The sequence below is a fragment of the Flavobacterium sp. FlaQc-52 genome, assembly GCF_044007495.1.
Taxonomy (GTDB): domain Bacteria; phylum Bacteroidota; class Bacteroidia; order Flavobacteriales; family Flavobacteriaceae; genus Flavobacterium; species Flavobacterium cupriresistens.
On the sequence record NZ_JBIPCV010000002.1, the window covers coordinates 518264 to 575934 of the forward strand.

53 protein-coding genes (2 of these 53 running past the window's edge) are annotated in these 57671 nt (G+C 34.5%); 37 read left to right on the top strand and 16 right to left on the bottom strand.

Going from position 1 to position 57671, the window contains the following annotated elements; translation table 11 throughout:
- From ACHRV5_RS05965 to ACHRV5_RS05980, 4 genes are all read right to left on the bottom strand, one after another.
- Positions 1 to 102, bottom strand: partial view of an exonuclease domain-containing protein gene (locus ACHRV5_RS05965; protein WP_047776329.1) — the 5' portion only. The gene continues 1260 nt to the left of window position 1, outside the view; 102 of the gene's 1362 nt are visible here — the first part of the coding sequence; the start codon lies at positions 100 to 102; its stop codon lies beyond the left edge, outside the window.
- Between the two features lie 43 nt (positions 103 to 145).
- Positions 146 to 826 (bottom strand): YggS family pyridoxal phosphate-dependent enzyme, encoded by a 681-nt coding sequence (locus tag ACHRV5_RS05970; RefSeq protein WP_395426104.1) that lies wholly within the window; start codon positions 824 to 826, stop codon positions 146 to 148.
- A 31-nt stretch (positions 827 to 857) separates the two neighbouring features.
- Complete coding sequence (locus tag ACHRV5_RS05975) at positions 858 to 1745, bottom strand: 3-hydroxyacyl-CoA dehydrogenase family protein (protein ID WP_395426105.1); 888 nt, start codon at positions 1743 to 1745, stop codon at positions 858 to 860.
- Positions 1746 to 1838: 93 nt separating this feature from the next.
- A complete protein-coding gene (locus ACHRV5_RS05980; protein WP_047776338.1) occupies positions 1839 to 2804 on the bottom strand; it encodes a Gfo/Idh/MocA family protein in 966 nt (321 codons plus the stop codon).
- Positions 2805 to 3630: 826 nt separating this feature from the next.
- Between ACHRV5_RS05980 and ACHRV5_RS05985 the strand changes: the two genes are divergently transcribed.
- Positions 3631 to 4272: a protein-L-isoaspartate(D-aspartate) O-methyltransferase gene (locus ACHRV5_RS05985; protein WP_047776342.1), complete on the top strand. Its 642-nt coding sequence runs from the start codon at positions 3631 to 3633 to the stop codon at positions 4270 to 4272.
- A 25-nt stretch (positions 4273 to 4297) separates the two neighbouring features.
- On the opposite strand, the gene ACHRV5_RS05990 is transcribed toward ACHRV5_RS05985, so the two are convergent.
- The 3 genes from ACHRV5_RS05990 to smpB all read right to left on the bottom strand — a co-directional run bounded on the left by ACHRV5_RS05990 (position 4298) and on the right by smpB (position 6578).
- Positions 4298 to 5305 (bottom strand): helix-turn-helix domain-containing protein, encoded by a 1008-nt coding sequence (locus ACHRV5_RS05990; protein ID WP_395426106.1) that lies wholly within the window; start codon positions 5303 to 5305, stop codon positions 4298 to 4300.
- A gap of 100 nt (positions 5306 to 5405) precedes the next feature.
- The gene (locus tag ACHRV5_RS05995; RefSeq protein WP_395426107.1) at positions 5406 to 6044 is read right to left on the bottom strand and encodes a hypothetical protein; all 639 of its coding nucleotides are present in this window, start codon (positions 6042 to 6044) and stop codon (positions 5406 to 5408) included.
- A 78-nt stretch (positions 6045 to 6122) separates the two neighbouring features.
- Entirely contained in the window at positions 6123 to 6578 is a 456-nt protein-coding gene (gene smpB / locus ACHRV5_RS06000; protein WP_047776350.1) for an SsrA-binding protein SmpB, read from the bottom strand.
- A 764-nt stretch (positions 6579 to 7342) separates the two neighbouring features.
- Here smpB and ACHRV5_RS06005 point away from each other — a divergent pair.
- Positions 7343 to 7573 carry a VF530 family DNA-binding protein gene (locus ACHRV5_RS06005; protein WP_395426108.1) on the top strand — a complete coding sequence of 77 codons (231 nt, stop codon included), beginning with the start codon at positions 7343 to 7345 and terminating at the stop codon, positions 7571 to 7573.
- Here the strand turns inward: ACHRV5_RS06005 and ACHRV5_RS06010 are convergent.
- The 3 genes from ACHRV5_RS06010 to ACHRV5_RS06020 all read right to left on the bottom strand — a co-directional run bounded on the left by ACHRV5_RS06010 (position 7570) and on the right by ACHRV5_RS06020 (position 9672).
- The gene (locus ACHRV5_RS06010) at positions 7570 to 8127 is read right to left on the bottom strand and encodes a DUF3575 domain-containing protein (protein WP_395426109.1); all 558 of its coding nucleotides are present in this window, start codon (positions 8125 to 8127) and stop codon (positions 7570 to 7572) included. The genes ACHRV5_RS06005 and ACHRV5_RS06010 overlap by 4 nt on opposite strands.
- 134 nt (positions 8128 to 8261) lie before the next feature.
- Positions 8262 to 8810 carry a GNAT family N-acetyltransferase gene (locus tag ACHRV5_RS06015; protein ID WP_395426110.1) on the bottom strand — a complete coding sequence of 183 codons (549 nt, stop codon included), beginning with the start codon at positions 8808 to 8810 and terminating at the stop codon, positions 8262 to 8264.
- 10 nt (positions 8811 to 8820) lie between these two features.
- On the bottom strand, positions 8821 to 9672 hold the full coding sequence (locus ACHRV5_RS06020) for an aldose 1-epimerase family protein (RefSeq protein WP_395426111.1): 852 nt from the start codon (positions 9670 to 9672) through the stop codon (positions 8821 to 8823).
- 185 nt (positions 9673 to 9857) lie between these two features.
- Between ACHRV5_RS06020 and ACHRV5_RS06025 the strand changes: the two genes are divergently transcribed.
- The 16 genes from ACHRV5_RS06025 (at position 9858) to ACHRV5_RS06100 (ending at position 28176) form a co-directional block, all read left to right on the top strand.
- Entirely contained in the window at positions 9858 to 12128 is a 2271-nt protein-coding gene (locus tag ACHRV5_RS06025) for a M1 family metallopeptidase (RefSeq protein ID WP_395426112.1), read from the top strand.
- A 467-nt stretch (positions 12129 to 12595) separates the two neighbouring features.
- Complete coding sequence (locus ACHRV5_RS06030; RefSeq protein WP_047776360.1) at positions 12596 to 13213, top strand: GNAT family N-acetyltransferase; 618 nt, start codon at positions 12596 to 12598, stop codon at positions 13211 to 13213.
- A gap of 4 nt (positions 13214 to 13217) precedes the next feature.
- Positions 13218 to 14411 carry an argininosuccinate synthase gene (locus ACHRV5_RS06035; RefSeq protein WP_047776362.1) on the top strand — a complete coding sequence of 398 codons (1194 nt, stop codon included), beginning with the start codon at positions 13218 to 13220 and terminating at the stop codon, positions 14409 to 14411.
- Positions 14404 to 15381 carry an N-acetyl-gamma-glutamyl-phosphate reductase gene (gene argC / locus ACHRV5_RS06040; RefSeq protein WP_395426113.1) on the top strand — a complete coding sequence of 326 codons (978 nt, stop codon included), beginning with the start codon at positions 14404 to 14406 and terminating at the stop codon, positions 15379 to 15381. Before ACHRV5_RS06035 ends, argC begins: the two co-directional genes overlap by 8 nt.
- An 88-nt stretch (positions 15382 to 15469) precedes the next feature.
- Positions 15470 to 16609 (top strand): aspartate aminotransferase family protein, encoded by a 1140-nt coding sequence (locus ACHRV5_RS06045; RefSeq protein ID WP_230001720.1) that lies wholly within the window; start codon positions 15470 to 15472, stop codon positions 16607 to 16609.
- Between the two features lie 85 nt (positions 16610 to 16694).
- Positions 16695 to 17891, top strand: coding sequence for a glutamate-5-semialdehyde dehydrogenase (locus tag ACHRV5_RS06050; protein WP_395426114.1), 1197 nt, complete (start codon positions 16695 to 16697; stop codon positions 17889 to 17891).
- Positions 17892 to 18059: 168 nt separating this feature from the next.
- On the top strand, positions 18060 to 18821 hold the full coding sequence (gene proB / locus ACHRV5_RS06055) for a glutamate 5-kinase (protein ID WP_230001722.1): 762 nt from the start codon (positions 18060 to 18062) through the stop codon (positions 18819 to 18821).
- Between the two features lie 149 nt (positions 18822 to 18970).
- Positions 18971 to 19360 (top strand): GxxExxY protein, encoded by a 390-nt coding sequence (locus ACHRV5_RS06060; protein ID WP_395426115.1) that lies wholly within the window; start codon positions 18971 to 18973, stop codon positions 19358 to 19360.
- Between the two features lie 85 nt (positions 19361 to 19445).
- The gene (locus tag ACHRV5_RS06065) at positions 19446 to 20393 is read left to right on the top strand and encodes an N-acetylornithine carbamoyltransferase (protein ID WP_230001723.1); all 948 of its coding nucleotides are present in this window, start codon (positions 19446 to 19448) and stop codon (positions 20391 to 20393) included.
- A gap of 80 nt (positions 20394 to 20473) precedes the next feature.
- Positions 20474 to 21250, top strand: a complete 777-nt coding sequence (argB, locus tag ACHRV5_RS06070) for an acetylglutamate kinase (RefSeq protein WP_395426116.1) — start codon at positions 20474 to 20476, stop codon at positions 21248 to 21250.
- 84 nt (positions 21251 to 21334) lie between these two features.
- Positions 21335 to 22405: a M20 family metallo-hydrolase gene (locus ACHRV5_RS06075; protein ID WP_395426117.1), complete on the top strand. Its 1071-nt coding sequence runs from the start codon at positions 21335 to 21337 to the stop codon at positions 22403 to 22405.
- Between the two features lie 128 nt (positions 22406 to 22533).
- A complete protein-coding gene (locus ACHRV5_RS06080; RefSeq protein ID WP_395426118.1) occupies positions 22534 to 23532 on the top strand; it encodes a virulence RhuM family protein in 999 nt (332 codons plus the stop codon).
- 60 nt (positions 23533 to 23592) lie between these two features.
- A complete protein-coding gene (argH, locus tag ACHRV5_RS06085; protein WP_230001726.1) occupies positions 23593 to 24873 on the top strand; it encodes an argininosuccinate lyase in 1281 nt (426 codons plus the stop codon).
- 431 nt (positions 24874 to 25304) lie between these two features.
- The gene (locus tag ACHRV5_RS06090) at positions 25305 to 25883 is read left to right on the top strand and encodes a hypothetical protein (RefSeq protein WP_395426119.1); all 579 of its coding nucleotides are present in this window, start codon (positions 25305 to 25307) and stop codon (positions 25881 to 25883) included.
- A 131-nt stretch (positions 25884 to 26014) separates the two neighbouring features.
- The gene (locus tag ACHRV5_RS06095; protein ID WP_395426120.1) at positions 26015 to 27010 is read left to right on the top strand and encodes a DUF2157 domain-containing protein; all 996 of its coding nucleotides are present in this window, start codon (positions 26015 to 26017) and stop codon (positions 27008 to 27010) included.
- Entirely contained in the window at positions 27007 to 28176 is a 1170-nt protein-coding gene (locus ACHRV5_RS06100; protein WP_395426121.1) for a hypothetical protein, read from the top strand. The genes ACHRV5_RS06095 and ACHRV5_RS06100 overlap by 4 nt, the downstream gene beginning before the upstream one ends.
- A 295-nt stretch (positions 28177 to 28471) precedes the next feature.
- On the opposite strand, the gene ytxJ is transcribed toward ACHRV5_RS06100, so the two are convergent.
- Positions 28472 to 28861, bottom strand: coding sequence for a bacillithiol system redox-active protein YtxJ (ytxJ, locus tag ACHRV5_RS06105; RefSeq protein ID WP_395426122.1), 390 nt, complete (start codon positions 28859 to 28861; stop codon positions 28472 to 28474).
- 155 nt (positions 28862 to 29016) lie between these two features.
- Between ytxJ and clpB the strand changes: the two genes are divergently transcribed.
- The 4 genes from clpB (at position 29017) to ACHRV5_RS06125 (ending at position 35114) form a co-directional block, all read left to right on the top strand.
- Positions 29017 to 31620, top strand: a complete 2604-nt coding sequence (gene clpB, locus ACHRV5_RS06110; RefSeq protein ID WP_395426123.1) for an ATP-dependent chaperone ClpB — start codon at positions 29017 to 29019, stop codon at positions 31618 to 31620.
- 411 nt (positions 31621 to 32031) lie between these two features.
- Complete coding sequence (locus ACHRV5_RS06115) at positions 32032 to 32907, top strand: DUF808 domain-containing protein (RefSeq protein ID WP_047776389.1); 876 nt, start codon at positions 32032 to 32034, stop codon at positions 32905 to 32907.
- A gap of 193 nt (positions 32908 to 33100) precedes the next feature.
- Entirely contained in the window at positions 33101 to 33526 is a 426-nt protein-coding gene (locus ACHRV5_RS06120; RefSeq protein ID WP_395426124.1) for a hypothetical protein, read from the top strand.
- 700 nt (positions 33527 to 34226) lie between these two features.
- Entirely contained in the window at positions 34227 to 35114 is an 888-nt protein-coding gene (locus ACHRV5_RS06125) for a carbon-nitrogen hydrolase (protein WP_395426125.1), read from the top strand.
- 74 nt (positions 35115 to 35188) lie between these two features.
- Here the strand turns inward: ACHRV5_RS06125 and ACHRV5_RS06130 are convergent, their stop codons facing one another.
- Positions 35189 to 36712 carry a choice-of-anchor I family protein gene (locus tag ACHRV5_RS06130; protein ID WP_395426126.1) on the bottom strand — a complete coding sequence of 508 codons (1524 nt, stop codon included), beginning with the start codon at positions 36710 to 36712 and terminating at the stop codon, positions 35189 to 35191.
- Between the two features lie 186 nt (positions 36713 to 36898).
- Between ACHRV5_RS06130 and ACHRV5_RS06135 the strand changes: the two genes are divergently transcribed.
- The 4 genes from ACHRV5_RS06135 (at position 36899) to ACHRV5_RS06150 (ending at position 40992) form a co-directional block, all read left to right on the top strand.
- Complete coding sequence (locus ACHRV5_RS06135) at positions 36899 to 37939, top strand: agmatine/peptidylarginine deiminase (RefSeq protein WP_395426127.1); 1041 nt, start codon at positions 36899 to 36901, stop codon at positions 37937 to 37939.
- A 284-nt stretch (positions 37940 to 38223) separates the two neighbouring features.
- Positions 38224 to 38919, top strand: coding sequence for a hypothetical protein (locus ACHRV5_RS06140; RefSeq protein ID WP_395426128.1), 696 nt, complete (start codon positions 38224 to 38226; stop codon positions 38917 to 38919).
- A 31-nt stretch (positions 38920 to 38950) separates the two neighbouring features.
- Positions 38951 to 39778 carry a GyrI-like domain-containing protein gene (locus ACHRV5_RS06145; protein ID WP_395426129.1) on the top strand — a complete coding sequence of 276 codons (828 nt, stop codon included), beginning with the start codon at positions 38951 to 38953 and terminating at the stop codon, positions 39776 to 39778.
- Positions 39779 to 39834: 56 nt separating this feature from the next.
- Positions 39835 to 40992 carry an agmatine/peptidylarginine deiminase gene (locus tag ACHRV5_RS06150; protein WP_395426130.1) on the top strand — a complete coding sequence of 386 codons (1158 nt, stop codon included), beginning with the start codon at positions 39835 to 39837 and terminating at the stop codon, positions 40990 to 40992.
- A gap of 630 nt (positions 40993 to 41622) precedes the next feature.
- On the opposite strand, the gene fahA is transcribed toward ACHRV5_RS06150, so the two are convergent.
- Positions 41623 to 42906, bottom strand: coding sequence for a fumarylacetoacetase (gene fahA, locus ACHRV5_RS06155; protein ID WP_047776404.1), 1284 nt, complete (start codon positions 42904 to 42906; stop codon positions 41623 to 41625).
- 108 nt (positions 42907 to 43014) lie between these two features.
- Here fahA and glyA point away from each other — a divergent pair, with 108 nt between their 5' ends.
- The 5 genes from glyA to ACHRV5_RS06180 all read left to right on the top strand — a co-directional run bounded on the left by glyA (position 43015) and on the right by ACHRV5_RS06180 (position 47391).
- On the top strand, positions 43015 to 44289 hold the full coding sequence (glyA, locus tag ACHRV5_RS06160; RefSeq protein WP_047776584.1) for a serine hydroxymethyltransferase: 1275 nt from the start codon (positions 43015 to 43017) through the stop codon (positions 44287 to 44289).
- Between the two features lie 150 nt (positions 44290 to 44439).
- Entirely contained in the window at positions 44440 to 45033 is a 594-nt protein-coding gene (locus ACHRV5_RS06165) for a tRNA-(ms[2]io[6]A)-hydroxylase (RefSeq protein WP_395426131.1), read from the top strand.
- Positions 45034 to 45231: 198 nt separating this feature from the next.
- Complete coding sequence (locus tag ACHRV5_RS06170; protein WP_395426132.1) at positions 45232 to 46272, top strand: GMP reductase; 1041 nt, start codon at positions 45232 to 45234, stop codon at positions 46270 to 46272.
- Positions 46273 to 46293: 21 nt separating this feature from the next.
- Positions 46294 to 46791: a GNAT family N-acetyltransferase gene (locus ACHRV5_RS06175; RefSeq protein WP_047776407.1), complete on the top strand. Its 498-nt coding sequence runs from the start codon at positions 46294 to 46296 to the stop codon at positions 46789 to 46791.
- A gap of 78 nt (positions 46792 to 46869) precedes the next feature.
- The gene (locus tag ACHRV5_RS06180) at positions 46870 to 47391 is read left to right on the top strand and encodes a hypothetical protein (protein WP_047776408.1); all 522 of its coding nucleotides are present in this window, start codon (positions 46870 to 46872) and stop codon (positions 47389 to 47391) included.
- A 604-nt stretch (positions 47392 to 47995) separates the two neighbouring features.
- On the opposite strand, the gene ACHRV5_RS06185 is transcribed toward ACHRV5_RS06180, so the two are convergent.
- Both ACHRV5_RS06185 and ACHRV5_RS06190 read right to left on the bottom strand, forming a co-directional pair.
- Complete coding sequence (locus tag ACHRV5_RS06185; protein ID WP_395426133.1) at positions 47996 to 48721, bottom strand: DUF6090 family protein; 726 nt, start codon at positions 48719 to 48721, stop codon at positions 47996 to 47998.
- Positions 48722 to 48853: 132 nt separating this feature from the next.
- Positions 48854 to 49432 (bottom strand): pentapeptide repeat-containing protein, encoded by a 579-nt coding sequence (locus ACHRV5_RS06190; protein WP_395426134.1) that lies wholly within the window; start codon positions 49430 to 49432, stop codon positions 48854 to 48856.
- A gap of 231 nt (positions 49433 to 49663) precedes the next feature.
- Between ACHRV5_RS06190 and ACHRV5_RS06195 the strand changes: the two genes are divergently transcribed.
- The 6 genes from ACHRV5_RS06195 to ACHRV5_RS06220 all read left to right on the top strand — a co-directional run bounded on the left by ACHRV5_RS06195 (position 49664) and on the right by ACHRV5_RS06220 (position 55735).
- Entirely contained in the window at positions 49664 to 50893 is a 1230-nt protein-coding gene (locus tag ACHRV5_RS06195) for a BamA/TamA family outer membrane protein (protein ID WP_395426135.1), read from the top strand.
- Positions 50894 to 51010: 117 nt separating this feature from the next.
- Positions 51011 to 51628 (top strand): outer membrane beta-barrel protein, encoded by a 618-nt coding sequence (locus ACHRV5_RS06200; protein WP_395426136.1) that lies wholly within the window; start codon positions 51011 to 51013, stop codon positions 51626 to 51628.
- A 230-nt stretch (positions 51629 to 51858) separates the two neighbouring features.
- Entirely contained in the window at positions 51859 to 52533 is a 675-nt protein-coding gene (locus ACHRV5_RS06205) for a response regulator transcription factor (protein ID WP_047776412.1), read from the top strand.
- Between the two features lies 1 nt (position 52534).
- Positions 52535 to 53938: a HAMP domain-containing sensor histidine kinase gene (locus tag ACHRV5_RS06210; RefSeq protein ID WP_047776587.1), complete on the top strand. Its 1404-nt coding sequence runs from the start codon at positions 52535 to 52537 to the stop codon at positions 53936 to 53938.
- A gap of 78 nt (positions 53939 to 54016) precedes the next feature.
- Entirely contained in the window at positions 54017 to 54739 is a 723-nt protein-coding gene (locus ACHRV5_RS06215) for a hypothetical protein (RefSeq protein WP_395426138.1), read from the top strand.
- 48 nt (positions 54740 to 54787) lie between these two features.
- The gene (locus tag ACHRV5_RS06220; RefSeq protein ID WP_047776416.1) at positions 54788 to 55735 is read left to right on the top strand and encodes a bestrophin family protein; all 948 of its coding nucleotides are present in this window, start codon (positions 54788 to 54790) and stop codon (positions 55733 to 55735) included.
- A gap of 979 nt (positions 55736 to 56714) precedes the next feature.
- Here ACHRV5_RS06220 and ACHRV5_RS06225 read toward each other — a convergent pair.
- Positions 56715 to 57671: the 3' portion of a PLP-dependent aminotransferase family protein gene (locus tag ACHRV5_RS06225; RefSeq protein WP_230001745.1), read on the bottom strand. The gene runs 462 nt beyond the window's last position; 957 of the gene's 1419 nt are visible here — the last part of the coding sequence; its start codon lies off the right edge, out of view — the gene reads right to left on this strand; it ends in the stop codon at positions 56715 to 56717.

Genomic DNA, 57671 nt, shown 5'->3' on the forward strand with positions numbered 1-57671 from the left:
GTCAATTACCTCATGGCCATCAAATTTATAAATGGCGATTTCGGTAATTCCTTCTTCGTTAAACTGGCCTCCAGTTGTTTCTATGTCTAGTATTGCGTACAAATTTTAGTTTTCAGTGTCAGTATTCAGTTTTCAAATCGGGTTATTAACGCCCTCCAAAAATGCTGCTGCCAATACGGACCATTGTACTGCCGCATTCGATAGCAAGTTGGTAATCGCCCGACATTCCCATTGAAATGGTTGAAATGGAGGTAGAGATGCACTGCTGTGCATCTCTACTATGTGCACCTCTGCGTAACGAATCAAAAATATATTTTAAATATATAAATTCTTTTCTTATTTGGTTTTGATTTTCTGTAAAAGTTGCCATTCCCATTAATCCAAGAATTCTAATGTGCTGCATCTCTTTGAATTCGGTAGAAGAGAGGAGTGCATTTAATTCGTTTTCATCAAGACCAAATTTGGTTTCTTCTTCGGCAATATGCATTTGTAACAGGCAATCAATGACTCTGTTGTTCTTTGCTGCCTGTTTGTTGATTTCCTGTAATAGTTTTAAGCTGTCAACTCCATGAATCAAACTTACAAACGGCGCCATAAATTTAACTTTATTCGTCTGCACATGTCCGATCATATGCCATTGGATGTCTTTTGGCATTTGTTCCCATTTGTCTGCCATTTCCTGGATTTTGTTTTCTCCAAAAATGCGCTGACCGGCTTCGTAAGCTTCCATTAAGTCTGAAACGGGCTTAGTTTTAGAAACAGCAACTAGTGTTATGTTTTCCGGCAATGTAGCTTTTATCGAATTTAAGTTTGATGCTATTGACATTTATTAGTTTAATTTTTTAGAAGATTGAATTTTACAAAAATTGCTTCGAAATTTTCTCTGCTTTTTTGCTTTCACTATAATCATAAAAACCTTCACCGGATTTCACACCCAATTTTCGGGCACGTACCATATTTACTAATAACGGACAAGGAGCGTATTTTGGATTTTTGAAACCTTCGTACATTACATTTAAAATGGCAAGACAAACATCAAGACCAATAAAATCAGCTAGTTGAAGAGGTCCCATTGGGTGTCCCATTCCTAATTTCATTACCGTGTCAATTTCATAAACTCCTGCAACTTTGTTGTATAAGGTTTCGATGGCTTCGTTTAACATAGGCATTAAAATTCTATTTGCCACAAAACCCGGGTAATCGTTTACTTCAACAGGCGTTTTACCTAATTTCTCAGATAAATCCATGATGGTTTTTGTTACTTCATCGCTGGTATTGTATCCACGAATGATTTCTACCAACTTCATGATGGGCACCGGATTCATAAAGTGCATTCCGATAACACGTTCGGGGTGTGATACCACAGCTCCGATTTGTGTAATTGAAATAGACGAAGTATTGGTGGCTAAGATGGTGTTGTGTGAACAGGCTTCGTTTAATTGTTTGAAAATATTCAATTTTAATTCAACATTTTCGGTAGCCGCTTCCACTACTAAATCAACGCCGACAACACCGTCTTTGATGTCTGTATAGGTAATAATATTGGTAATCGTTTTAGCAACCTCTTCAGGAGTAATAGTCCCTTTTGCTTGCATTCTATCAAGATTGGCAGCAATAGTTGCCATTCCTTTGTCTAATGATTTTTCTGAAACATCAATTAGTTTTACAACAAAACCACTTTGTGCAAAAGTATGAGCAATTCCGTTGCCCATTGTTCCTGCACCAATTACAGCTATAGTTTTCATTTAATTTCGTATTTAAATTTTAAAAAGTTAAGGTTTAAAGCGGCTTTATTTCCAACTTTAAACCTTAAATGATTAGGTTAGTTATATTTTGTACTATTTGTCAAAGCATTCAATAATCTGATAGGCTACACGTAATGCATCGGTAGCTTGTTCCAGTGTTACTACGGGCGTGGTATCTGTACTGATCGCATTGGCGAAAGATTCCAGTTCGTCTAAAATGGCGTTGTTTTGCTCGACATCAGGATTGGTGAAATAAATTTGCTTTTTTACACCTTCGGCATTTTGCAGAATCATATCAAAATCTCCCGGAACTTCAGGAGCGTCTTTCATGCGGACTACTTCACATTTTTTCTCCAAGAAATCAACTGAAATGTAGGCATCTCTTTGAAAAAAACGTGTTTTACGCATGTTTTTCATTGAAATTCGGCTTGCTGTTAAGTTGGCAACACAGCCATTTTCAAATTCAATTCGGGCATTGGCAATATCCGGAGTTTCGCTAATTACAGAAACGCCACTTGCATTGATGTTTTTTACTTTTGAATTTACAACGCTTAAAATAGCATCAATATCGTGAATCATCAAATCCAGAACCACCGGAACATCTGTACCACGCGGATTGAATTCGGCCAAACGATGTGTTTCTATAAACATCGGATTTTCGATCATATTTTTGGTCGCAATAAACGCCGGATTAAAGCGCTCCACGTGACCTACTTGCCCTTTTACATTGTATTCTTTTGCTAAAGCGATAATTTCTTCCGCTTCTTCAACTGTATTGGCAATAGGTTTTTCTATAAAGATATGTTTTCCTGATTTGATGGCGACCTTGGCACATTTGTAATGCGATAATGTTGGTGTTACAATATCGATTACATCAACAGCATGGATTAATTTTGCAATAGTACTGAAGTTAGTGTAGCCAAATTCTTTTGAAATTCGTTCGGCATTCTCTTGATTTTCGTCGTAAAATCCAACTAATTCGTACTTGTCAGATTGTTGTAATAAACGTAAATGTATTTTACCCAGATGACCAGCACCTAAAACTCCCACTTTTAACATGATAATGTATTTTAAACAAAAATATAATTTATTTCGTTAAAAGTAAAAGTTAATGTATTAAAGATTTAGCGATTTATTCATTAAATGTACATTTTAGTTTTTTCTATACTTTTATAAGTTTTAAATGGTTAACAGTAAAGTCTTTAGTGTTCGCTAAAGAAATAGATTACTAAAACGAGTAGGAAGGCAGTTCCTAAAAATTGTAAGTAACGTTTTTCTACTTTAGGATTTCTTTTTTTATTGAGGACACAGGTGGCTGAATAGGTATCATGCAGATTTTTTCCGACTAAGAAAGAAAGACTTTCAAGAGGAATTAATCGATATAAACTTCGTTTTAAAAGCACCGGGAAAGTAGGGGAGTTTCCTTCGTTGTCAGTTACATAACAATCGGTTAAGAATTTTGCCGGTGTAGTTTTGTAGATGGATTCAAATTCGAAAAATAATAAATAACAGCGCCTGTTAGAAAGGAGAGGTAAAAAAATAAATTGACAAGCCCGAGAGAGATGGTGCTGTATTCTAGCTTTCCTGCAATTTGGTGTCTGGGAATGTAAATACTCAATCCCGAGAATGTATAGGGACGAACAGAAAAGAGCAGTAGGTCCATAATTGCAGAAAGGCTTTCAAAATCAAGAAACACAAAAATAAAGGAACCAATTATACCTAACACAGACAAAAACAAAGAAAGAGCGAGTATAATTTTTTTTCATAAAATATTAGTATTCATAAGGATTAGGTCTTTAATCAAGAATAGAGATTAATTGGTTGAAAAGTAGTTGAGAATTGATGATTTGTTTTCTTATTTTTGCCAAAAATAAACAGACCCATTTTGAAAGACACTGCCAAACATCAAGGACTTCGTAATCAGTTAGTAAGCACTTTAGAACAGAAAGGAATAACCGATAAAGCAGTTTTGGAAGCGATTAAAAAAATTCCAAGACACCTTTTTCTTAATTCCAGTTTTGAAGATTATGCTTATCAGGACAAAGCATTTCCTATAGGGGCAGGGCAAACTATTTCACAGCCTTATACGGTTGCTTTTCAATCACAGTTATTAGAAGTTAAAAAGGAACATAAAATTCTGGAAATCGGTACAGGATCAGGATATCAAACCGCTGTTTTATGTATGTTGGGAGCCAAAGTTTTTAGTGTAGAAAGACAAAATGAGTTGTTTAAAACGACTTCAAATTTATTTCCGAAATTGAACATTCGCCCTAAACATTTATCTTTTGGAGATGGTTATAAAGGATTGCCAAATTTTGCTCCGTTTGATAGCATTATTGTAACGGCCGGTGCTCCGTTTATTCCGCAACCACTTATGGCACAGTTAAAAATAGGAGGAAGATTGGTTATTCCGTTGGGAGAAGATGTTCAGATTATGACTTTATTGATTCGTAAAAATGAAACACAATTTGAAAAACATGAGTTTGGAGAATTTAGATTTGTACCTTTATTAGAAGATAAAAATTAAAAGAGAAGCCCGTTTAAGCGGGCTTTTATTTTGAAATCAATTCAATAGCGCGAACGAGGTTTTCTTTTTCAATTCGGAGGATATAATTAGTGAAAATTGAAGTGTCTTTTGTCTGTTGACTGTGCTCCAAAACGGATACATATTCAGCAATGTTTTCTTCATTACTATCAGTACCTGCATAAACGTAATTGTGCTGCAATAAGATCCAATTGAGTGTTAAGCTGGCCATTTGCAGGTTTCCGTGTTCAAAAGGACTGATGCTCGTTATTTTTAAATGAGTTTCAGCAGCCAGAACTAGTGGATGCAGGGTGTTTTTATGAGTATCATGCCAATTAAAAAGTAAATTTATTTCACGTGCCGTAATTGCATCGTTTTTATATTTTCCGGAATTTTCGGGTTTGATTCCTTTGAAGAGTAGGCTGTGTATCGCAAGAAATTCCTTTTCGTTTAAAGGTGTTTTTTTCTGAATCAAAGCTTTAATGTAGGATATGGTTTCCTGTAAATTAATGGCTTCAAGTTGTTCCTGCATGCTTTTACCGGCAATTGTCAATCCTTCGTTAATGATAGACTTTGTTTCTTCTAATGTTAGTGAGTTTCCGTTGAAACGGATGCTTTTAAAAATAAAATCTAACTCCAGGGCTCTCGAAATTTGCCGTGTTTCGAAAGGATTAAAGGATTGAATTTGATTTTTCAGGATTTCAATTTCATCTAAAGAGACTTGAAGGGAAGATAAAATAACAGAGTTAATTTCTTTTCTGTTGTTCTGAATTTCCTGTTCGGCAAGTAATAAAGCTTTGAGGGCGAATTCTTCGTTCTCAATTTCGTAAAGTATTTTTTCTTTTAGCCACGCCACCATTATGGTTTCGTAATCAATCTCCAGTAGTTGGGATAGTTTAGAAACTTGTTCTTTGGTTGGTCTTCGTGTTCCACTTTCAAATTTGCTTATCAAAGCCTGATCAATGCTTAAAATTTGAGCTACTTCACGTGTTTTTAGCCCTTTTTGTTCTCGGGCATTTTTAAGAAGTGTTTTCATTAGCAAGGTTGGTATGTGTCTTGACAAATTTAGTCATTCGTTTAAAAACAAAAAAGGCAATATCAGAAATATTGCCTTTTTAAGTATTGTTTTGTGACTTTTATTTTGGAGGTAAAGAGCCGTCTTTTCTCATTTCTTTTACAGCAGCCTGCATGATTGCGTCTACAGTTTGTCCTAAATCGGTAACATACTCCGATTTTGTAGTTCCGGTCCAGATTAGTTTGTTGTCTTTTAGGGAGAAAATATTGGTTTCAACCATATAAGAAGTAGTTTCCTGATAGTAACCCGGATCGTAGAAATTTGGAGAGTACATACCGTACCAATTTCCAAAACCATACCCGTACATGCCGGTGTACATACCGTCAAAACCTCCGTAATACATTCCGGTATAAGTTCCAGGAACATAACTGGTTTCTTTTTCTTTGCTTACTAAACGCATTGTTATAACACCATCAAAATTTTCGTCTTGTAAAATTTTTAGTTGCTGTTCTTTGGTTAAATGTAAGTTGGTACCATTCATGTATTGGTACGAAGTTTTAAAGATGGGATTGCTGGCTGCAATTCTGTTTTCTGTAGTTCTTCTCGAAGCCTCATCTTTTACTAAAGCAACAACCAGAACTTTTTTAAAGTGCTCCTGAGCAACGGTAATTTTTGGGTCTCTCCAGCTACTCACAATTACAGTATTACTGCTGCAACTTGCAAGAAATAAAATAACTAATAAAGATAAGTATTTTCTCATATTTTATAATTAAAGTTAGTGTTATCGTAAATCTAAGTATAAAATATTAAAAAACAATTCTTTATGAAGAAGTTATTTTTAGTTGTAAGCTTTTTTAATTCGGTCCAGATCGCGTTTCGTGTCTTGTTCTTTAAGAGACTCTCGCTTGTCGTAGTTTTTCTTTCCTTTACAAAGACCGATTTGTAGTTTGGCAAGTCCTTTTTCGTTAGTGAATAATTTTAAAGGAACAATCGTCAGACCTTTTGCCTGCACATTTTTATGAAGTGTTTTTAACTCTTTTTTGTTTAAAAGTAATTTTCTTTCGCTTCTTGATTTATGATTGAATTGATTTCCAAACGTATATTCTTCAATGTAAGTATTAATTGCAAAAAGCTCTATACCACTGAATTCGCAAAAACTTTCGGTAATATTGGCCTTTCCTAAACGAATAGATTTGATCTCAGTGCCCGATAAAACAATTCCGGCAGTGTAAGTGTCGATTATTTCGTAATCAAACCGAGCTCTTTTATTAAGTATATTGACTGATTTTAACATAGGTTGCAAATGTAAATAAAAATGAAATACTTTAATAAAATTAAAGATAATTAATGTGTTTTTTTGATTGGTGATTTTGGTGTTTTTTAAAGAGAAATTCTGTTATAAGCTTAAATTCTGGAAAAAAAAGGCAACATTGTCTGGTATTGTGCTGATTGGTTCGACAATGAAAGCCGATCGGGTGCAATAGTTGGGGATTAAGTAAAGGTATGTTTAAACCATATAAGTGATGTAAGTTCATTTTAGGGCTGCTTTGCGTTACTTGCCGAAATAAGGATCAAGTTCAAAAAGTTGTGGGTAATAAAAATTTCTCTAAATCCTTGTTTAAATTTTCTTAGAAAGAATTTTAAATCCTTTTAAATCGGTGTCTTCGTGATAACGAATCTGTTTAATCTGTGTATGAAATTAGGTGGCAACATCTTTATATTATGCAGAAATGGACGCGGATTATGCGGATTTGTAATGGCAAAAACGCTGATAAAAACGGATTTTTTATATTGAAAAGTATTATGGATCGATTAAGGGGGAGTGCTTTTATTTTTTGCATTTTTTTCTAATCCCTAACTTTTGTAGCTGATTCATGAAAGCTTATGTATCGAGTCAGGTATTAAAAAAATGGTTTGCAGAATCAGAGACAGATTTTCTGGAAACTAAAATAAAAGTAAAAACCGTTACAAAACATATTGTAACGGTTTTTAATTATTTATTTTTGTCGAAATAATCGAATATTGATTATTGAGAAAATTATTCTTTAAAACTACCAAATGCAAAATCAATCTAAAGATCCTTTACACGGAATTACACTTAAAGCAATAGTCGAAAAATTGGTTGACTATTACGGTTTTGATACTTTAGGAGAGTTGATTCCCATTAAAAGTTTTACTTCCAATCCCAGTATAAAATCTAGCCTTACTTTTTTGAGAAAAACCGATTGGGCCCGAAAAAAGGTAGAAGAGTTGTATGTTAAATCACTCTCTAAATTTCCTGAGAATTAATTTAGTTTATAAGAAAGCATAACACCTCCACGATACGGAAGCCATTCTCCACTTTTGTTCCAGTTTTTAGCTTTTTCGTATCTGCCAGGTCTTCCGTCATTGTAATAACCGTGATAAAATCCTTGGTGCCAACCAGCTCCGGCAAAAACATCCAGCAAGAATTTGTCGTTTATTTTGATATTGTATCCTACGGTAACCCCCATGCGATAGCCAAATCCTTTTTCGTATTTATTGGTATCCCAATAATTCCATTTTTGAATTTCGTACATATCCGGTCCGATATGGCCACCTACATAGAAACCATTGTATTTTTCTTTAAAATGATAACGAACTTCTGGTGTTAAAGTTACAAATTTCATCGGATGGTTTCCGTTGAAAGATTCCCAAAAAGAAGCCATCACATCGACACTAAAGGTGACTTTTTCGCCTATGCTGGTCTCTATTCCAACGTTTGGAACCCCAATAAGTGCTGTTGCACCGTTAAATTTTAGATAAGTCTGACTTTGTAATTGTACAGAAAAGAAAAGAACAAAGAGAATTAAAATGTTTTTCATAAAATAGTTTTTCGCGGTATAAATAAGCTCCAATTACTTATTTTGAATGCAAATATAACGCAACATTACGCCTGGTGTTGTGTGAAAAATACTTTTAACAAGTTTTATTTTGTATTATAAAACGGGATAAAAATTTAATTATCTAGTAGTGAGTAGATTACTTTGTCTAAAAAACGACCATCATAAAACTCGGCTTCTTTTAAATGAGCCTCTTTAACAAAACCACATTTGTGCAATACTTTTTCTGAAGCAAAATTTTCAGGATCAATAATCGCTTCAATAGAATGTAGCTTTAAATCATCAAAACCATATCTAATGAGTCTGTTTACTGCTTCGGGAATAATCCCTTTTCCATGATATTCCGGAGCCAGCATATAACCGATTTCGGCACGGTAGTTCTCAGGTTGTAATCTGTAATAGCCAATTATTCCAAGTAATTTTGAACTATCTTTTAATGTAATTCCCCAGTTTATGCCAACATTCGTTACAATTTTGTCTTCCATCATAGCGATATGTTCAAGCGCATCTTCGGTATCTTTTACCAGTGGTCTTGGAATAAATTTCATTGTTTCGGGATTCGAACGTAGTTCAAAAACTTCGTTTGCATCATCATTGTTGATTCTTCTTAAAACCAAACGTTCCGTTTCTATGACCGGGAACGGTGTAAAATTAAATTCTAACATAGTGTTGTTGTTATAATATTTGAATACTAAATTTCGACTGGAATGTTTGGTGGGCATCTAAGATTAAAATGCCTTCTTTTTCGAATAAGTCTCCGGAGTTTTCTGTGGTGTCAGAGTAACCAAACCAAGGTTCAATGCAAATAAACGGAGCTTTTTCTTTTGTCCAGATGCCTAAACTGGGGAAATCTTCGAAATTAACTTTGACATAAGGTTTAGAATTTTCAAGAATGGTCAGAGAATTTGATTCGAGGGTTTTAAAAACCAAAGCATCGTTTTCGAATAGTTTGTAACTTAAAGGAACTAAATTAGAAACAGTTTCCAATGTTTTGGTTGTATTCGAAATCAAATCATTTTCAAGTAAATTGTATTTTAAAACTTCTTCTTTTTCAAATTCAAAAGAATACGTTTCAAAATCATTCGGTAATGCAATGGCCGGATGTGCGCCTATTGAAAAAGGAATTCGGGTAGCTTCGGTATTAATTACTTTATAGGATAGGGTTAGTTCTTTTTCTTTTAGGGTATAAATAAGTTGTAATTCGAAATTAAAAGGAAACTTTTGCAACGTTTCTGCATTTGAACTTAATGAAAAAGTAGCACTGTCTTCTGTGTGATCAACTAACTGAAATTCCATATCACGAGCAAAACCATGTCTCGATAAGTGATATTCCTTTCCATCAATCGTGTAAGTGTTGTTCTTTAAAGTTCCTACAATAGGAAAAAGAACCGGTGAGTGCTTGCCCCAAAACGAAGGATTACCTTCCCAGATATATTCTTTATTTTGATGGTCTTGGATAGAGAATAATTCAGCTCCGGCATGTTTGATAGAAGCTTTTAAGTAGGAATTTGAGATTGTTGTAGTCAAAATCTAAGAATTGAAATAAGTTAGTTTTAATAGAATGTAAATATATTTTATAAATTTTATTTTTTCGGATTATAGACTTAAAATATTTTTTTGCTAAAATTTTGCTAAAAATGAATCATAGCCTTATTTTTTCTCTTTAAATAGCTTTTTTTTTCATTAATTTGCTAGATAAACAGCTAAAAAATATGAAAAAGCATTCCTCAAAAGCCTTGTTAACCGCGGCTTTGTTTGTTGGGATTTCTTCTGCTTGGGCGCAAACAACGCCACCTGCAACAGCAGCAAATCCAGTTAATAATTATAACTACCATGATGCGTTTGCACCGCATTTCTACACTAAAAATGGTACAGCAACCCGCTCTGCTAGCGGTCAGCCAGGGGTTGAATACTGGCAAAACAGGGCAGATTATCAGTTAACGGTAAAATTAAACGGAACAACAAATGAACTTGTTGGGACAGATGAAATTACATATACGAATAATAGTCCGGATAAATTGTCATTTGTTTGGTTGAACCTGGATCAGAATTTATTCAACGAAAGTTCAAGAGGAAATGCTGTAGTGCCTTTAACAGGAAGCCGTAATGGTGCTCAGGGACAGGTTTTTGATGGTGGAAATAAAATTAAATCAGTAAAAATTATTTCAGGAGGAAAGAATAAAACGGAAACTGTTGCAAAATATATTGTAACAGACACCAGAATGCAAATTTTTCTTCCGGAAGCATTGGCTTCAAAGGGAGGTTCTATAAATATTAAAATTGACTTCTCGTTTATTGCTCCTTTTGAAGGATCTGACAGAATGGGGGTTTTAGAAACTAAAAACGGTAAAATTTTCACCATCGCACAATGGTACCCACGTATGTGTGTGTATGATGACGTGAGAGGTTGGAATACGGCACCTTATTTAGGAGCTTCAGAGTTTTATTTAGAGTATGGTAATTTTGATGTGAAAATTACAGCTCCTGCCAACCATTATGTTGTTGGTTCGGGTGAGTTGTTAAATGGTGCTGAAGTACTTCCTGCAGCACAATTTAAACGTTATAAAGAGGCTTCTCAAAGTGATAAAACGGTTATGATTCGTTCAGCAGAAGAAGTGGCTGCAACAGCAAACGCAAATGCAACAGGAGAAAAAACGTGGCATTATCAAATTAAAAATTCACGTGATTTTTCATGGGCATCTTCAGCGGCTTTTATCTTAGACGGAGCAAAAATAAACTTGCCAAGTGGTAAAAAATCATTGGCACTATCTGCTTATCCGGTTGAAAGTAATGGTAATGATGCTTGGGGACGTTCTACTGAATACGTAAAAGCATCGATAGAAAATTATTCTAAAAGATGGTTTGAATATCCTTATCCGGCAGCAACAAATGTTGCAGGAAATGAGGGCGGAATGGAATATCCCGGAATTGTGTTCTGCGGATGGAAATCTAAAGGAGATGATTTATGGGGAGTTACAGATCACGAATTCGGACACATTTGGTTTCCTATGATTGTAGGTTCTAATGAGCGTTTATTTGCTTGGATGGATGAAGGTTTTAATACTTTTATAAACTCGGTTAGTTCTTTTGATTTTAATAACGGAGAATACAAGCAAAAAGCGATTGACATGCACGAAGGTGCAGAAGATTTAACCAGTCCTGATTTAGAAACTATTATGAGTTCTCCTGACAATATGAAGGAGGGTAATATTGGTACACTATGTTACTTTAAACCAGCTGCAGGTTTGTCAATTTTGAGAGAGCAAGTTTTAGGTGAAGAGCGTTTTGACAAAGCATTGCGTACTTATGTAGAGCGTTGGGCTTTTAAACACCCAACTCCGGATGACTTTTTCAGAACAATTGAAAATGTTGCAGGAGAAGATTTAAGTTGGTTCTGGAGAAGCTGGTTCGTAAATAACTGGCGTTTTGACCAAGGTATCAACAGTATTAAATATGTGAAAAACGATCCTGCAAAAGGAGTGATTATTTCAGTAGAGAATTTTGATAAAATGCCGATGCCAATTGTTTTAGATGTGAAAACAAAAAGCGGAAAAGTAACAAGAGTTAAATTGCCGGTTGAAATTTGGCAACGTAATAAGGATTGGTCATTCAAACACAATTCTACTGAAGAAATTGAAAGCATTACATTAGATCCGGATCACGTTTTTCCTGATCATACAGTAAGTAATAATGTTTGGACAGCCGGAAAAGGTGTAATAGAGAAAGACATTGTGTTAGACGGATATTTGGGAACTTATACCACTAAAAACGCTCCGTTAACAATTGATTTTACAGAGAAAAACGGTACTCTAAGTGCCGAAATTACAAACTTTCCTAAGTTTTCTGTTAAAGCTGTAGCTGATGAAAAAGATACATTTGAATCAAAAAGAGCAGGATTAAAATTCAAATTTAACGAAGCTAAAACCGGATTAGATATGACTGTTTTAGGAAATGGACAAGTAATACCGTTTACTAAAAAATAGAATAGAAAACAGTAAAATGTTTATTACCCGATAGTTATTAAATGCTATCGGGTTTTTTTATGTCCAAAAATAACAAAGCATTAAAAAAATGTTAGAATTTAAATTTTTTGTTTTGTGAATAAAAAAATAGTGTACTTTTGCATCGATGAATAAAATAAGTTTAAATACAACTTCTTTGTCACGGACAAACTCACCTAGTACTTCTCCCGAAGTGCGGACACTATCTGTATAGTAGCCACTGAGTTTTTCGTCGCGTATTTATTTCTATTCATTTTTCATTTTGAAATCACATACTTTGTCCATTGGACAAACCTATCCTAAAAGCACCTATTGTTTAAAATCGCCTCATAATCAACTTTTTGATTTAGAAGGGGTTATCTTTATTTTGCTTACTTTTATTGGATTGATTTCTGGATTTCAAACTAAACAATACGTTTTAATTTTTAACTCTAACTTCAATTATTGAAATGAAGATCTCTATTGTTGTAACTCAAGAAGAACATTTTAAGTATGCGCAGGAAATTTGCGATACGATAGAATCATCGGCCTTATTGAGAGGTACAGGGATTGCTAAAAGAACTCCTGAGTACATTCAGAAAAAAATGTCAAATGCAGATGCAATGATTGCTCTGGCGGATGGAAAGTTTGCAGGTTTTTGTTATATCGAAAGCTGGCAACACGGGAAATTCGTAGCACATTCCGGTTTAATTGTGCACCCCGATTACAGAAGTTTAGGTTTAGCCAAAAAGATAAAATCAAAGGTTTTTGATTACTCGCTGGAAAGATATCCGGATGCTAAAATCTTTGGTATTACCACAGGATTGGCTGTAATGAAAATCAACTCAGATTTGGGTTATAAACCGGTTCCTTTCTCGGAACTTACAACAGATCCAAGTTTTTGGGCGGGTTGTAAAACCTGTACGAATTACGAAATTTTACAAAGTAAAGAAAACAAAATGTGTCTTTGTACCGGTATGTTGTACGATCCAAAAGAGAAACAAAAAACACCACCAAGACACCCTTTTAACGAAAAAGTTCTTAATAGACTGAGAACCATTAAACAAGCCTTATTTTTAAAAAAGTAACATTATGAAAAAAGTTGTATTAGCTTATAGCGGAGGATTAGATACCTCGTATTGTTTGAAATATTTAAAAAACGAAAAAGGATACGAAGTTCATACCGTGCTTGTAGATACAGGAGGATTTGATGCAGAAGAATTGTCAGCTATTGAAAAAAGAGCCTACGAATTAGGAAGTGCACAACACGCCAACCTAACCATTGTAGATAAATATTATGATAAAGCTATAAAATATTTGATTTTCGGAAACGTATTAAAAAACAATACCTATCCATTATCAGTAAGTGCAGAGCGTGTTTTTCAGGCTATTGAAGCTATAAAATATGCTAAAAAAGTAGGAGCAAGTGCCATCGCACATGGAAGTACAGGTGCCGGAAATGATCAAATTCGTTTTGATTTGATTTTCCAGACCATCGCTCCGGAAATTGAAATTATAACTCCAATTAGAGATTTAAAACTTTCGAGACAAGAAGAAGTGGATTATTTATCCAAAAATGGCGTTCATTATTCTTGGGAAAAAGCGCAATATTCGATCAATAAAGGACTTTGGGGAACAAGTGTTGGAGGAAAAGAAACACTAACTTCAAGTCAGCCATTGCCTGGTGATGCTTATCCTTCGCAATTGCAAAAAGAAGGCGAAGAAAAAGTAACGTTGCATTTTGAACAAGGTGAATTAGTTGCGGTCAATGGTAAAACAGACAAACCGTCAAATAATATTGTTGCGTTGGAAAAACTGGCAAATGCCTATGCCATCGGAAGAGACATTCACGTAGGTGATACCATTATCGGAATTAAAGGAAGAGTTGGTTTTGAAGCGGCAGCACCGTTAATTATTATCAAAGCACACCATTTATTAGAGAAACATACGCTGGGGAAATGGCAGCAATACTGGAAAGAACAACTAGGAAACTGGTATGGAATGTTGTTTCATGAAGGCCAATTTCTGGATCCGGTGATGAGAAATATCGAAACTTTTTTGCAAGACACCCAAAAGACGGTCAACGGAGTAGTAACCGTTTCTTTAAAACCGTATCATTTTTCGCTTGACGGAATTGAATCTGAAAATGATCTAATGAACACTGGTTTTGGTCAGTATGGCGAAATGAATAATGCCTGGACGTCTGATGATGCAAAAGGATTTATTAAGATTTTAGGAAACGCTCAAAACATATTTTCATCTGTAAACCATTTAGATCATGATTAATGTTGGAATAATTGGTGGTTCGGGCTACACAGCCGGCGAACTCATTAGAATAGCAATGTATCACCCCAATGTAAACTTAGATTTTGTTTACAGTACAACCAATGCTGGGAAACCGCTTTCTGTGGCACACCACGATTTGATGGGGGATATCGAAATGAATTTTACAGATCAAATTAATCCGGATGTAAACGTTGTTTTTTTATGCCTTGGACACGGGAAATCTATTTCGTTTTTGAAAGAAAATAAATTCGCAAGTCACACTAAAATCATCGATTTAGGAAATGATTTTAGACTAACCAAAGAGGCTGATTTTGAAGGAAAACAATTCGTGTACGGATTGCCTGAATTGAATAAAGCAGCCATTAAAAAAGCAAATTATATTGCAAATCCGGGTTGTTTTGCAACTGCTATTCAGTTAGCCTTATTGCCTTTAGCAAAAAATAATTTATTAAAAGAAGATGTTCATATTAATGCCACAACCGGAAGCACAGGTGCCGGAGTTGGATTAGCAGATACTTCGCATTTTAGTTGGAGAAACAATAATATGTCGCATTATAAAGTTTTTGAACACCAGCATTTGGGAGAAATCAATCAAAGTGTGGCACAATTGCAATCTGATTTTTCAGACGAGTTGATTTTTGTTCCGAACAGAGGGGATTTTACAAGAGGAATTTTTGCTACTCTATATACAAGTTCACAAGAAAGTTTAGAAGATTTGGTTGCTAAATATGAAGATTTCTATAAAAATGAGCCATTTGTAACGGTTACAACAACCAATATCAATATGAAACAGGTAGTACAAACCAATAAATGCATCATTAGTATATTGAAAAAAGGAAATCGGGTTTTAATCACCTCTATTATTGATAACTTAACCAAAGGTGCTTCCGGGCAAGCGATTCAAAACATGAATTTGATGTTTGGACTAGAAGAAACCACAGGTTTACATTTGAAACCAAGCGGATTTTAGAAAAAATTTGTTTCAAGTTTTAAGTTTCAAGTTTCACGTCCAGCACGTAACTTGAAACCTGAAACCTGAAACGTTAAACAAAAAAGAGATGAACTTATTTAACGTTTACCCCCTATATAATATTACTCCTGTAAAAGCAATAGATTGTACTATTACAGATGAAAACGGCATAGAATACTTAGATTTATACAGTGGTCATGGTGTGATTTCTATTGGACACACACAACCTGATTATGTTGCGAAATTGAAAAATCAATTGGATCATTTGGGGTTTTACTCCAATGCCATTCAGAATCCTTTGCAAGTTGAACTGGCTCAAAAACTAGGAAAGCTTTCAGGATTAGAAGATTATGAGTTATTTTTATGCAGTTCGGGAGCCGAGGCAAATGAAAATGCTTTGAAATTAGCTTCGTTCCATAACGGAAAATCGAGAGTTGTAGCTTTTCATAATTCATTCCACGGAAGAACTTCTGCAGCTGTTGCGGTTACAGACAATAAAAAAATTGTAGCGCCAATAAATGCGCAGCAGGAAGTTACTTTTCTTCCTTTAAATCAAATTGAATTAGTAGAAGCAGAACTTCAAAAAGGGGATGTTTCGAGTGTAATTATCGAAGGAATTCAAGGAGTTGGAGGTTTAGACGAAGGAACAACAGCCTTTTTTCAGGCTTTAGAAAAAGCGTGTAAAAAACACGATGTTGTTTTGATTTTAGACGAAGTACAATCCGGATATGGAAGAAGTGGAAAGTTTTTTGCTTTTCAACATCACGGAATTAATGCGGATATTATCTCGGTAGCAAAAGGAATGGGGAATGGTTTTCCGGTTGGAGCTATTCTAATTTCACCAAAATTTGAAGCAAGTTTTGGTCTGTTAGGAACTACTTTCGGTGGAAGTCACTTGTCTTGTGCCGCTGGAATTGCCGTTTTGGATGTAATTGAAAAATTGGATTTACAGAAGAATGTAAACGAAGTTTCGGCTTATTTTTCAGAACAAATCAAACAAGTTCCGGGTATCAAACAAATAAAAGGAAAAGGATTAATGCTTGGAATTGAATTTGATTTTGACGTTGCCGCATTAAGAAAGAAATTAATTATCGAGAAACATATTTTTACCGGAAGCGCAAACAATAAGAATTTGTTGAGAATTCTACCTCCGTTAACCGTTAAAAAAGCAGATATAGATACTTTTATTGTAGCTTTAAAAGAAAGTTTAGAAGAACTAAAAAATTAATTTTTTAATATATAAACAAACTTGACGGGTTTCCAAAACCCGTCAGGTTTAAATAAGTTCCTATTAACCAACCAACTATAAAATTATGAACCATCAATTAGCAATCGAAAAGCGGAATTTGGTTTTACTGTCAATGGCAAAGCTTGTTGAGCAGGAAAGAAACCAGCTTATTCTAACCAATCAGGCTGATTTACTGGCGTACGACGGTTCCGATCTTGCTATGGAAGAGCGCCTGAAAGTAGATGATAAAAAGATTGATGAAATGATTTTAGCGTTGAACCAATTAGCCGCACAGGAAGATCCGGTTGGAGTAGAACGATTTAATTTTGAGCATGATAACGGAATCAAGGTGATTAATAAAACGGCAGCTTTTGGTACGATATTAATTATTTACGAATCTCGTCCGGACGTAACCATCGAAGCGGGTGGAATCGCTTTCAAATCCGGAAATAAAATTTTATTAAAAGGCGGAAAAGAAGCATTGCAGTCTAATTTGAAAATTGTGAGCTTATGGCATCAGGCTTTAGAGGAAAATCAAGTTCCGAAAGATTGGGTGGAATACTTGAATTTTAATAGAACTGAAACGCAAGCTTTTTTAGAAAAACCGACACAGAAAGTAGACTTAATTGTCCCTCGTGGTGGAGAAAAGTTAATTGAGTTTGTAAAAGCACATGCGACTTGCCCTGTAATTGTAAGCGGACGTGGAAATAACTTCGTTTACGTTCACAAAGAAGCGGATACCGATATGGCGCTGAAGGTAATTATGAATGCCAAAACGTCTAAAATTTCGGCATGCAATGCGCTCGATAAGGTACTGATAGATTCCAGATTGCCGAATTTTGAAGGTTTTGTTGCTTTGTTAATCGAGGATTTGATAGAATCTAATGTGGAAATTATTGCGGATAAAACGTTAGCTACGTTTAAAAATACAACCCTTCTAAAAGAGGAGAATATTTGGTACGAAGAGTTTTTAGATTATAAAATTGTAATCGGAACCATCGATTCAGAAGACCATGCCATCGAAAAAATAAATAAATATTGTGGAGGACATTCCGCTTCAATTATCACGAGAAATGCTGCTGTCGCTCAGGAATTCATGGAGAATGTAGATGCAGCAGCCGTTTATCAAAATGCCTCAACTCGTTTTACAGACGGTGGACAGCTTGGTTTAGGTGGGGAATTAGCCATAAGCACAGATAAATTGCACCAAAGAGGACCAATTGGCTTACAGCATCTTGTAACCAATAAATGGTATATTTATGGTGAAGGACAGGTTAGGTAATTTTAGATTTTAGATTGTTGATTTTGAATTGCCGACGTTAGAATTGGAATTTGGAATTTAAAAATTTGGAATTTTATTTTAAAATTTTGTGCCCTTTATGATTAAAAGATTTTTGATTTTTCAAAACTCAGCATCTTAGCAACTCAGCATCTTAGAGACTTTAAAAAAATGAAGAAAAAAAGAATTTTATTGAAAATTGGAAGCAATACGCTGACAAAAGAAACCAATCATATTTCGAGAGGAAAAATTGAAGATATCGGAATGCAGATTGCGGCTTTAAACAAAGAGTATGAGTTTGTAATTGTAAGCTCCGGAGCTATTGCAGCAGCGAAACAGTTTGTGAAACTCGAAAGTAAAGGCAAAGAAATTATTGTAAAACAAGCTTTGGCTTCGATTGGACAGCCTCATTTAATGCGGATTTTTCATGAGAATTTCAGCGATTTGGGTTTGTTGACTTCGCAATGTCTGCTTTCTTATTCTGATTTTGAGAAGGAACAGTCCAAAGTAAATATTGTCAACACAATAAACGTTTTAGTCGAGAACAATTATATTCCGATTATCAATGAAAATGATACTGTTGCGACAGATGAGATTCAGTTTGGAGATAATGATAAACTGGCGGCTTTGACAGCAGTACTTCTAAATGTTGATATTCTGATTATTGCAACCAATACAAGTGGAATTTACACGAAGGATTCTATTCATAATAAAATTCCGGAAACAATAAAATTAGTAGAAGATTTAAAGCTTTTAGAAAAAGAAATTGGAGAATCAAAGTCCTCACATGGAACGGGAGGGATGCAATCTAAAATTGAAGCAGCCGGAATTGCAAAGGCGGCCAATATTGAAACCTGGATTATTAACGGATTAGAAGATAATTTTATTTTGAAAGCCTTAAAAAATGAAATTCCGTTTACTAAGATAGTGTAGAATTTGGGACGCTGATTTTACGGATTCGCTATTGCGAAGACGCGGAATAAAAGCGGATTTTTTTGTCTATATGTTTTTTAAAAAGTTTATAGGATTTAAATTTTTCGAAATGAATAATATGTAGTATATTTCATTCAAATAATTGAATTATGAAATTATTGCATCACGCATTAACAGATTGCATTATTAAAACTTTTTATGAGGTTTATAATGAATTAGGTTATGGTTTTTTAGAGAAGGTTTATCAAAATTCTTTGTATTTAGAATTGAAAAGCAAAGGTTTTAAAGTTGAAGCTCAAAAGAAGATTAATGTCTACTATAAAGGAATTAAAGTAGGTGAATATTATGCAGATTTAATAGTGGAAGATTTAATAATATTAGAATTAAAAACGGCCGATTGTATAGTAAAAGATTTTGAAAATCAAATTCTAAACTATTTACGGGGTACAGATTGTGAAGTAGGCTTACTTTTAAATTTTGGACGGAAACCAGAATTTAAACGGAAGATTTTCGAAAATAGTAGAAAAGTAAAAATTTGAAAAATCAGTTTTTATCCGCGTTTTCACGATAGTGAATCCGTAAAATCAGCGTCAAAAATTCAGGTATCATAAAAAAACAAAAATTATGAATTATATTTCAATTCAAGATAGTAGCTCATTATCAAAATGGGTAAGAAGTGCTTTAAAAATTAAAAAAAGCCCGCTTAAAAATCAAAGCTTAGGGAAGAATAAAACGTTAGGAATGTTATTCTTTAATCCGAGTTTAAGAACGCGTTTGAGCACCCAAAAAGCAGCTTTAAATTTGGGTATGAATGTGATGGTAATGAACTTTACCAACGAAGGCTGGACTTTGGAGTTTGAAGATGGAGCCGTAATGAATTCAGGTGCTTCTGAGCATATCAAAGAAGCAGCAGAAGTTGTTTCGCAATATTGTGATATTATTGCGATTCGTGCTTTTGCTGGATTAGAGAGCAAAGAAAAAGACTATTCGGAAACCGTTATTTCAGGTTTTATAAAACATGCAACGGTGCCAATAGTAAATATGGAAAGTGCTGTTCGTCATCCCTTGCAATCTTTAGCAGATGCCATTACGATGGAAGAGTACAAAACCGAGCATAAACCTAAAGTAGTACTATCCTGGGCACCACACCCTAAAGCTTTACCACAAGCAGTGGCCAATTCATTTGTAGAAATGATGCAATTGCAGAAGGAAATGGATTTTGTAATTACACATCCGGAAGGTTATGAATTAAGCCCCGAAATTACAAAAGACTGCAAAATTGAATACGACCAAAATAAGGCTTTCGAAAATGCTGATTTTGTCTACGTAAAAAATTGGAGTAATTTTAACGATTACGGAAAAGTGACCAACATAGATCCATCTTGGACTGTTACAACTGAAAAAATGGCATTGACCAACAACGGAAAATTCATGCATTGTCTTCCGGTACGTCGTAATGTAATTGTAAGCGATGAAGTTATAGATAGTGAAAATTCAATCGTAATTCAACAAGCTAATAACAGAACGTACGCAGCACAGTTGGTGTTACAGAAGATTTTGAAGAAATTGTAATTTTAAAGTTGCTAAGGTTCTAAGTGTCTAAGATACTAAGAGCTTAGTGACTCATAACCTTAGCTCCTTAGAAACTAAAAATGAAAAAAGTTACCGTAATAAAAATAGGTGGAAACATAATTGATAACCCAACCGAGTTAGAACAATTTTTGACTGATTTTTCTAAAATTGAAGGATACAAGGTAGTTGTTCATGGAGGCGGAAAATCAGCTACAAAAATGGCGCAAAGTATTGGTTTAGTGCCTCAAATGATTGATGGGCGTCGCATTACAGATGCTCCGATGCTCGATGTTGCAGTGATGATTTATGCCGGACAGATTAATAAATATATTGTAGCGCAATTACAGGCAAAAGACAACAATGCAATTGGTTTTTCAGGCGCTGACGGAAACCTAATTCAGTCCGTAAAACGAAATCATCCAACAATCGATTATGGTTTTGTGGGCGATGTGAAACAGGTAAATACAACATTGTTGGCTACGCTATTGCAAAGTGGAATCGTACCGGTTTTCTGTGCCATTACGCACGATAAAAAGGGACAATTACTAAATACAAATGCCGATACAATTGCAAGTGAATTAGCTATTGCCTTAGCTGAAGTTTTCGATGTAACACTTACGTATTGTTTCGAAAAACAAGGAGTATTGTCAGATTCTGAAGATGATACATCTGTAATTACAGAAATAAATGAAGCTTTATATGCAAAGCTAAAAGCAGAAGAAGTAATCCATTCCGGAATGATTCCTAAATTAGATAATTGTTTTAATAGTTTATCAAGAGGTGTTCAAAAAATTAAAATTGGACATCACAGCATGTTGCAGAGCCCGGATGTTCTGCACACCACGATTATATTGTAAAGAAAAAGTTGCGAAGTTTCTTAGAAACTAAGATTTTTGCATCTTATAACTTCAGAACCATAGTACCTCAGTACCTAAACAAAAATGAAAAATATAGAAACGCTGACCCAAGAAGCCATTGTTTTATTGAAAAACCTGATTGAAACCCCTTCCTTTTCAAGTGAAGAAGATCAAACCGCTCTTTTAATTGAAAATTGGTTCAATCAAAATGAAATCCCTTTTAAGAGAGAAAACAACAATGTGTGGGCTTTCAATAAAAATTTTGATAAAAATAAACCAACACTTTTATTAAACTCTCATCACGATACCGTAAAACCGAATCAAGCGTACACCAACGATCCGTTTAAAGCGATTGAAAAAGACGGTAAATTATTCGGATTAGGAAGCAATGATGCCGGAGGTTGTCTGGTTTCTTTACTGGCGACTTTTGTGCATTTTTATGCAATCGAAAATTTATCACACAATATTGTAATTGTCGCTTCTGCAGAAGAAGAGAGTAGCGGTAAAAATGGCTTGAATAGCGTCTTAAAACATTTACCGGAATTGGACTGTGCAATTGTTGGTGAACCTACTTTAATGCAGTTGGCGGTTGCTGAAAAAGGCTTATTGGTCCTGGATGTTAAAGTAAAAGGTACCGCAAGTCACGCTGCACATCAGAATGATGATAATGCGATCTATAAATCAATTCCGGTAATGGAGTGGTTTAAAAACTATAAATTCGACAAGATATCGGAGGTTTTAGGTCCTGTAAAAATGACTGTAACTCAGATTAGTGCCGGAAAACAGCATAATGTGGTGCCATCAGAATGTGATTTGGTAGTAGATATTCGTGTAACCGACTGTTATTCGAATACCGAAATCCTTGACGTTGTTAAAGCAAATGTAAACGCTGAAGTTACGCCAAGATCCATGCATTTAAATGCTTCGTCTATTCCGGTAACACATGGTTTAGTTCAGGCAGGAATCGCTTTAGGAAGAACGACCTACGGTTCGCCAACCCTTTCAGACCAATCGGTTTTAAGTTGTCAATCGTTAAAATTAGGACCAGGTGAAACCCTGCGGTCACATTCAGCCGATGAATTTATCTTTATCAATGAAATTGTAGAAGGAGTCGATTTGTATATTAAAATACTAAGTGATTTTTTTAGATTGTAAAAATACTAAGTAAGACAAGAGACTATCCTGAACAAAATCGGAAGATAATTTTGATCTAGTTTAGAAAAATAACGTGGAGACATTGAGTGTTTTATCATCAAGGAACTTTTAGTAAATAAAGAATAATTATGCAAAAACCTATTTTATTATATCAAACAGCAGACACCAATATAAATGTTGAAGTGACTTATATTGATGAGAATTTTTGGTTGACGCAAAAAGCTATTGCTGAATTGTTTGATGTGGAAAAAGCCGCCATTAGTAAGCATTTAAAAAATCTTTTTGAATCAAATGAAATTGATAAAAGTTCAACTGTTTCCATTTTGGAAACAGTTCAAAAGGAAGGTAATCGAAATGTAAAAAGAAACTTGGAATTCTACAATCTAGACGCTATAATCGCTGTCGGTTACCGTGTCAATTCAAAACAAGCAACTCAGTTCCGAATTTGGGCAACCAAAACTTTAAAAGAGTTTATTATAAAAGGTTTTGTATTGAATGATGAAATGTTGAAAAATGGTTCATCATTTGGCAAAGATTATTTTGAAGAGTTACTAGGGAAAATTAGAGAAATAAGATCTTCCGAAAGAAGATTTTATCAAAAGATAACAGACATTTATGCGCTTTCTGCGGATTATGAAAAAGGTGCTTCAGAAACCAGAGCTTTTTTCGCATCCGTACAGAATAAATTGCATTGGGCAATCTCAGGAAAAACAGCTGCTGAGATTATTTATACAGAAGCAGATGCCGCAAAATTGCATATGGGGTTGTCTACGTGGAAAGATGCTCCCGATGGGAAAATTCAAAAAGCAGATGTTGTAATTGCTAAAAATTATTTAAGTGAAAATCACATTCAGGAATTGAACAGAATAGTGTCGGCTTATTTAGATTTAGCAGAAAATAATGCGAAAAGACAGTTGTTGATGAAAATGGAAGATTGGAGTACTTTTTTAAATAATTTTCTTCAGCTTTCTAATTATCCGATTTTATTAGACAATGGTAAAATCTCATTATTGGAAGCAAAAATAAAAGCAGAATCTGAGTTTGATAAATTTAGAATAATTCAAGATCGGGATTATATTTCTGATTTTGACAGAGAAGTTTTAAAAATAAAGAAGTCAAATAAGTAAGCAAACATAAACCTAACAAGTTTTTTAAATCGGTTAGGTTTTCTTAAAAATATATAGTCTATGAAACTTTGGGAAAAAGGAATACCGACCGACAAACAAATCGAGCAATTTACGGTTGGAAATGATAGAGAACTGGATTTGGTTCTTGCCAAATATGATGCATTAGGTTCTATCGCACATGCCAAAATGCTTGGGCAAATCGGATTATTAACTTCAGAAGAAACAACTTCTTTGGTGGATGCCTTAAATGAAATTATAACTGATATCGCAAAAGGAAACTTCGTGATTGAAGATAGTTTTGAAGACGTTCATTCCAAAATAGAATACCTGCTAACCGTAAAATTAGGCGATGCAGGAAAAAAAATTCACACCGCACGTTCACGTAACGATCAGGTTTTGGTTGATGTGCATTTGTATTTAAAGGACGAAGTAAAAGCCTTAAAAGAGCAGGTAAAAACACTTTTTGATTTGTTGATGGAATCTGCAGAGAAACATCAAAATGTATTATTGCCCGGTTATACACACTTGCAAATTGCAATGCCTTCTTCTTTTGGAATGTGGTTTTCCGCCTATGCGGAAAGCTTGATCGACGACATAACCATGTTGAATGCGGCCGGAAAAATTGTCGACCAAAACCCGTTAGGCTCCGCGGCAGGTTATGGAAGTTCATTTCCAATTAACCGAACCTTTACAACACAGGAATTGGGTTTTGAAACTTTAAAATTCAATGCCGTTGCAGCACAAATGAGCCGGGGAAAAGCAGAGAAAACAGTAGCTTTTGCGATGAGCAGTGTAGCGGCAACGTTATCGAAATTTGCGATGGATGTTTGTTTGTACATGAGTCAGAATTTTGACTTTATTGGTCTGCCGTCCCATCTTACAACAGGTTCGAGTATTATGCCGCACAAGAAAAATCCGGATGTATTTGAATTAATAAGGGGGAAATGCAATAAAATTCAAGCGTTGCCTTATGAAATTACTTTGATCACAAACAATCTGCCAAGTGGCTATCACAGAGATTTGCAATTACTAAAAGAAGGTTTGTTTCCTGCACTTCAAAACCTGAAAGCCTGTCTGGATATTGCGATTTTTTCTATAAAAGATATTACCGTAAAAGACCACATTTTAGAAGATAAAAAATACGATTATTTGTTTACGGTTGATACTTTAAATGAAATGGTTGTAGCCGGAATGCCTTTCAGAGATGCTTACAAAGCTGTTGCAGAACAATTGGAGGCCGGAACCTACAAATCTCCAAAAGAAACCAAACATACACACGAAGGAAGTATCAATAATTTGTGCTTAGATGCGATAAAAGCGAAAATGAAAGCCGCTTATTAAAGTCTCGGTTTGATACTGTTCAGAATACAGGAAAGGCTATTGATTTATTTCGATAGCCTTTTTTTATTGGTTTTTGTCCAGATTAATAAAATAATGGAAGATGAATTAATTAAATACTGATGTAGAAGAACACGTTTTGCATGATAAATATAGATTAAGATTTTGCAATTTTGAATTGAATTACGTTGTGTATACATCTTACGAAAATGAGATAAAGTGTTAGAATTTAAAATTGCTATTATTACAAATAAATCTATCATTTCTATAGAGGAAATGTTAATAATTTATTTTTTTATGTTTTATAAATGTAAAATACTTGTTTTCTACTAGTTGAGTTGATGGTTAAAAAAGTCAAAAAGATTTTGTTAAAATAACTTTATAATTGGCTTGTTTTACCTGTATATTCGTGCAAAATTTTAAAAATTATTACAATGTTAAACATGACCAAAAAGATTGCTTTTGTACTATTATTTATTTCCGGAGTTGTTTTCACTGGATGCTCAAGTGACGAGAAAGAAAACGAAAATGTAGTTGTTGATACTGCTACATTAAAAACGTTTAAGGATGTAACTTTCTCTTTAGATGCTGAAGAAGGTTTTGATGCAGGACGTTTCTTTTCAACTGAAACAGGGAAATCATACAAAAAAGCACAGATTGATGCGGCTACGTTGCCGAAAATTGATATTGCTTTTTACGGAGGAAGTTCTTCTTTAAATTTCTTTACAACTCCTAACGATGCAGAATATGGTATCGCTAAAGCAACTACTACTGATTTTATTAATTATGTAACTACTCAATATACAGTAGATCAATTCAATAAATTAGAAAAAGGAGAAGACTTAAATAGTTTAACTATTGTCAATGATAAAGAATCGTTTCCAGATAGTAAATTGCCTCTTGTTGTTTTATTTAAAAATGCAGCAGGTAAAAAAGGTGTTATCTATGTGAAATCAGTTCACAGAGTTGGTTCTAACCCTAGAATTGTTGCGGATATTAAAATCCAAAAATAATTTAGTGTAAAAACTAAATTGAAGAAAAGCGCTATGGTTTCATAGCGCTTTTTTTGTAAAACCTTTTCTCTGCGACAGAAAGTTCGTCATAAATACATACATTTGGTAATCAGTTATTTTAAATTATACGTATGACGCAATTAGAAGAACAAGCAACTCAGCAACTTTTCGAGAAAACCTTTATTACGGAAGAACAACACAACCAGATAAAAGAGTACCGTAGTTTGGGTATTTTTTCGTTGCATGCTGAATTAAAAGTATTTTTATATATATCAGTTTTGCTTTTTACATCCGGAATCGGAATCTTGATTTATAAAAATATTGATACTATTGGCCATATTGCGATTTTGACACTATTGTTGATTGCCATTGGTGTTTGTTTCTATTTTTGTTTTAAAAATTCAAAAGGATTCCAAAAATCCGAAACAAGTTTTGAAAACCCTGTTTTGGAATATTTGGTGCTCGCAGCCAATATACTGACGTGTATTTTTATTGGTTATTTGCAATTTCAATACAAACCTTTCGGTACCTATTATGGTTTGGCGACACTGGTTCCCACAATTGTAAGTTTCTTTTGTGCCTATTATTTTGATAATAGAAGTGTTCTGACTATTGCCATTACAGGTTTGGCAGCTTATGTAGGGTTTTCTGTAACGCCGCAGGATTTGCTTACAAGCGATTTTTATTCCCACCAAGGATTAAGTTATTCTGCCATAGTATTAGGAGGTTTATTGATTTTATGGACGATTTATAGCTCCAGAATTCAATTAAAAACACATTTTAATTTGATCTATCTAACTTTTGCTTTGCATATGATTAGTATCGCTTTAATCAGTAATCTATTAGATGTTTTTGATTGGATTTGGTTCATATTTGCCTTTGTGCTAGGCGCATCTTGTTTTTATTTTTATAAAGTAAGTCATGAGGTTAAAGCGATTTCATTGTTTGTTTTTACTATTATCTATGCTTATATCGGAATCAATATAGTATTGTTCCGTTTTTTAGAACATATTGATTTTTTGGAGATTTGGGAAATATTTGTTTTAGCTATCCCGGCCTATTTCATTGGTTCAATAGTCTTGTTCATTAAATTAATTAAAAACTTCAATAAAGAAATTGTGTTATGATTGTATTGGACAAAAATAAATTAGACAATTCGGCTTTAACAGAAGAGGCAGAGGCATTAAAAAATGCAGGTTTTATTGGTAAAGAACAGTTCAATTTTATAGAAAAAGAACTTCCTGTACTCAACGGTCACAAAAATATTCTGGTGCGCATTGGTTTCTTTTTATTGGGATCGTTTTTATATGCGTCGTTATGCGGAGCAGTTTCGCTTTTTGGACTTTCAGGTATAGACAGCTATTGGAAAGTTCTTCCGTTTGTTTTTGCTGCAATAGGTTTTGTAGGATCGGAACTTTTAGCCAAACAAGGCTATCATAATCACGGACTCGATGATGCCTTTATTTTAGGAACTCTTTTAAATACAGGTCTCGCAATTGGGGTTTTAAGTGAAGGGGAAAATGTACTATCGATTACAATTGCTGTTACTGTAGTCTCATTTATACTGTATTTACGTTATTTACATCTATTGTCGACATTGGTTTTTTACTTGGCATTAACAGTAACATTGGGATATGCAATATTTGAATTTCTGGAATTCGGACAGGCTATTTTACCCTTTTTTATGCTATTGTATGGTGCAGGAACGTATTATTTTTGCAGAAAATTGCTTAAAGATTTAAGTGAACCCTTTTATTACTCTGGACTTGTTTTAATAAAGAGTATCAGTTTGATTCTTTTTTATCTTTCAGGAAATTATATGGTGGTAAGGGAACTATCTGGAATGCTCTCAGGGATTTATTATGATGTAAGCCCCGAAATACCGTTAGCTTTTTTCTTTTGGATTTTTACATTCGCTGTTCCTGTTCTTTATTTGTTTTTCGCTTTAAAGAATAAAGACAGAATTATGCTGTGGATCAGTTTTATTGCCATTGCTTTTTCTTTTTACAGCTTTCGATTTTATCACTCGGTTTTACCAGTAGAGGTGGCGCTGACACTTGGAGGATTACTTTTATTCGCAATAGCATTTTTCTCCATAAAGAAATTAAAAACTAAAGAAACCGGATTGACTTTTAAACCGGATAGAATCTCCAACTCAAACGACTTTTTAAATGCAGAAGCCTTGATTATTGCTTCAACATTCGGAATGAAACCGGAAGTAAAACCAGCTGATTCTCCAATGGAGTTTGGAGGAGGTGGCTTTAGTGGCGGGGGATCTGAAGGGAGTTTTTGATTTTTGTGAAATGTTTTTTGTGAAACATGAAACGTGAAACGTGAAACATGAAACATGAAACATGAAACATGAAATATTTTCCAATAGATAATATAAAAAACAAAACCCTGAATTAGAGGAATTCAGGGTTTTGTTTTTGTCATTTCGAAGAATGAGAAATCACACTAGAAATTCACGCACAGTTTGCGGAATATTGGGTGTGATTTCTCGACTTCGCTCGAAATGACAATTCATAAGATCTTTTTAGCGTTTCACATTTTACAAGAAAACATTTCACATTTTACAAAAGAAGTCCTTACACTTTCGTTTTCAAAGCCTCAGCATCAATATCGCTGTGAGAAACATTGTAAACCGCTTTTCCGTTTTTAATCAATAGCAATTGAGGAGATTCATGGTGTACATTAAATTTGTTGGCGATTTCATTAGATATATCACGATGTTCGATTAAATCCAGGAAAAAGGCATCAACCGTTTCGTTTAAATCGTATTCTTTTTCAAATTGTTTTAAAGCCATTCTACTGATGCTGCATCTCGTACTGTGCTTAAAAATTACGATAGGCTTAACATTTGAAATGTTAGCAATATCATCCAACTGTGTTAAATTTGTAAGAGGAATCCAGTTTATATTGCTTTTTTGTGAATCCGAATGGTCAGAATTTCCGAAGATAGAATTTAAAAAACCCATGTTTTGACTGTTTTTATGACTTTTTGACATTTAATTCAAGTGAAACCTTGATTTTTAATGACTTTTTGTCGGTGTTTTTATTGTGGAATATAATTTGAATATTGAATTGCAAAGTTACTTATTACAAATATAAATCAATCATAAATCATACAAATATGAACATAAATAAGTTTACGACTAAATCTCAGGAAGCCATTCAGTTGTCGCAACAGCTGGCTCAAAGATACGGTCAACAACAAATAGAAAACGAACACATCTTTAAGGCTATTTTTGAAGTAGATGAAAATGTGGCGCCTTTTATATTGAAAAAACTCAATGTAAATGTGCCTTTGTTTTTGCAAATTTTAGATTCAACATTACAAAGTTTTCCAAAAGTTTCGGGAGGCGATATTATGCTTTCACGAGACGCAAATAAAGCATTGAATGAAGCAGAAATTATCGCACAAAAAATGGACGATGAGTATGTTTCAATCGAGCATTTAATTCTGGCAATTTTTGATTCAAAAAGCAAAGTAGCGCAGATTTTAAAAGATCAGGGTGTTACCGGAAAAGCTTTGAAAGCTACAATAGCGGAGCTTAGAAAAGGTGAAAGAGTAACTTCGGCCTCTGCTGAAGAGACCTATAATTCATTAAATAAATACGCTAAAAACCTGAATGAGTTAGCGCGTACCGGAAAATTGGATCCTGTTATCGGGCGTGACGAAGAAATCCGACGTGTGTTGCAGATTTTAACCCGCAGAACTAAAAACAATCCTATGTTGGTGGGAGAACCGGGTGTTGGTAAAACAGCTATTGCCGAAGGTTTGGCGCATCGAATTGTAGATGGTGATGTGCCTGAAAATCTAAAAGATAAAGTTGTTTTCTCTTTAGATATGGGAGCATTGATCGCCGGAGCTAAGTACAAAGGAGAATTTGAGGAAAGACTAAAATCGGTAGTAAAAGAAGTGACAGCCGCAGAAGGTGATATCGTTTTGTTTATCGATGAAATTCACACACTTGTAGGTGCAGGTGGAGGTGAAGGTGCTATGGATGCGGCTAATATCTTAAAACCGGCTTTGGCCCGTGGAGAGTTAAGAGCGATCGGAGCCACAACTTTAGATGAGTATCAGAAATATTTTGAAAAAGACAAAGCGTTGGAACGTCGTTTCCAAAAGATTTTAATTGACGAACCGGATACAGAGAGTGCTATTTCGATTTTGCGTGGAATTAAAGAAAAATACGAAACGCATCATAAAGTTCAGATTAAAGATGAAGCTATTATTGCAGCGGTAGAACTATCACAACGTTATATCACAAATCGATTTTTACCGGATAAAGCCATTGATTTAATGGACGAGGCTGCGTCGAAATTGCGTATGGAAATCAATTCAAAACCAGAAGAATTAGATGTTTTGGATCGAAAAATTATGCAATTAGAAATTGAAATCGAAGCCATCAAGCGTGAAAAAGAAGAAAGTAAGCTCAAAATTTTAGGAATGGATCTGGCCAACTTAAAAGAAGAGCGAAATGAAATCTATACCAAATGGAAGTCTGAAAAAGATGTCGTTGACGGTGTTCAGGCTGTGAAATTGGAAATAGAAGATTTTAAACATGACGCGGAACGTGCAGAACGTGAAGGGGATTATGGAAAAGTAGCTGAAATTCGTTACGGAAAAATCAAAGAAGCTCAAGAGCGTCTGGACGTTTTACTAAAACAATTACAAGAATACCAATCCGGTAACTCCTTAATAAAAGAAGAGGTAACCCGTGAAGATATTGCTGAAGTTGTAGCAAAATGGACAGGAATTCCGGTAATGAAAATGCTTCAGACAGAAAGAGAAAAACTGTTGCATTTGGAGGATGAATTGCACAAACGCGTTGTAGGTCAGGAAGAAGCAATTGAAGCAGTAAGTGATGCTGTTCGCAGAAGCCGTGCCGGATTGCAGGATATGAAAAAACCGGTTGGTACATTTTTGTTCTTAGGGACAACGGGTGTTGGTAAGACGGAGTTGGCAAAAGCTTTGGCAGAATACCTTTTTGATGATGAAAATGCCATGACCCGTATTGATATGAGTGAATATCAGGAACGTCATAGCGTGAGTCGATTGGTTGGTGCGCCTCCAGGCTATGTTGGTTACGATGAAGGGGGACAATTAACAGAAGCTGTTCGAAGAAAACCTTATTCTGTAATTCTACTGGATGAGATCGAAAAAGCCCATCCGGATACGTTTAATATTTTATTGCAAGTTTTAGATGAAGGCCGTTTGACAGATAATAAAGGTCGTCTGGCTGATTTTAAAAATACAATTATCATCATGACCTCCAATATGGGAAGCCAGATTATTCAGGAGAAATTTGATAATCTGAAAGGGGGTATTGAAGCTGCAACTGAAGCTGCAAAAGTGGAAGTTTTGGCTTTATTGAAACAAACCGTTCGTCCTGAATTTATAAATCGTATTGATGAAATCGTGTTGTTTACGCCTTTAACTATCGAAAATATTTCGAGAATTGTAAGCTTGCAACTTAAGAGTGTTACCAAAATGCTGGCGTTACAAGGCATCACTATGGATGCTACGCCGGAAGCGATTGCTTATCTGTCAGACAAAGGGTATGATACACAATTTGGAGCAAGACCGGTAAAACGAGTTATTCAGAGAGAAGTGTTAAATCAATTGTCGAAAGAAATTCTGGCAAACAATATAACAACCGATAGTATCATTTTGATTGATGCTTTCGATGGAAAATTGGTTTTTAGAAACCAAACGCATAAAGTCGATTAATTCTTTCTAGTTAATTATTAATTGGGAAGACACCAGTCGCAAGGCTGGTGTTTTTTGTTTAAATAAATTGGAGAAACCGTAAATAATGAAACTTTATTGTAGGGTAGTATAACAGAATGTATTGTTTAATTTCTGAAATTTACTAAGAACATAAAACAATAAGATCATGAACAATATATTCAGAGGGTTAATTGCGGGTTATGGAGCTAAAAAATTAGGATGCGGGTGTTTTAGCACGGTATTTATTTTCATCATTCTATGGTTGCTTCTAGGGCAATGCAGTTAATTTTTTAGCAAAAGATTCGATAAAAAAGTAGTAGATTCGCAGAGGTAAAAAAACAAATAACGTAGCTTCTATCAGGTTTTGTAAACCAATGGATTACGTAATTCTTAAAATAAATAAATTAATAAATGGCATCAGGTTTTTTCGTACTATTAGATGATATCGCAGCAATCATGGATGATGTTGCAGTAATGAGCAAGGTTGCAGCAAAAAAAACAGCAGGTATTTTGGGGGATGATTTAGCAGTTAATGCTGAAAAAGCTTCAGGGTTTGCCTCTTCAAGAGAACTTCCTGTTTTATGGGCAATCAGTAAAGGATCACTACTTAATAAAATTATTATTTTGCCAATCGCATTCTTGTTGAGTGCTTTTTTTCCTATTGCCATTATTGTGATTTTAGTACTTGGAGGACTTTTCCTGGCATACGAAGGTGCTGAGAAAATATACGAGTTCTTTTTTCCTCACCAACACGCTTCGGAAGGAATCACAGAAGAAACCTTTACAGAAGAGGAAATTTTAGCACTTGAAAAAGACAAAATAAAGTCCGCTATTGTAACCGATTTTATTCTTTCGGTAGAGATTGTAATCATTGCATTGGGAACTGTAATTGGTCAGCCGATTTCATCACAGATTGCAGTAGTTTCAATAATTGCATTGATTGCTACTATTGGTGTTTATGGTATCGTTGCTATAATTGTCAGAATGGATGAAGTAGGTTTTAAAATGATCCAACACAGTAAAAAAGAAAAAAGCATATTAAAAACGATCGGTAATTTATTGGTTCAGGCACTTCCAAAAGTGATTAAGGCTTTAACTGTGATCGGAACAATTGCTTTGATTCTGGTAGCTGGAGGTTTGTTTGTTCACAATATTGAGTTTTTCCATCATTTACTACCTCAATTTCCTTCAATTTTGAAAGAGTTTATCGTAGGACTTGTCGTTGGATTTATAGTTTTAGCGATTGTGAATCTTCTGAAAAAACTTTTTGGAAAGAAAGCGCATTAATAGAAACATTGTATTTTTTCAAATAAATAGAACATCAGTTGCAAAGCTGGTGTTTTTTTTATGTTTTTATTTTGAAGTTAATCCCTTTGCTTATAGGTGTTTGGTGTTTTGTTTTAATATTTTAACATTTAATCTAAGCAACCTTATTATTTATTCGCCCTCTTCATATTAAAATAACAAATAAATATTTTATATGAAAAATTTTAGATTTAAATCAGGTTTAGTAGCTTTGTTCTTGTTAATTGGATTGTCTTCATGTAGTAGTGATGATGATAAGAAAGAAGCAACACCAGATCCGGTAGTTGTTGTAACTAAAAATGCTTTTGCAACTAAATTAGAAGGTCCGGCAACTGGAAAAGTGAATGCAGAACTTAGCTATGATGTAACATTTATGCCAGAGACTGCTTGTGGAGAATTTAATAAATTTACAGAAGCTACAATTGGTACCGACAAAGGGTTACAGGTTGAAGTAAAATATGCATCTCCTGTGTGTGTACAAATAGTTCCGGATGCTAAGAAGGCGGTCTATAAATTTAAATCTGCTGCAAAAGGAACTTTTAAAATTAAATTCAAAAAATCAGAAACTGAATTTATTGTGCATGAAGTGGTAATTGATTAATACGCTTTTGGTAATTAGTAAAAATAGCTTGCCCTTAAATTTCATTCATTTAAACATCAATCTTAGGATTGGTGTTTTTTTTTTGTTTTAGAAGTAATGAAGTACGAAAAAGAGAATCAAATCCAAAAGTTGTAGAATAGTAGAAAATTAGATGTAAAAATTTAGTCTGTTAAAAAAAATATACGCCACGTTTGTCCTTTCGACGAAGGAGAAATCTTCGCAAGAAACTCCGTAAAAATGAGCTCAGCAAACAAAGATTTCTATTTCGTCGAAATTTTAATTTTACAGATCAATTTCAATCAGATGAAATTCAGCCTGAATTTAGGAGGATTATAGTTCGTGACTATAAGATTCTCTATAAAGAAGAGGAGGGGATTGTTTATATTGTCAAAATTTTTTCAACAAAACAAAATCCAAGTAAACAATTGTAAAAGGAGTTTCTATGGGCGTACTGTGTGGACACAAGTATAAAAATAACACGAATTTTACAAATTTGCTCAAATTTTAATAAGATAACCTAGGTTTGTGAAATTAATTTCGCAAACAAATTAGTGACAATTCGTGAAATTCGTGTTCAAGTTTATTATATAGTTGTGTCCAAAGGGCAGTCCTATAAGCTCTTTTTTTATAGTAGTTACTAATTGAGATCTGTTTGCCATTCCTTCAAAAATTACTATTTTTGCACTCTAAATTTTATGTCATGCCGAAAAGAAAATATAAAATAGCCGTTATTCAGTTAAACCTGAACGATGTTGCCGAGAATAACCTTAAAAAATGTATTAGCTGGGTAAAAGACGCAGCTACTAAAGGTGCTGAAGTTATACTACTGCCTGAATTATATAGCAGTCATTATTTTTGCCAAAGCGAAGATGTTGATAATTTTGCATTAGCAGAACCGCTTTATAGTACTTCATTTATTGCTTTTAGCGAATTAGCGAAAGAGTTGGGAGTTGTTATTATTGTTCCTTTCTTCGAAAAAAGAATGGCAGGAATCTATCATAACAGCGCTTATATTATTGATACTGATGGAACAGAAGCTGGTTTGTATCGTAAAATGCACATTCCGGATGATCCTCATTTTTATGAGAAATTCTATTTTACTCCGGGAGATTTAGGTTTTCAGGCTATTCAAACTAAAAAAGGAAAAGTCGGAACACTGATTTGTTGGGATCAATGGTATCCGGAAGCAGCTCGTATTACAGCTTTGAAAGGGGCAGAAGTATTGTTTTACCCAACAGCAATCGGTTGGCATCCAAAAGAAAAAGAGCAATACGGAGAGAATCAATATGGGGCGTGGATGAACGTAATGAAAGGTCATGCTGTTGCAAACGGCGTTTTCGTTGCTGCCGCAAACAGAATTGGTTTAGAGCAATATATCGATGGTACTGACGGAATCCAATTTTGGGGAGCTTCTTTTATAGCGGGACCTCAGGGAGAAATTTTGGCTCAGGCATCACACGATCAGGAAGAAATTCTAATTGCCGAAGTTGATTTGGATTTACAGGAAAATGTACGTCAGAACTGGCCATTTTTCAGAGACAGAAGAATTGATGCTTTTGGAGATATTACAAAAAGAGCAATTGATTAATTCAATTTTTTAGATAAAAAGAAGCCGTTTCAAATAATTTTGAAACGGCTTTCTTTTTTATTGAATTATTGTGTTTACTTCAAACTTGGCTGGAAAATTTTAATAGTTCCATCACCTTCGCTGCTTACTACAACTAAACTTCTTTTTGTTGGACTTTTTGACGCCGGAATAAAAAGAATTCCTTCAGGAGCATCACCCGTTTTTACAGTCTGCAAATATTGTGGTGAAGTCGGATTGGTTACATCATACGTCATAAAGGCATCTGATCTTTCTAATCCTACAAAAAGTATGTTTTGAGTACCTATTTTAGCCACTACCACTGCTTCCGGTTCTGAACCTTTATCGTCACTACGTTTGTCATCATAAGTACCTAGTTCGTTGGTTTTTTTATCCACATCATTTTTGCTGTCATAAACAATTTTTCCGGTATTTCCGTTCCAGATCGAGAAAGAACGCGCACCAAAACTAACCATTTCGTCCAAGTCACCATCACCGTCCGTATCGCCCATGTCAGCTACAAGATTTAGTCTTCCTAAATTGGTTTCCAGTTTTAAAGTAGCAGCATCAGGAAAAACGGTTGCGTCCAGTTTCATGTCTTTCATTCTTTTGATGTCGCTGTACGCTGCATATTCTCTGGCATCACCTTCATTAGCAGTAACAAAATAAGGTACATTGTTTGAAGAGAAATGGCTAATAGCATCCGGCATAAACATTCCCTTTACTTTCCAAGGATTAAAAGCAATTTTATCATCTTTATCACTTACATCAATTGCATTTTCGGCTGTATTGTAATTTTTCAAACCTAAAGGATAAATTGCAGTAATGGTTTTAGAGGTTAAATCCACTTTTGCAACACCGTTGTTTTCTTGAAGCGTTACCCAAGCCGTTTTAGAATCATCAGAAATGGTTACATATTCAGGTTCAATATCTTGTGCGAAAGATTTAGCGAAGGTTGAAATTCTGAAACCGTCCTTTTTCAAGGCTGCGGCCTGACTGCTAAACGAACTGAAATCTAAAGTAGTAACCGCATAATTGTTTGTTACTTCGATAATCGAAATCGTTCCGTTTGGATCTTGAGAATAATCTGTATTGGGTTCCCCTTCATTAGCGGTCATTATATATTTTCCATCCGGAGAAAACGTAATCATATCCGGTAAAGCACCAACGGTAACTTGTTTAATCAGGCTGTAGTCGGCTGTATTAAAGATAACCACTTTTCCATTTCCTTGTTTGTTGATTGTAGATTCTAAAGCAACAGCTAATTTTCCGTCAAAAACAGCAACACTGTTGGAGGCACCTTGATAAGGAGTTAAGTCAATTTTGCCAATTTTGGTTGGTTTTGTAGGGTCTGATATGTCAATTACATCAATTTGATTCGTTCCGCTATTGTTAACTGTAAAAAGTCTTTTTGTTTTTTCATCATAAGCCGAAATTTCTGCTGCACCTTCACCACCTATAGTAATGCTTCCGATTTCTTTGAAGGTCCCGGGATCTTCGTTTACAACAGCTTCGGGTTTTTCATTGTTTGAGTTTTCGTCATTATTACAGCTTGCCATTAGAAACAAAGCGGTTAATAAAGAGATACTTAGTTTTTTCATTGTGTTTGTTTTTAGTTTTTTCAAATGTAAATAGCAGAAGCTGGCTTTGTATTAAGGCTGTATTATTTAATCTTTAACTTAATTTTAGGAATTGTTTTGGACTGATTTTGATTTGATTTTCGCTCAGTTGTTTTATAATCCTTATGAATCATTATCTTTGTACTCTTTCAAATTTAGAAATGCTTTATGTCAACAAATAATAGAAGATTCCCAGCAGAATGGGAAAAACAACAGGGAATTGTATTGTGTTTTCCGCATAATGGCAATGACTGGCCAGGGAAATACGAAGCCATTCAATGGGCTTTTGTAGAATTTATAAAAAAAGTAGCCACTTTTGAAACTGTTTTTTTGGTTGTAGCCGATGAAAAGTTAAAAGAGAAAGTAGCCGGAATGTTAGAAGACGCAAGAGTGAATATGGGTAATATTTCTTTTATCATTCATAAAACCAATAGAAGCTGGATGCGCGATTCAGGGCCGATTATTGTAAAAAACGGTTCAAAAAGAGAAGCGCTGAATTTTAATTTTAATGGTTGGGCAAAATATAAAAATCATCAGTTAGATAAACATGTTCCTTCTAAAATAGCTGATTTTATTGAGGTGCCGGTAACTCAGGTTATTTATAAAGGTAAACCGGTAATTGTAGAAGGTGGTGCCATTGATGTAAATGGAAGAGGAACTTTATTGACTTCTGAGGAATGTTTGATGCACCAGTCAATTCAGGTTAGAAATCCCGGATTTACCAAAGAAGATTATGAAGCTGTTTTTAAAGAATATCTCGGAGTTACCAACGTAATCTGGTTAGGAGACGGAATAGAAGGGGATGATACGCACGGGCACATTGATGATTTATGTCGATTTGTAAATGAAGATACAATTGTTACTATTGTTGAAACCGATAAAACCGATTCTAATTACAATGCATTGCAGGATAATTTAAAACGTTTGCAAAATGCGAAGTTAGAAAACGGAAAATCTCCAGTAATTGTAGCTTTGCCAATGCCAAAACGTGTTGATTTTGGGGATTTAAGATTACCGGCGAGTTATGCTAATTTCTTGATTTTGAATAATTGTGTCTTGGTTCCAACTTTTAATGATAGTAACGATCGTGTGGCTTTGAATATTCTATCGGAGTGTTTCCCTGATCGTGAAGTGATCGGAATTAGCTGTATCGATTTTATTTGGGGATTTGGAACGCTGCACTGTTTAAGTCAGCAGATTCCGGCTTAAATAAGTCTTTTAAAATAGAGTGCCGTAAGTTGGCATTTGATAAAAGTATCCGTACACAGCTGTACGGATATTTTTTTTGCTTTTATTTATTTAGATGGATAAGTAATTACCAGGTATGATGTAGTTGTATTTGTAAGATATTGAATTTCAGTGCTGTATTGATTTGCGAAAAATGTTTTTGCTAATAGATTTGTTTTAACTTTGAAGTTAAATTCTAAAGACAATTATTGCATTGCTATTGTTTTTAGAACAAAAAAAAGTCCCTAATCTAAATATACTTAAAGATGAAAAAAATAGTATTTTTCTTTTTTGTTCTTATTTCTTGTGGCGTTTTTTCGCAGCAACACGATCATGGTGCGCAAGACGAGCCTTCAACACACGGCATGGCTATCTTTGGAAGAAATAAAATTTATGCGTACCATTTACCAATGTTTCGATCTCCGCATGATTATCAGATTGTTCTAGAATTGGTTTTTGATGAAAGAATTCGGCAGCAATTTATAAGGGATCAGCAACAACATCCTGAACATACTACCTATACAATTGAACCGGAAAAGTTTATTCTACCGGACATGATTGCAAATCCCCGTCTGTTTAGAGCAAGTATTTACAGAGGGCATTTTGAACGCGGAGGCATTAAAATTGCCGAATCGGTTGCGGTAAGAATTCAGGAGGTTGTTTATTTTAAGAAGTTGAGTCCAAATACGATTAAGCCAAAAACTACAGATTTTATTTTGTTTGGTAATAATAGGGAGCAGTTTGCCGTTCATAGTATTGCGAAAGCTCCGGATTTCGATCAAATTCTGCAAATAAAAACAGGAGAACGGTTAGATACGTATAAAATTTTCACTTTTGATGAAACGGTTAATGCGCCTATTGGTGTTAGCGGAAACACGATTGAAGTTAATTTTGATGGTAGAAAACTTAAAGTTGATTTGTTAAGGCAGCTTTATTTGGAGTTTGAGGATTTAAAAAACTGATAATGTTTATTTACAGCTCACATTAAAATCGATGAAAATAGAGAATATACAAAAGGTACTTACTTTTTTAGAAGACAATTATCATCGGCAAATCGAACCGGAAGAATTAGAAGCAGTTTCGAATTATTCTTATAGAAACATACAGCGTATTTTTAGTGCGATACTATTGGAAACAATAGGTAATTTTTGTACCCGGTTAAAGCTGGAAAACGCTTATAAACAGTTGATTTATACCAATAATACCATTGTAGCTATTGCGTATGATGTTGGGTATAGCAACAATCAGTCTTTTACGAAAGCATTTAAAAATAAATTTGAAATTACGCCTTTGCAAGCCCGCCAGAACAGAAAACCTCTTTTTGAGGAATATATAAAAGGGAAAGAAAATGACCTTTCGTTTATTGATTTTGAATACGAGTACAAAGAAAAAATACAAGTTTATTCTAAAACGCTTATCAGTAATAATTACAATAATGTAGTGATAAATGAGCTTTGGGATGCGATTATTGAAGAGAATAAAACGATCCCACCTTACAATTGTTTTGGCGTGATTGTGGACCAGCCTATAATTTCGGATAAAGAGAAATCAAGGTATGAGGTCTGTATCAGCGCCTGTGTTAATTCAAAATTATACCTTTCGAAGGCTATTTTTGGAGGCTGGTATGCGAAGTATATTCATCTTGGTGATTTTGATAAAATTGAAGAAACCTACCGAAAAATATATTATCGATGGCTTTATGAGAGTGACTATGAATTGGGAACTTCTCCTATTATAGAACAATACATTGATGATGAAAAATCGACAGACCAACTAACAACAGCAATATACGTTCCCGTAAAACGAAAGTTGTCAAAATAAGACAATCTTGATACTCAGACATATTCTAGTTTTGCCTATCTAAAAAAATATACATCATGATTAAATTTCAATTCTTAATTTTATTTACTTCGATGGCTGCTCCAATTTTTAATTCTTGTGCCGGCGACGAAGGTACTGCAGAGGTAATCGGTAAACCTGATCCTACACAAATAGTGTATAAAATGCCGGAAGAATCAGAACCACATGAAGGGACGTGGTTGCAATGGCCACATCAATACCAACACGGTGTTACCTACAGAAGCGAACTGGACGAAACTTGGGTAGCAATGACAAAAGCGCTACAATCTACCGAAAAAGTGCATATCATTGCTTACAATACTGCTGAACAAACGAGAATTACCAATTTATTAAAAGCAGCAAACGTTTCTTTAACTAATGTTGATTTTAAAATTCATCGTACAGACGATGTTTGGGTTAGAGATAACGGACCAATTTACGTACGTGACGCTCAGGGAAAACTAGTGATTGAAGACTGGGGGTTTAATGGTTGGGGAGGCAAATACGATTCAGCGAATTGTGATGCAATACCAAGCGCTATCGGAGCTGACACCGGAGTAACCGTATTGAACTTAAATAATGTAATGGTAAACGAAGGTGGTTCAGTAGAATTAGACGGTCATGGAGTATTAATGGCAACTAAAAGTTCTATAATCAGTCAAAAAGCTAGAAATTCGGTTAGAAATAAAGGAATGAGTCAAGCTCAGGCAGAATCAAATTTCACGAAATACCTTGGAGCTACAAAATTCATTTGGCTTGAAGGAGGTTTTAGCGAAGAGGATGTTACAGATATGCATATCGATGGGATCATGAAATTTGCAGCTGGTAACAAAATGATCACAATGAGTAATTCTGATTTATCAGGTTGGGGACTTATAGATTCGGATATTGCGATTTTAAATGCAGCCTCAAACACTAAAAACGAAGTGTATACAAAAGTAATTTTGCCACTTACGCAGAAAAATGTAGTAACAAAAACAGGGAAAGCCCTTGGTTACAAAGGTAATTACATTAATTTTTATATTGCAAATGGAAAAGTTTTGGTTCCAAATTACAACGATCCAAATGATAGTGTTGCAAATAAAATTATTGCAGGTCTTTATCCGGGAAGAGAAGTTGTCGGTATAGATGTCAGGAACTTATATGCAAATGGTGGAATGGTACATTGTGTTACCCAACAGCAACCTAAACAATAGTATTATTAAATTTTAAAATGTAAAAAACTTGTTAGTGAAGACTAGCAAATTTTTTTATGTCTTCAAATTAATAGAATTCATTTTGCAGTGTGGTTAATCTCTCGCAAAGTCGCAAAGACGCAAAGTTTTTTAAGGTTTTTTCACGCAGATTTTGCAGATTTTTATTCCTTGCTTTCCGCGAAAATCAGCTAAATCCGCAAAATCTGCGTGCTATTTTATTTAAGTATATCCAGAAGACTAACAAGTTTTTTTTATCGTCAAATTAATATAATTCATTTCGCAGCGTGATTGATTTCTCGCAAAGTCGCAGAATCGCAAAGTTTTAAGATTTTTTTTCACGCAGATTTCACAGATTTTTGATCATTGCTTTCCGCGAAAACCCGTTAAATCCGCAAAATCTGCGTGCTATTTTATTAAAGCATATCCAGTACTTTCAACAAAACACAAATCGGCTTCGATTCAACCTTGCTTAGGTGTTTTTCGTTATTTTGTAGGGTATAGAGCTTAACGTAATAAAGTAAAAACTTTGCGACTCTGCGACTTTGCGAGAGAAACAACGTAAACAAAAAAAAACTTGTTAGTGAAATACTAACAAGTTTTTTTATATTATTCAGGCAATTCATTTGCTCTTCATTGTCTCACAAAAGGAGGTAATAATTGGCTAGCAACTTCACCAAAACCAATACGAACTTCATTAGTCTCGCAGAAACCTCTGATGATTACGGTATCATTATCTTCGATAAATTTACGTTCGCTTCCGTCCTTTAATTTTAATGGATTTTTTCCTCCCCAGGTTAGTTCTAACATCGAACCAAAGCTGTCCGGTGTTGGTCCTGAAATAGTTCCTGAACCCATCATATCGCCAGAATTTACACGACATCCATTAGAAGTATGGTGTGCTAATTGCTGACACATTGACCAGTATAAATATTTGAAATTTGATTTAGAAACAACCGTTTCTTCCTGATCTAAAGGCTGAATAGAAACTTCTAAATGAATATCGAAAGCTTTTTTTCCTTTCGTTTGTAAATAAGGAAGCGGAGCTGGATCTTGTTTAGGTCCTTTTGTTCTAAAAGGCTCTAATGCATCCATAGTTACAATCCAAGGCGATATAGAAGTCGCGAAGTTTTTTGCAAGGAAGGGTCCAAGTGGCACATATTCCCATTTCTGAATATCACGTGCACTCCAGTCGTTTAGTAAAACCATTCCGAAAATATAATCTTCGGCTTCGTAAGTTGGGATATTTTCGCCCATTACGTTTACGTCTGTAGTAATAAAAGCAGTTTCCAATTCAAAATCAACTAATCGGGAAGCACCAAAAACGGGTGTTTTTTCTCCATTAGGTAATGTTTGTCCCATTGGTCTGTGAACCGGAATTCCAGACGGAACAATCGTAGAACTTCTTCCATGATAGCCTACCGGAATGTGTAACCAGTTTGGTAACAAAGCATTTTCAGGATCACGGAACATTTTTCCTACGTTTGTAGCGTGTTCTTTACTAGAGTAAAAATCTGTATAATCACCAATTAAAACCGGTAATTGCATTTCAACATCGTCGATCTTGAAAATAACGATATCACGATCTTTTGTCGAATCTCTAAGTTGTGGGTTGGTTGCATCAAAAATATCTGCGATGCGGTTGCGGACCAGGCGCCATGTTTTTTTTCCGTCAGAAATAAAATCATTAAGCGTGTCCTGCATAAACATATCATCAGTTAAATCTATTCCGGAGAAATAGTTTAATTGTTGTAAAGCTCCTAGATCTATAGCGTAATCGCCAATTCTGGTTCCTACTGTAACGACATTTTCTTTGGTAAGAAATACACCGAAAGGAATATTCTGAATAGGGAAGTCGCTATTTTCAGGCACTTCTAACCATGATTTTCTTTTGGTATCGTTGGCGGTTATCGGCATGTGAATGTTAATTATTTGTTGAAAAATTACTTGTCAAATATATCATAATCTAACTGTATGACAAACGTTTTTTTGTATTTTTGCATCAAATTAACGAAAAACGAAAAAATGCAACGCGACGAACAAATTTTTGACCTTATACTAGAGGAACAGGACAGACAAATTCACGGATTAGAACTTATTGCTTCAGAGAACTTTGTAAGTGATGAAGTAATTGAAGCAGCCGGGTCTGTTTTAACGAATAAATATGCTGAGGGATACCCTGGCAAAAGATACTACGGAGGATGTGAAGTAGTAGACGTAATCGAGCAAATTGCTATTGACAGAGCCAAAGAATTATTTGGTGCTGAATATGCAAACGTACAACCTCACTCAGGTTCTCAAGCAAATACAGCAGTTTACCATGCTTGTTTGAATCCTGGAGACAAGATTTTAGGTTTCGATTTGTCACACGGTGGTCACTTGACTCACGGTTCACCAGTAAACTTTTCAGGACGTTTGTACCGTCCGGTTTTTTATGGTGTAGATGCTGAAACAGGTCGTTTAGATTACGATAAAATTCAGGAAATTGCTACTAAAGAGCAACCAAAATTAATCATTGCAGGAGCTTCGGCTTACTCTCGTGATATGGATTTTGCACGTTTCAGACAAATCGCAGATAGTGTAGGAGCAATCTTATTTGCTGATATTTCTCACCCTGCAGGTCTTATTGCAAAAGGATTATTAAACGATCCAATTCCACATTGTCATATTGTTTCTACAACAACACATAAAACATTACGTGGACCTCGTGGAGGTTTGATCTTAATGGGGAAAGATTTTGAAAACCCACAAGGTTTAAAAACTCCAAAAGGAGAAATCAGAATGATGTCTTCATTAATAGATTTAGCTGTTTTCCCAGGAAATCAAGGTGGTCCATTAATGCATATTATTGCTGCTAAAGCTGTTGCTTTTGGTGAAGCTTTAAAAGATGAATTCTTTACTTACGCTATGCAATTGCAAAAAAATGCAAACGCTATGGCGGATGCTTTTGTGAAAAGAGGATATAACATTATTTCTGGAGGAACGGACAACCATATGATGTTAATTGACTTAAGAAACAAAAACATTTCAGGAAAAGAAGCTGAAAACGCATTAGTAAAAGCAGAAATTACAGTAAATAAAAACATGGTTCCTTTTGATGACAAATCACCATTTGTAACTTCAGGAATTCGTGTTGGAACAGCTGCAATCACAACTCGTGGTTTAGTTGAAGCAGATATGGAAACGATCGTAGCTTTAATTGACAGAGTACTTGTGGATCACACTAACGAAGCAGTGATCGAAGAAGTAGCAAATGAAGTAAATGAAATGATGAGCGAAAGACCGATTTTCGTTTACTAAGAAATAAGTTTCAAGTTTAAAATTTCAAGTTTAAAGTTTTGTGTTGGTTTAAAACAGCACAAAGCTTTAAACTTTTTTTAGTTTTTATTTCAATTAAAACAGTAAACAAAGAAACCTGAAACAAAAGAAAACCTGAAACAAAAAAAGAATATGGGTGTATTAAGATTACAACTGCCAACTGACCCGAGATGGGTTAATATAGTAGAGAAAAACATCGAGGAAATCCTGACAGATCACGCTTGGTGCGAACAAAAAGCGGCTACAAATGCCATAACGATTATCACAAATAATTCTGAGCATCAGGATTTAGTGAAAGATTTATTGGCTTTAGCGAAAGAAGAAATCGATCACTTTGAGCAGGTGCATAATATCATCATCAAAAGAGGTCTTAAATTAGGACGCGAGCGCAAAGACGATTATGTAAATGAATTGTATTTGTACATGAAGAAAAGCGGTGATGGCAGCAGAGTTTCCGGTTTAGTGGAGAGATTATTGTTTTCAGCAATGATTGAAGCCAGAAGTTGCGAGCGTTTTAAAGTTTTATCTGAAAACATTCAAGACGAAGAGCTGGCTGTTTTTTACAGAGAATTAATGGAAAGTGAAGCCGGTCATTACACTACATTCATCACCTATGCCCGAAAATACGGAGTAGGAATCGATGTTGAAAAACGTTGGAGAGAATGGTTGGCCTTCGAAGAGTCAATTATTTCAAATTACGGAAAAGGGGAGACTATCCACGGGTAGTTTTTTTTAGTTTACAGTTTCAGTTTACAGTCTCAGTTTACAACCTCAGTTTGTAGTTACAGTTTACAGTTCCAATTTTCCGTTCCAACAAAAATCTAAAATCTAAAATCTAAAATCTAAAATCTAAAATCTAAAATCTAAAATCTAAAATCTAAAATCTAAAATCCTTACATTTGAGAGTAACAGAAATTTAGCACCATGAGAATAGAAACTGATTTGAAATTGGGGTTTAAAGATGTGATGATCAGACCCAAAAGATCAACGTTAAAGAGCAGATCGGAAGTCTCTTTAGAACGAAATTTTAAATTTTTACACAGTAGTAGTACTTGGACAGGAATTCCGATTATGGCTGCCAATATGGATACGGTCGGAACTTTTGAAATGGCTGAAGTTTTGGCTAAAGAAAAAATGTTTACGGCAATTCATAAACATTATTCGCTTCAGGAATGGACTGATTTTTTAGAGAAAGTTACTCCCGATTTTTACAATTATATCGCTATAAGTACGGGAACGGGAAAAGAAGATTCTTTAAAAATCAGAGAGATTATAACGGCTAATCCACTACTGCGGTTTATTTGTATTGATGTTGCCAACGGGTATTCGGAACACTTTGTTCAGTTTTTAAAACAGACCCGAAAGGAGTATCCTGATAAAGTTATTATTGCCGGTAATGTGGTAACCGGTGAAATGGTGGAAGAACTGTTATTAGCCGGCGCAGATATTGTAAAAGTAGGCATAGGGGCAGGATCCGTTTGTACAACACGTGTAAAAACCGGTGTTGGGTATCCGCAACTATCGGCTATTATAGAATGTGCTGATGCTGCTCATGGTTTAGGCGGGCACATTATTAGCGATGGAGGCTGTAAAATACCGGGAGATGTTGCCAAAGCTTTTGGCGCAGGTTCCGATTTTGTAATGTTAGGCGGTATGCTTGCCGGACATACAGAGAGTGGTGGAGAGCTTATCGAAATTAATGGTAAGGAATTCAGACAATTTTACGGAATGAGTTCGAAGACCGCCATGGATAAATACGTAGGTGGTGTTGCTGAATACAGAGCAAGTGAAGGAAAAACAGTTCAGGTTCCTTTTAAAGGAAAAGTTATAAATACAATTTTAGATATTTTAGGAGGAATACGAAGCACTTGTACTTATGTAGGCGCTTCAAGATTAAAAGAGCTTACCAAACGAACTACTTTTATTAGGGTAAGCGAACAGGAAAATCAAGTTTTTACGAATTAATTTAAAGCAGTATACTTAAATATGATTACAATTTCAGAAGCAGGCAGAAATGATATTAAAATAATTCAGGATATAACCTATAAAACATGGCCTATAACTTATGGTGAAATTTTGACTGAAGAACAACTAAAATATATGCTGGATTTGTTTTACTCGGACGAAGCTTTAACCGCTCAGTTGGATAAAAAAGAACAGTTGTTTTATTTGATTTCTGACGAAAATTCGGTTTTAGGATTTATAGGAATTGAGCACAATTATAAAAAAGAAGCTATCACAAAAATTCACAAAATATATCTTTTGCCGGAAACACAGGGCAAAGGAATTGGAAAATCAGTAATGGAAAGTATTGGAAATTTTGCTTTAGAGCATAATTCCGCTTCATTGTATTTAAATGTAAACCGATTTAATAAAGCTTTACATTTTTATGAGAAAACAGGTTTTAAAATCATCGATGAAGTTAATATCGAAATTGGAAACGGTTATTTAATGGAGGATTATGTGATGGAGAAACGATTGTAAATCGAAATCAAAGCAATGTGAGATAATCTTTTAATGGTTTGAATTTTGAGTTTAACTTTCTGTCAAAGTATTCATTTAATGACAGATCTAATTTTAGGAATCACTATCAGTATCGTTGCAGGCGTAATTTCATCTTACCTGTTTTTAATGTATTTTTTAAAAAGAAAAAGAGTAAAGATTGAAATATCACCTCATGTAAGTAAGGTAATATTTGAAGGAGAAGTAAATTATTTTTTCAAATTTGTCAATAAAACAAATTCAGAAATATTTGATATTAGAATTGAACCAACATTTTATAAACAAGTAGGAGGTGTTGGAGGCATGAATATTCAAGGAAAGGATATCGTTTTAAAGGATAATTTCATCTCCTATATTCCCTGTAAAAAGAAGTCTGATACAAATAGTTTACATGCCATGCGAGTCAGAACTAGTGAAGATATCGAATCAAATTGGAGTGATACGTCTTCTTATATTAGACTTACTGTAATTGCTAAACATTCACTGTCGGGTTTTACAAATATTTTTGTTCAGGACTTCTATTGTAAAGATGTTATTACAACGAAAAGGTTTAAATCGGGAGATGATTTAGGGGTTGCTTAATTATTTAACACTAATTGTTTGTCTACAAGGTAATTATTGCGTAAAATTGTATATCCAATTAACTTAAAAATTGTATGTCATGAAAAGAGATGTTATAGTAGGGTAATCCTAAAGAAAATATAGAAATCATAGCCAGTTTATACTGGCTTTTTTTATGGCAATAATTCAAAATAAGAGATTAAGTCCAAAAGCTGCGGAGAAGTAAAAATCTCGCAGAGTCGCAAAATCGCAAAGTTTTAATAAAAAAAATAGAAAAAAAACTTTGAGACTCCATGACATTTCGAGAAGCCCAAAGTGAGAAAGTGAAAAATAGAAAAGTAAAGTTTAAAAATAAGAAGAAGAAACTTTGCGGCTTTGCGTCTTTGCGAGATCGTCAAAGCGAGAAGTTGGGAAATTTAAAAAGCTGTGATCAAAAAGTATAAAATCTGCTAATTCTAACAAGAGGAAAGTTCTAAAAATTACCCTATAACTTTTGGATTTGATTCAAAATAAGATTGTCTTTAAGTAATAAATTATTGACCATAGCGACCGCTTTAAAAACAAAACAGGATCTAATCACTTGCTTATTAACATTGATTAGATCCTATTTGATTAAGAAAAAAAACTATTCTTTTAGATCGTATTCTTTATCAATCTGTTTAACGATTGTTTCTCCTAAAAGAATTAAATTATTGTATCGCTCGTAAATCTGATCCCACGGAACAAGATTTTTTGTCAACTGTTTACCCTTTGGAGTATTAAGTAGTTTCCAATTGTCGGCAGTGTTTTCCGGATTGGTTAAATTATCCTCTAAATAAGATTGTAATTTTTTTTGTCGCGCTAGCCATCCTGATTCAGAAGAATTAACTTCAGAGAGGTTTTTCTGATAGAATCTCAGAATGTTTAGGGAAAGAGAATCATTTTCGATATTTCCGATTCTGCCCGATGACACAAAACCGTTAAATCTGTAAATATTAGGTCTTAAATAGGCATTTAAATTGATAAATGATAATTCTTTTTTAAATTGATTTTCGTCGTAAGATTTATTTTGATCTAATTGGTTAAGGTGCTGGTATATTTGACCAAATTCCTGATACTGTTTGATTAAAGATTTAGTACTATTAATATCATTTTGGATATCTGATTTAAGTCCAATCAGGAATTTTTTAACGTCTTGCTGGTCGTGTTGGTGTTCGCTCCATCCGTGTAGCCAGATCGATAGCGAAACGGCAAAAACAATGATAAAAATCTCTAAACTAATTTCTTTTATTTTTTCTGCAAGATTGTGCTTCTTGTTTGTTACAATTCGATGTACTTTTTTAGTGTGTTTAATGATTTCCTGGTCTGCCATTTTTTGTATTAGTTAGTTACGTTTTTACAAAAATATAGTAATTGACTAAAATATCTTAAAATATTTGAGTTTTATCGGTTAAAATTTAAATAATTAGGATGAAATAGAGCATAATAAGTTTGAACTTAATATCTAACTCACAATAACGTCATGTTTAAATAATAAGCCTTTTACTTCATTCAAAGAAAAAACTGCCTTTTTGAGTTTTGTTTTGGACGGATCAATGGTATAATTGAAGCTGGTTTTAAAATCAGCCTTGTTGGCGATGGCTTTGTCAAACTCAGATCGATAGAGATCACAATGATCAAAAAGAACACTTGTCAGATCTGTGGCCATAAAATCTACGGCGATCAGACTGCAATTGTTGAAGGTTGTTCCTTTTATTTTTAAGGTATAAAATTTAGAGAAATCTAAAATGCAATTGTAAAAATGAACCTCAAAAATCAATTTGTCGCACATCGCAAAATTCACTTCTTTTATTTCACAATGATTGAAAGTAACTGTCCGGAATGCCACATAATTGATTTTTGTGTTCGTAAAAGTACAATCATTAAAAACACAATCAATAAAGGTAACGGCTAGAAAAGTACAGGCAGAAAAATTACAATTCGAAAAAACACAGCATTCAAAATCCTTAAAATTAAGATCCTCTTTACCATAAACGATGGTATTGTATTCTTTATCAAGGAAATATTCAGATTCTTTTTTCAATGCTTTTCATTCGTTGTTTCAGAGCGAAAAGATACTAATTTAAGCAAGATACTATACATTTTTTGTCTGACTTTTTGCTTCTTTGATTTTATAAAACCGATTTTATTATTAAGAATAGTTGTGTAAAATGTTGAAAATAAGGGTTATATTTACAATAGAGTTTGTTATTATCCAAAAACACTGAACTTAGAAATGGTAAAGTTTTTAAAAAATAATTATTCTAAATGTTTAATGACAATCTTAGTACTATTGTTTTTTCTTCCATTTATGCTTCATGCTCAAAATGATTCCGACAATCCGGAATTATGCCCGCCTAAAACCGTATTTGAACTTTTCAAGAAGAAAGATTCTCTTTTGGTTCTAAAGCCCATAAAAAACAGTTTTTTTCTGGTAATCCCTGTTATCGGAGCGCAGCCTGCCACGGGTTTTGTTTTTGGCGGAGTGGCACAATATACTTTTAAAGGAAAAGAGGCCACAGACAAATACTCTATTGCTAATTTGGGAGTAACCTATACTACCAAGAAACAATGGCTTATAAATGTCAAGAACAATATTTTACTAAAAAACAATATGATATTTTTGAGTGGCGATTATCGAATGTATATTTTTTCGCAGCCCAATTATGGCCTCGGAACCAATATTATTCCGCATCACAGCAGGCGAGATAATTTCAGTATCGATTCTATTGCACAACCTATGGATTATAATTATTTTAAATTCCATCAAACCGCATCCTGGGAAGTAAAAAAGAATTTTTATGTGGGTGGTGGGATCAATATCGATTGGTATTCGTCTATAAAAGACGAAGATCTAGATGTGGCGAATCAGGTTTTTACCTACCATTATAACTACAGTCAGAAATACGGATTTAATGATCTCGAGTATTATTTAACCGGAATGAGCCTTAATCTCGTCTACGATTCCCGGGACAATCAGGTTAATACAGCTCGCGGCTGGTTTGCCAATATTAATTATAGATTTAATCCGGTATTCTTCAAAAATCAGCGATACAGTAATGTTCTTTATACAGAATACAGGCATTTTATTCCTCTTTCCAGTAAAAATGAGCGTTATATTTTGGCATTTTGGACGTATGGACAATTTGTAACAAGAGGAAAAGTACCGTATCTGAATCTGCCCGCTATTGGCTGGGATCAGCGAAGCAGGAGCGGAGAGGGGTATACACAGGGATTGTTCAGAGGTAGTAATTTAGTCTATCTTTCAGCAGAATTCAGATTTCCGATAAGTTGCAATCAAATGTTTAGCGGAACTGTATTTACCAATTTTACTACTGCCAGTAATTCAGAAACCAATACACCTCTTTTTAGTTATGTGCAACCCGCAATTGGCGCTGGTTTACGTATTTTAATAGATAAAAAAACACGTACCAACTTAGTTGTAGATTACGCAGTTGGAAACAATTCAAATGCGTTTTATCTCAATGCGGGTGAAACTTTTTAATAGCTTGTTTTTTAATGATTTGCAATATACTATTAGTGCATTTTCTTTTGAAATTTTAGCCTTTTTAGGCGAAAAAACTTATATTTGAGAATGTATTAACATTCAACAAATAAAATTATGAAACAGTACAGTTTATTATTGGTTGTCTTTCTGTCGGTGATAGGAATGAATGCTCAAGAAGCAAGGTCTTTTTCTCTTAATTTATATGGAGGTTATAATTTTTCGGACCGTTTAGATTACGACGGTTATTCTGCTTCTATTGAGGATGGTTTTCAATATGGAGTGGGTTTTGAATACTTTGTTTCAAGAAACAATTCGGTTGAATTAAAATACCTCAGAGCCGATCCTAAAATGCCTTTTTACGGTCCACTAGGGAATCAACTTAATCAAGGAGACGACAAGGGAGCTTTAAATTATATTCTACTTGGTGGAACACATTATTTTGATACCGGTTCAAATTTGTTGCCCTATTTAGGAGCCGGAGCCGGAGTTGGAATCATTGAAACACCACAAAGTGGCAACGGAACTTATTTTGCCTGGGATATTAAAGCAGGTGTAAAAATTAAAACCGCTTCAGTTGTTTCGGTAAATCTTAATGCCTATCTCGAATCAATGACTGCCGCAGCCGGAAATAGTTATTACTGGACTTATTATGGCCCGGTTGGCGTTCAGGATTATGTAAGTATCTATCAGTTTGGTTTGGGGGCTGTGCTAAGTTTTAACTTTAAAAATTAAGATATACAGGCTAGAATAAAAAGAATGGAAAAAATCTGCAGCAAAAAGAAGATACCGGAAATTTAATATTTCTGTTTTGGGGCATATAGCTGCCGGAATAAGAATTAGAAAAGAGGTTGTTTCACTACATTTGGGAGACAGCCTCTTTTTTATTCCTTATATTTTCTTGTTGATGTACTACTTTTATAAAATTCAATGCTTATTTTTGTTCGATATACTACTTTCTAAAGATGAAATTACTAATAGTCGAAGATGAACCAAACCTTTTATCCATTTTACGAAAAGGATTTGCTGAGAACAATAATGAAGTAAGTGTAGCACTCGATGGCAAAACAGCTTTAGAGATGCTTCATAATTATACTTTTGATGTAGTTGTATTAGATGTAATGTTGCCGGATATTAACGGAATTGAGATTTGCAGAAGATTGCGAGCCAGTAAAAATTTCGTACCTATTCTGCTTCTTACGGCACTTGGAACTTCTGAGAATATTGTAACCGGTCTTAATGCCGGGGCTGATGATTATCTGGTAAAACCTTTTAAGTTTGGTGAACTTGATGCGAGAGTAAATGCTTTAAACAGAAGAGCCAATCAGGAAACAGATAAAATAGATACCATTACTATTAGTGATTTAGAAATAAACGGACGAGCCAAAACGGTTAAAAGAGATGGAGAATCTATTGTTTTGACAGCCAAAGAATTTAAATTATTGTACTATTTGGCAAAAAATACAGGCAGAATTGTATCCCGCGATCAAATTTTAGACAATGTATGGGACATTAATTTTGATATGAACACCAATGTTGTGGACGTTTATATCAATTATTTAAGAAAAAAAATAGATAAACCTTTTGCAACCAAACTGATTCATACCATGAAAGGTTTAGGTTATGTCATACAGCCTTAAAATGGATATAAGAAAAAAAATTACGGTTACCTATGTGGCTCTTTCTTCTTTTAGTACGTTGCTATTATGTATCGTTGTTTTTGTTTTATTTCGTGAAAACAACCGATACCATTTTTTAAAACGACTGGAAGACAGGGCTAAAATTGTAGCGTCAATTCATTTTCAGAAAGATCCTGAAAAAATAAAATACTACAGTAATCTTAAAAAAAATGGACTGGAAGAACTTATCGAAGAAGAAGAGTTTGTCCTTAAAATAAACAGCGCCAACAGTTTTGATTACAATACCAATCTTAATTTACCCAATAACTTTTATACCAATATATTAAAAACGGGAAAAGACTATTTTGAAATTAATAGCAAGTACTATTTAGGGCAAGTTTTCACAGAACACAATCAAAAGTATATTGTAATTGTCGGTGCAAGAGACAGAAAAGGAAGAACGACCGCTATTTATATTGTCAAAATTATGCTTTTTGGAGGCATTGGTTTTATATTTCTGGCGTTCTTTTTAGGTCGATTTTTGGCAAAACGTGTTATAAATCCGGTAGCAAGAATTACCAAAGAAGTAAACCGAATAAGTGCTTCTAATCTGCACAACCGATTGCCCGAAGTTAAAAACTCGGATGAAATTTCAGATCTGACGGAGACTTTTAATGATATGCTGGACCGTTTAGAAACCTCGTTTGAAATACAGGCCAACTTTATTAATAATGCCTCTCATGAGTTAAAAACACCCATTACCACGATCATCGCAGAGTCTGAGATCATGCTTCTTAAGGAAAGAGAAGTATCCGAATACATTCAGTCTTTAGAAAATATTTACAGTCAGGCATCAAGATTAGGAAATCTAACAGAAAGTTTGCTAAAACTGACGCAGACAGGTTATGATGGAAAAAAACAAGTTCTGGACATTGCCCGAATTGATGAATTATTGATGGATGTAAAATCGGATTTGGATAAAATTTATCCGGATAACCGTGTAAGTATCAAGCTTAATTTTGCGCCTAAAGATTCTAATTTATTGTTGATTCCTTGTAATAAGCCACTTTTAGAACTGGCGATCAATAATATTATTACCAATGGCGTAAAATATTCAGATAATAATGAAGTCTTTGTATCGCTTTCCGCGAATAAGGAATGGATTAAAATTGCGATAAATGATATCGGAATCGGAATCCCTCCCGAGGATATTCCGCATTTGTATGAACCTTTCTTCAGAGGTAAAATCGCCGCTAAATATATAGGGTATGGTTTGGGGCTTCCTTTGGCTTCTAAGATTATCCGAATGCATGATGGTGAAATACAAGTACAATCAGAGCAGGACAAAGGTACCATTGTGACGATCGTCTTTAGGAAAGATAATAATAAAAAAGCCAATATTAAAAAATCTAATATTGAATCTTAGAGAAATCTAATTTTATATTAAGACCCTTCTAATTCTCAGGCAGTTATTTTGTACGTATAAAACTAAACAATTATACTTATGAAAAATTTCCTTATACCCACTACATTAAAAGAAGATACCATAAGCGCTGTTAAATCGGCTGTTAATCAGGCAAAGAACACGAGTTGTGAGATTGTTTTAATGATGGTTGCAGATGCTCCCGACTCTTTTTCTTCGTCGCATTTCTTGCGTGAGATGAGAACTGGTCTTACTTTAAGCCAGGAAGAAGTTCTGGAAACCTGCCGCTATATTGTAGGGCATACTGCTAATTGCAAAATAAAAATACACAACCAATTCGGACTTTCGTCACCAATATTTAAAGGTATTATTGATGCTTTTGATGTGAAGTTGGTTATACTGACTCCTTCTTACAAGCAGGAAACAAAGCGTATTCACCAATACTCCGTAAAATTAGCCGGAAATCAAAGATGCCCTATACTGCATTTAGGTACAGAAGCAATCAAAGAAGACTTCAATAAAGCACTTTATATCGAAAACAGCAATGTTAACATGCATGTAAAGGATGTTCAGCAGTTTTTGAGTCAAAATTTCTCTTATGAAATTGTAAGTCAAACGGCGAATTTTGATGACAACTTAGAGCAATTTGAACCTTATTTGTCTGAAGCGATTTCAAAATACGGTATTGATTTACTGGTTGAAACCCGTAAAGGCGAGAAAATCAAATTCAAAAAGACCAAAAAAGAGACGGTGAATGATAAATTGGGACTTCCGGTATTATCACTTTACGAAGAATTGGCTTAAAACTTAAATGTTTAAAAAATACAAGTTTAAACTTTAAAGCGAAAAAATATGCTGTTAAAAAAGAAAATCCCAATGAAGTACGTTCTTGGGAAAATAAAAGTAGAATTGGCTCTATTGATGGCTTATACGATATTGTTTGAGATTTTTCATCACTATTTTATTAATGTTTCCGTAGATATTCCGATTGCGATACCAACAATGATTGGTACGATTATATCCTTGCTATTGGCTTTTAAGTCCAATCAGGCGTATGACAGATGGTGGGAAGCCAGAATTATCTGGGGATCTATCGTAAACGAATCCAGAACTTTGATCAGACAATTGTTGACATTCTATAAAGACCCTGATTTTTCTGTTGAAGCAAACGAATTCAAAGAAAATTTCACTAAAAGACAAATTGCATGGTGTTTTAGTTTGGGACAGTCTTTACGAAATAAAGACGCTATAAAACCGATTAAGGACCTTTTAAGTGAGGAAGAATTGCGTTTTGTAAAGAACCATCAGAACATTCCAAATGCGATCTTGTTATTGCATGCGAGAGATTTGAGAATTGCCAGAAAAAATAAACGTTTCAACACCTATCAACAAGTTGAAATTGATAATACATTAACGAGATTGTGTGATGCAATGGGGAAATGTGAGCGTATTAAAAATACGATTTTCCCAACGACCTACAGTATGTATATCAGAATGACATTGTGTTTGTTTATTATCTTATTGCCTTTTGGATTGATCAGCTTGTTAAGTTGGTTCGCCATTCCTTTGATTACAATCATTGGAGGTACTTTTTTCTTAATTGAAAAAATGGCGATTCATTTGCAGGACCCGTTTGAAAACAGGCCTACAGATACGCCGGTTACCGCTATTGCAAATACAATCGAAAAGAATCTAATGCAAATGTTAGATGAGTATCAAAGTGAATTTGATATCATCAAAGAATTTGATCTTAAACCCGAGCCTAGAAAAGCGGAAAACGACGCTTATTTCGTTTTATAATTAATTTTTTGGTCCTTTAATTGTTATTGTTAGCCAGGCAGTGTGTTTATTGTTCACACTGCCTGGTATTTTTTTTTGGTTTAAAAAGCTACGAAGCTACAAAGGGTAAAAAAAGCTTTGTGATTACTTTAGCTTCTAAAATTTTTTTTGCCGTGAATTCCACCAATTGGCGCGAATTTTTTTTTGCCATTGATTAATATGATTCACACAGATTACGGATTAACACGAAAACCTGTGGAGTAGCAAAAATTAAGCTTATATATTCGTTCAGTCTAAAAAGGAAAAATAGATGTGAGAATTTAGTTTATCTAACACCGACACCGACACCGACACCGACACACACACACACACACACACACACACACACGGTTTGTCCTTTCGACGAAGGAGAAATCTCCGCAAGAAACTCCGCAAAAACAAGCTCAGCAAATGCAGATTTATTTGGTTTATTCGCTTTCGTTCGAGTCACCTTCGTAAAAAAAGACAAAGTGAGTTAATTAGTGTAATTAGTGCAATTCGTGTCTATTTTTTTTTGCCACAGATTAAAATGATTCACACAGATTATCAAATCATTTGGATCATTTTGCCAAGAATTTCAAAGTTAGCCCGAGTTAATTAGTGAAATTAGTGTAATTCGTGTCTATTCTTTTTTGCCACAGATTAAAATGATTCACACAGATTATCAAATCATTTTGATCATTTTGTCAAGAATTTCAAAGTTACCCCGAGTTAATTAGTGTAATCAGTGAAATTCGTGTTTGATTTTTTTTGCCACTGATTAAAATGATTCACACAGATTAACAAATCATTTTGATCATTTTGCCAAGAACTTCAAAGTTAACCCGAGTTAATTAGTGTAATCAGTGCAATTCGTGTTTATTTTTTTTACGTCACAGTTTATGAATCATTTTAATTCTTTAATCTGTGGCTTTTTTTGCTCATAAACCATTGATGAACTTTCAATACAGGGAATGTTTGGTTATAAATCAACCAGTTTGCCCAAAGTTTGTATAGATTGTCTCAACTCGTTGGTCCAAGGCAAGCCAAAACTCAAACGCATGCAATTCGAAAATTGATCCTGAAAAGAGAAGATTCTTCCGGGAGAAATACTAATCTGATGTTTCATTGCTAAATGATAAAGGTCAGCCGTATCTATTCTTTTATCAAGTTCAACCCAAAGGAAAAAACCACCTTGTGGCTGACTCACTTTTGTCCCCGTTGGAAAAGATTCTAAGACCGTATTAATATAATTGTTACAATTCTGATTTAATATCTTGCGAATCTTGCGAAGATGATTTTCATATCTTCCGTTTTTCAGAAAATCCCCCACAACCTCATGTGTGATGGTAGGAGAGGAGATGGTATGATAGAGTTTAGAGCGCAGGACTTCTTTTTTAAATTTCCCCGGTAATACCCAACCCACACGATATCCGGGAGCCAATGTCTTGGAAACAGAACTGCAGCAAAGTACAATTCCACTTTCATCATAAGTTTTACAATTTGTTGGACGGCCGGAGCCAAAATACAAATCCCCATGGATATCATCTTCAATAAGTGGAATGTTATAAAACTCCATTAAGCGAACGACTTCTTTTTTATGTTCATTTGGCATCATGCTTCCTGACGGATTGCTGAAATTACTCATCAGTACACAGGCTTTTATTTTTTTGGTAGCAATGGCTTTTTTTACGGCATCTAATTCAATTCCTGTGGTAATATTGGTCGGTAATTCCATCACATATAACCCCAAAGATTTGGCCAATTGTAAAACACCAAAATAAACAGGACTTTCTGTGATTATAGTATCTCCGGGTTTGGTTAAAGACATTAGGCAATGTGATATGGCATTGACACAACCGGGAGTGGTTATAATATCATCTTCGGTCGGAGATCCTCCCCAAGTGAATGCCCAACGTGCGATTTCTTTTCTTAGGTT

Excerpts from the sequence above, each read along its gene's own strand:
- glyA (WP_047776584.1), top strand. The coding sequence starts at position 43,015 with ATGCAACGCGACGAACAAATTTTTGACCTTATACTAGAGGAACAGGAC.
- ACHRV5_RS06045 (WP_230001720.1), top strand. The coding sequence starts at position 15,470 with ATGAACTTATTTAACGTTTACCCCCTATATAATATTACTCCTGTAAAA.
- smpB (WP_047776350.1), bottom strand. The coding sequence starts at position 6,578 with ATGTTAAAATCAGTCAATATACTTAATAAAAGAGCTCGGTTTGATTAC.
- ACHRV5_RS06195 (WP_395426135.1), top strand. The coding sequence starts at position 49,664 with ATGACAATCTTAGTACTATTGTTTTTTCTTCCATTTATGCTTCATGCT.
- ACHRV5_RS06200 (WP_395426136.1), top strand. The coding sequence starts at position 51,011 with ATGAAACAGTACAGTTTATTATTGGTTGTCTTTCTGTCGGTGATAGGA.
- ACHRV5_RS06015 (WP_395426110.1), bottom strand. The coding sequence starts at position 8,810 with ATGTTAGAATTTAATTTTACACCGTTCCCGGTCATAGAAACGGAACGT.
- ACHRV5_RS06175 (WP_047776407.1), top strand. The coding sequence starts at position 46,294 with ATGATTACAATTTCAGAAGCAGGCAGAAATGATATTAAAATAATTCAG.
- ACHRV5_RS06130 (WP_395426126.1), bottom strand. The coding sequence starts at position 36,712 with ATGAAAAAACTAAGTATCTCTTTATTAACCGCTTTGTTTCTAATGGCA.
- ACHRV5_RS06150 (WP_395426130.1), top strand. The coding sequence starts at position 39,835 with ATGATTAAATTTCAATTCTTAATTTTATTTACTTCGATGGCTGCTCCA.
- ACHRV5_RS05980 (WP_047776338.1), bottom strand. The coding sequence starts at position 2,804 with ATGTTAAAAGTGGGAGTTTTAGGTGCTGGTCATCTGGGTAAAATACAT.
- ACHRV5_RS06170 (WP_395426132.1), top strand. The coding sequence starts at position 45,232 with ATGAGAATAGAAACTGATTTGAAATTGGGGTTTAAAGATGTGATGATC.
- ACHRV5_RS06030 (WP_047776360.1), top strand. The coding sequence starts at position 12,596 with ATGAAGATCTCTATTGTTGTAACTCAAGAAGAACATTTTAAGTATGCG.
- ACHRV5_RS06180 (WP_047776408.1), top strand. The coding sequence starts at position 46,870 with ATGACAGATCTAATTTTAGGAATCACTATCAGTATCGTTGCAGGCGTA.
- ACHRV5_RS05990 (WP_395426106.1), bottom strand. The coding sequence starts at position 5,305 with ATGAAAACACTTCTTAAAAATGCCCGAGAACAAAAAGGGCTAAAAACA.
- proB (WP_230001722.1), top strand. The coding sequence starts at position 18,060 with ATGAAGAAAAAAAGAATTTTATTGAAAATTGGAAGCAATACGCTGACA.
- ACHRV5_RS05995 (WP_395426107.1), bottom strand. The coding sequence starts at position 6,044 with ATGAGAAAATACTTATCTTTATTAGTTATTTTATTTCTTGCAAGTTGC.
- ACHRV5_RS06075 (WP_395426117.1), top strand. The coding sequence starts at position 21,335 with ATGAAAAATATAGAAACGCTGACCCAAGAAGCCATTGTTTTATTGAAA.
- ACHRV5_RS06120 (WP_395426124.1), top strand. The coding sequence starts at position 33,101 with ATGAAAAATTTTAGATTTAAATCAGGTTTAGTAGCTTTGTTCTTGTTA.
- ACHRV5_RS06005 (WP_395426108.1), top strand. The coding sequence starts at position 7,343 with ATGCAAAATCAATCTAAAGATCCTTTACACGGAATTACACTTAAAGCA.
- ACHRV5_RS06125 (WP_395426125.1), top strand. The coding sequence starts at position 34,227 with ATGCCGAAAAGAAAATATAAAATAGCCGTTATTCAGTTAAACCTGAAC.
- ACHRV5_RS06210 (WP_047776587.1), top strand. The coding sequence starts at position 52,535 with ATGGATATAAGAAAAAAAATTACGGTTACCTATGTGGCTCTTTCTTCT.
- argH (WP_230001726.1), top strand. The coding sequence starts at position 23,593 with ATGAAACTTTGGGAAAAAGGAATACCGACCGACAAACAAATCGAGCAA.
- ACHRV5_RS06080 (WP_395426118.1), top strand. The coding sequence starts at position 22,534 with ATGCAAAAACCTATTTTATTATATCAAACAGCAGACACCAATATAAAT.
- ytxJ (WP_395426122.1), bottom strand. The coding sequence starts at position 28,861 with ATGGGTTTTTTAAATTCTATCTTCGGAAATTCTGACCATTCGGATTCA.
- ACHRV5_RS06100 (WP_395426121.1), top strand. The coding sequence starts at position 27,007 with ATGATTGTATTGGACAAAAATAAATTAGACAATTCGGCTTTAACAGAA.
- ACHRV5_RS06145 (WP_395426129.1), top strand. The coding sequence starts at position 38,951 with ATGAAAATAGAGAATATACAAAAGGTACTTACTTTTTTAGAAGACAAT.
- argB (WP_395426116.1), top strand. The coding sequence starts at position 20,474 with ATGAAAAAAGTTACCGTAATAAAAATAGGTGGAAACATAATTGATAAC.
- ACHRV5_RS06220 (WP_047776416.1), top strand. The coding sequence starts at position 54,788 with ATGCTGTTAAAAAAGAAAATCCCAATGAAGTACGTTCTTGGGAAAATA.
- ACHRV5_RS06035 (WP_047776362.1), top strand. The coding sequence starts at position 13,218 with ATGAAAAAAGTTGTATTAGCTTATAGCGGAGGATTAGATACCTCGTAT.
- ACHRV5_RS05970 (WP_395426104.1), bottom strand. The coding sequence starts at position 826 with ATGTCAATAGCATCAAACTTAAATTCGATAAAAGCTACATTGCCGGAA.
- ACHRV5_RS06165 (WP_395426131.1), top strand. The coding sequence starts at position 44,440 with ATGGGTGTATTAAGATTACAACTGCCAACTGACCCGAGATGGGTTAAT.
- ACHRV5_RS06010 (WP_395426109.1), bottom strand. The coding sequence starts at position 8,127 with ATGAAAAACATTTTAATTCTCTTTGTTCTTTTCTTTTCTGTACAATTA.
- ACHRV5_RS06065 (WP_230001723.1), top strand. The coding sequence starts at position 19,446 with ATGAATTATATTTCAATTCAAGATAGTAGCTCATTATCAAAATGGGTA.
- ACHRV5_RS06050 (WP_395426114.1), top strand. The coding sequence starts at position 16,695 with ATGAACCATCAATTAGCAATCGAAAAGCGGAATTTGGTTTTACTGTCA.
- ACHRV5_RS06185 (WP_395426133.1), bottom strand. The coding sequence starts at position 48,721 with ATGGCAGACCAGGAAATCATTAAACACACTAAAAAAGTACATCGAATT.
- ACHRV5_RS06205 (WP_047776412.1), top strand. The coding sequence starts at position 51,859 with ATGAAATTACTAATAGTCGAAGATGAACCAAACCTTTTATCCATTTTA.
- argC (WP_395426113.1), top strand. The coding sequence starts at position 14,404 with ATGATTAATGTTGGAATAATTGGTGGTTCGGGCTACACAGCCGGCGAA.
- ACHRV5_RS06095 (WP_395426120.1), top strand. The coding sequence starts at position 26,015 with ATGACGCAATTAGAAGAACAAGCAACTCAGCAACTTTTCGAGAAAACC.
- ACHRV5_RS06025 (WP_395426112.1), top strand. The coding sequence starts at position 9,858 with ATGAAAAAGCATTCCTCAAAAGCCTTGTTAACCGCGGCTTTGTTTGTT.
- ACHRV5_RS06060 (WP_395426115.1), top strand. The coding sequence starts at position 18,971 with ATGAAATTATTGCATCACGCATTAACAGATTGCATTATTAAAACTTTT.
- fahA (WP_047776404.1), bottom strand. The coding sequence starts at position 42,906 with ATGCCGATAACCGCCAACGATACCAAAAGAAAATCATGGTTAGAAGTG.
- clpB (WP_395426123.1), top strand. The coding sequence starts at position 29,017 with ATGAACATAAATAAGTTTACGACTAAATCTCAGGAAGCCATTCAGTTG.
- ACHRV5_RS06115 (WP_047776389.1), top strand. The coding sequence starts at position 32,032 with ATGGCATCAGGTTTTTTCGTACTATTAGATGATATCGCAGCAATCATG.
- ACHRV5_RS06215 (WP_395426138.1), top strand. The coding sequence starts at position 54,017 with ATGAAAAATTTCCTTATACCCACTACATTAAAAGAAGATACCATAAGC.
- ACHRV5_RS06140 (WP_395426128.1), top strand. The coding sequence starts at position 38,224 with ATGAAAAAAATAGTATTTTTCTTTTTTGTTCTTATTTCTTGTGGCGTT.
- ACHRV5_RS05975 (WP_395426105.1), bottom strand. The coding sequence starts at position 1,745 with ATGAAAACTATAGCTGTAATTGGTGCAGGAACAATGGGCAACGGAATT.
- ACHRV5_RS06090 (WP_395426119.1), top strand. The coding sequence starts at position 25,305 with ATGTTAAACATGACCAAAAAGATTGCTTTTGTACTATTATTTATTTCC.
- ACHRV5_RS06135 (WP_395426127.1), top strand. The coding sequence starts at position 36,899 with ATGTCAACAAATAATAGAAGATTCCCAGCAGAATGGGAAAAACAACAG.